The sequence below is a fragment of the Pantoea sp. GCM10028869 genome (genome assembly GCF_042666835.1).
GTDB lineage: Bacteria > Pseudomonadota > Gammaproteobacteria > Enterobacterales > Enterobacteriaceae > Pantoea > Pantoea leporis.
On the sequence record NZ_JBHTGO010000005.1, the window covers coordinates 374,571 to 432,241 of the forward strand.

The 57,671-nt window shown below is 55.2% G+C and carries 47 protein-coding genes (2 of these 47 cut by a window edge); 24 read left to right on the forward strand and 23 right to left on the reverse strand.

Features of this window, described 5'->3' with window-relative positions:
* From ACFQW4_RS15730 to aroP, 3 genes are all read right to left on the reverse strand, one after another.
* Positions 1-889 carry the 5' portion of a family 43 glycosylhydrolase gene (locus ACFQW4_RS15730; RefSeq protein ID WP_110867535.1) on the reverse strand. The gene continues 65 nt to the left of window position 1, outside the view, so only the first 889 of its 954 coding nucleotides appear in the window; the start codon lies at positions 887-889; its stop codon lies off the left edge, out of view.
* Positions 886-2,292 carry a glycoside-pentoside-hexuronide (GPH):cation symporter gene (locus ACFQW4_RS15735; protein ID WP_377726118.1) on the reverse strand — a complete coding sequence of 469 codons (1,407 nt, stop codon included), beginning with the start codon at positions 2,290-2,292 and terminating at the stop codon, positions 886-888. Before ACFQW4_RS15735 ends, ACFQW4_RS15730 begins: the two co-directional genes overlap by 4 nt.
* A 161-nt stretch (positions 2,293-2,453) precedes the next feature.
* Entirely contained in the window at positions 2,454-3,809 is a 1,356-nt protein-coding gene (aroP, locus tag ACFQW4_RS15740; protein ID WP_110867537.1) for an aromatic amino acid transporter AroP, read from the reverse strand.
* 513 nt (positions 3,810-4,322) lie between these two features.
* On the opposite strand from aroP, the gene pdhR reads away from it, so the two are divergent.
* The 4 genes from pdhR (at position 4,323) to lpdA (ending at position 11,389) form a co-directional block, all read left to right on the forward strand.
* The gene (gene pdhR, locus ACFQW4_RS15745; protein ID WP_008108566.1) at positions 4,323-5,087 is read left to right on the forward strand and encodes a pyruvate dehydrogenase complex transcriptional repressor PdhR; all 765 of its coding nucleotides are present in this window, start codon (positions 4,323-4,325) and stop codon (positions 5,085-5,087) included.
* Positions 5,088-5,214: 127 nt separating this feature from the next.
* A complete protein-coding gene (gene aceE, locus ACFQW4_RS15750; protein WP_101762093.1) occupies positions 5,215-7,881 on the forward strand; it encodes a pyruvate dehydrogenase (acetyl-transferring), homodimeric type in 2,667 nt (888 codons plus the stop codon).
* A 14-nt stretch (positions 7,882-7,895) separates the two neighbouring features.
* The gene (gene aceF / locus ACFQW4_RS15755; protein ID WP_377726121.1) at positions 7,896-9,791 is read left to right on the forward strand and encodes a pyruvate dehydrogenase complex dihydrolipoyllysine-residue acetyltransferase; all 1,896 of its coding nucleotides are present in this window, start codon (positions 7,896-7,898) and stop codon (positions 9,789-9,791) included.
* 173 nt (positions 9,792-9,964) lie between these two features.
* Positions 9,965-11,389, forward strand: a complete 1,425-nt coding sequence (gene lpdA, locus ACFQW4_RS15760) for a dihydrolipoyl dehydrogenase (protein ID WP_008108560.1) — start codon at positions 9,965-9,967, stop codon at positions 11,387-11,389.
* A 144-nt stretch (positions 11,390-11,533) separates the two neighbouring features.
* Here the strand turns inward: lpdA and ACFQW4_RS15765 are convergent, their stop codons facing one another.
* Together ACFQW4_RS15765 and ACFQW4_RS15770 are read right to left on the reverse strand one after the other, a co-directional pair.
* Positions 11,534-11,680: a Hok/Gef family protein gene (locus ACFQW4_RS15765; RefSeq protein ID WP_137385164.1), complete on the reverse strand. Its 147-nt coding sequence runs from the start codon at positions 11,678-11,680 to the stop codon at positions 11,534-11,536.
* 280 nt (positions 11,681-11,960) lie between these two features.
* Positions 11,961-12,203 carry a LysR substrate-binding domain-containing protein gene (locus tag ACFQW4_RS15770; RefSeq protein WP_377726124.1) on the reverse strand — a complete coding sequence of 81 codons (243 nt, stop codon included), beginning with the start codon at positions 12,201-12,203 and terminating at the stop codon, positions 11,961-11,963.
* A gap of 30 nt (positions 12,204-12,233) precedes the next feature.
* On the opposite strand from ACFQW4_RS15770, the gene ACFQW4_RS15775 reads away from it, so the two are divergent.
* The 3 genes from ACFQW4_RS15775 to yacL all read left to right on the forward strand — a co-directional run bounded on the left by ACFQW4_RS15775 (position 12,234) and on the right by yacL (position 15,842).
* Positions 12,234-12,473: an aldo/keto reductase gene (locus ACFQW4_RS15775; protein ID WP_377726126.1), complete on the forward strand. Its 240-nt coding sequence runs from the start codon at positions 12,234-12,236 to the stop codon at positions 12,471-12,473.
* Between the two features lie 238 nt (positions 12,474-12,711).
* Positions 12,712-15,309 (forward strand): bifunctional aconitate hydratase 2/2-methylisocitrate dehydratase, encoded by a 2,598-nt coding sequence (gene acnB / locus ACFQW4_RS15780; protein WP_101762089.1) that lies wholly within the window; start codon positions 12,712-12,714, stop codon positions 15,307-15,309.
* A gap of 170 nt (positions 15,310-15,479) precedes the next feature.
* Positions 15,480-15,842: a protein YacL gene (gene yacL / locus ACFQW4_RS15785; RefSeq protein WP_101762088.1), complete on the forward strand. Its 363-nt coding sequence runs from the start codon at positions 15,480-15,482 to the stop codon at positions 15,840-15,842.
* A gap of 38 nt (positions 15,843-15,880) precedes the next feature.
* Here yacL and ACFQW4_RS15790 read toward each other — a convergent pair whose 3' ends face one another.
* The 4 genes from ACFQW4_RS15790 to ACFQW4_RS15805 form a co-directional block, all read right to left on the reverse strand.
* Positions 15,881-17,206 (reverse strand): MFS transporter, encoded by a 1,326-nt coding sequence (locus tag ACFQW4_RS15790; protein ID WP_377726129.1) that lies wholly within the window; start codon positions 17,204-17,206, stop codon positions 15,881-15,883.
* A 43-nt stretch (positions 17,207-17,249) separates the two neighbouring features.
* Positions 17,250-18,203 carry a phosphoglycerate dehydrogenase gene (locus ACFQW4_RS15795; RefSeq protein ID WP_192235700.1) on the reverse strand — a complete coding sequence of 318 codons (954 nt, stop codon included), beginning with the start codon at positions 18,201-18,203 and terminating at the stop codon, positions 17,250-17,252.
* A gap of 86 nt (positions 18,204-18,289) precedes the next feature.
* Complete coding sequence (locus ACFQW4_RS15800) at positions 18,290-19,174, reverse strand: dihydrodipicolinate synthase family protein (protein ID WP_192235698.1); 885 nt, start codon at positions 19,172-19,174, stop codon at positions 18,290-18,292.
* Positions 19,175-19,191: 17 nt separating this feature from the next.
* Positions 19,192-20,340 carry an iron-containing alcohol dehydrogenase gene (locus ACFQW4_RS15805; protein WP_350261537.1) on the reverse strand — a complete coding sequence of 383 codons (1,149 nt, stop codon included), beginning with the start codon at positions 20,338-20,340 and terminating at the stop codon, positions 19,192-19,194.
* A gap of 182 nt (positions 20,341-20,522) precedes the next feature.
* Here ACFQW4_RS15805 and ACFQW4_RS15810 point away from each other — a divergent pair, with 182 nt between their 5' ends.
* From ACFQW4_RS15810 to ACFQW4_RS15820, 3 genes are read left to right on the forward strand one after another with little or no spacing between them, the layout of a single operon-like run.
* Entirely contained in the window at positions 20,523-21,794 is a 1,272-nt protein-coding gene (locus ACFQW4_RS15810) for a four-carbon acid sugar kinase family protein (RefSeq protein WP_377726132.1), read from the forward strand.
* Positions 21,787-22,767, forward strand: coding sequence for a D-threonate 4-phosphate dehydrogenase (locus tag ACFQW4_RS15815; RefSeq protein WP_217549079.1), 981 nt, complete (start codon positions 21,787-21,789; stop codon positions 22,765-22,767). Before ACFQW4_RS15810 ends, ACFQW4_RS15815 begins: the two co-directional genes overlap by 8 nt.
* 6 nt (positions 22,768-22,773) lie before the next feature.
* Positions 22,774-23,535 (forward strand): DeoR/GlpR family DNA-binding transcription regulator, encoded by a 762-nt coding sequence (locus ACFQW4_RS15820; protein ID WP_101762081.1) that lies wholly within the window; start codon positions 22,774-22,776, stop codon positions 23,533-23,535.
* Positions 23,536-23,780: 245 nt separating this feature from the next.
* Here ACFQW4_RS15820 and ACFQW4_RS15825 read toward each other — a convergent pair whose 3' ends face one another.
* Complete coding sequence (locus ACFQW4_RS15825; RefSeq protein ID WP_007888732.1) at positions 23,781-24,128, reverse strand: YacC family pilotin-like protein; 348 nt, start codon at positions 24,126-24,128, stop codon at positions 23,781-23,783.
* A 177-nt stretch (positions 24,129-24,305) separates the two neighbouring features.
* Here ACFQW4_RS15825 and cueO point away from each other — a divergent pair, with 177 nt between their 5' ends.
* Positions 24,306-25,895 carry a multicopper oxidase CueO gene (gene cueO, locus ACFQW4_RS15830; protein WP_377726135.1) on the forward strand — a complete coding sequence of 530 codons (1,590 nt, stop codon included), beginning with the start codon at positions 24,306-24,308 and terminating at the stop codon, positions 25,893-25,895.
* On the opposite strand, the gene ACFQW4_RS15835 is transcribed toward cueO, so the two are convergent.
* A complete protein-coding gene (locus ACFQW4_RS15835) occupies positions 25,888-27,177 on the reverse strand; it encodes a cystathionine gamma-synthase family protein (RefSeq protein WP_377726137.1) in 1,290 nt (429 codons plus the stop codon). The genes cueO and ACFQW4_RS15835 overlap by 8 nt on opposite strands.
* A gap of 165 nt (positions 27,178-27,342) precedes the next feature.
* Between ACFQW4_RS15835 and hpt the strand changes: the two genes are divergently transcribed.
* From hpt to ACFQW4_RS15870, 7 genes are all read left to right on the forward strand, one after another.
* On the forward strand, positions 27,343-27,879 hold the full coding sequence (gene hpt / locus ACFQW4_RS15840; protein ID WP_192235688.1) for a hypoxanthine phosphoribosyltransferase: 537 nt from the start codon (positions 27,343-27,345) through the stop codon (positions 27,877-27,879).
* Positions 27,880-28,071: 192 nt separating this feature from the next.
* Entirely contained in the window at positions 28,072-28,998 is a 927-nt protein-coding gene (locus tag ACFQW4_RS15845; protein WP_101762077.1) for an ABC transporter ATP-binding protein, read from the forward strand.
* The gene (locus ACFQW4_RS15850) at positions 28,995-29,765 is read left to right on the forward strand and encodes an ABC transporter permease (protein ID WP_101762076.1); all 771 of its coding nucleotides are present in this window, start codon (positions 28,995-28,997) and stop codon (positions 29,763-29,765) included. Before ACFQW4_RS15845 ends, ACFQW4_RS15850 begins: the two co-directional genes overlap by 4 nt.
* A 347-nt stretch (positions 29,766-30,112) precedes the next feature.
* A complete protein-coding gene (locus ACFQW4_RS15855; RefSeq protein WP_101762075.1) occupies positions 30,113-30,832 on the forward strand; it encodes a fimbrial protein TcfA in 720 nt (239 codons plus the stop codon).
* A 59-nt stretch (positions 30,833-30,891) separates the two neighbouring features.
* Positions 30,892-31,383, forward strand: a complete 492-nt coding sequence (locus ACFQW4_RS15860; RefSeq protein ID WP_377726140.1) for a CS1 type fimbrial major subunit — start codon at positions 30,892-30,894, stop codon at positions 31,381-31,383.
* Positions 31,384-31,427: 44 nt separating this feature from the next.
* Positions 31,428-34,073, forward strand: a complete 2,646-nt coding sequence (locus tag ACFQW4_RS15865) for a TcfC E-set like domain-containing protein (protein WP_377726142.1) — start codon at positions 31,428-31,430, stop codon at positions 34,071-34,073.
* Positions 34,074-34,142: 69 nt separating this feature from the next.
* A complete protein-coding gene (locus ACFQW4_RS15870) occupies positions 34,143-35,228 on the forward strand; it encodes a CfaE/CblD family pilus tip adhesin (protein WP_377726144.1) in 1,086 nt (361 codons plus the stop codon).
* Between the two features lie 54 nt (positions 35,229-35,282).
* On the opposite strand, the gene panD is transcribed toward ACFQW4_RS15870, so the two are convergent.
* The 9 genes from panD to thpR all read right to left on the reverse strand — a co-directional run bounded on the left by panD (position 35,283) and on the right by thpR (position 42,291).
* A complete protein-coding gene (gene panD, locus ACFQW4_RS15875) occupies positions 35,283-35,663 on the reverse strand; it encodes an aspartate 1-decarboxylase (protein ID WP_007888760.1) in 381 nt (126 codons plus the stop codon).
* Between the two features lie 41 nt (positions 35,664-35,704).
* On the reverse strand, positions 35,705-36,559 hold the full coding sequence (gene panC / locus ACFQW4_RS15880; protein ID WP_101762070.1) for a pantoate--beta-alanine ligase: 855 nt from the start codon (positions 36,557-36,559) through the stop codon (positions 35,705-35,707).
* A 15-nt stretch (positions 36,560-36,574) separates the two neighbouring features.
* Entirely contained in the window at positions 36,575-37,369 is a 795-nt protein-coding gene (gene panB / locus ACFQW4_RS15885; protein WP_377726147.1) for a 3-methyl-2-oxobutanoate hydroxymethyltransferase, read from the reverse strand.
* A 42-nt stretch (positions 37,370-37,411) separates the two neighbouring features.
* Positions 37,412-37,897, reverse strand: a complete 486-nt coding sequence (gene folK / locus ACFQW4_RS15890; RefSeq protein ID WP_192412368.1) for a 2-amino-4-hydroxy-6-hydroxymethyldihydropteridine diphosphokinase — start codon at positions 37,895-37,897, stop codon at positions 37,412-37,414.
* Complete coding sequence (pcnB, locus tag ACFQW4_RS15895; RefSeq protein ID WP_206098210.1) at positions 37,894-39,306, reverse strand: polynucleotide adenylyltransferase PcnB; 1,413 nt, start codon at positions 39,304-39,306, stop codon at positions 37,894-37,896. The genes folK and pcnB overlap by 4 nt, the downstream gene beginning before the upstream one ends.
* Positions 39,307-39,344: 38 nt before the next feature.
* Positions 39,345-40,274: a tRNA glutamyl-Q(34) synthetase GluQRS gene (gene gluQRS / locus ACFQW4_RS15900; RefSeq protein WP_377726149.1), complete on the reverse strand. Its 930-nt coding sequence runs from the start codon at positions 40,272-40,274 to the stop codon at positions 39,345-39,347.
* Positions 40,275-40,344: 70 nt separating this feature from the next.
* A complete protein-coding gene (gene dksA / locus ACFQW4_RS15905; protein ID WP_007888770.1) occupies positions 40,345-40,800 on the reverse strand; it encodes an RNA polymerase-binding protein DksA in 456 nt (151 codons plus the stop codon).
* Positions 40,801-41,046: 246 nt separating this feature from the next.
* A complete protein-coding gene (gene sfsA / locus ACFQW4_RS15910) occupies positions 41,047-41,751 on the reverse strand; it encodes a DNA/RNA nuclease SfsA (protein WP_377726152.1) in 705 nt (234 codons plus the stop codon).
* Entirely contained in the window at positions 41,752-42,291 is a 540-nt protein-coding gene (gene thpR, locus ACFQW4_RS15915) for an RNA 2',3'-cyclic phosphodiesterase (protein ID WP_101762064.1), read from the reverse strand.
* 36 nt (positions 42,292-42,327) lie between these two features.
* On the opposite strand from thpR, the gene hrpB reads away from it, so the two are divergent.
* Positions 42,328-44,802 (forward strand): ATP-dependent helicase HrpB, encoded by a 2,475-nt coding sequence (gene hrpB / locus ACFQW4_RS15920; RefSeq protein WP_377726154.1) that lies wholly within the window; start codon positions 42,328-42,330, stop codon positions 44,800-44,802.
* Between the two features lie 98 nt (positions 44,803-44,900).
* Entirely contained in the window at positions 44,901-47,441 is a 2,541-nt protein-coding gene (mrcB, locus tag ACFQW4_RS15925; RefSeq protein WP_217549063.1) for a bifunctional glycosyl transferase/transpeptidase, read from the forward strand.
* 53 nt (positions 47,442-47,494) lie between these two features.
* On the opposite strand, the gene ACFQW4_RS15930 is transcribed toward mrcB, so the two are convergent.
* Together ACFQW4_RS15930 and ACFQW4_RS15935 are read right to left on the reverse strand one after the other, a co-directional pair.
* Entirely contained in the window at positions 47,495-48,880 is a 1,386-nt protein-coding gene (locus tag ACFQW4_RS15930; RefSeq protein ID WP_280172470.1) for a bifunctional cytidylyltransferase/SDR family oxidoreductase, read from the reverse strand.
* A gap of 3 nt (positions 48,881-48,883) precedes the next feature.
* Positions 48,884-50,710, reverse strand: a complete 1,827-nt coding sequence (locus ACFQW4_RS15935; protein ID WP_377726156.1) for a glycosyltransferase family 25 protein — start codon at positions 50,708-50,710, stop codon at positions 48,884-48,886.
* Between the two features lie 334 nt (positions 50,711-51,044).
* On the opposite strand from ACFQW4_RS15935, the gene fhuA reads away from it, so the two are divergent.
* The 4 genes from fhuA to fhuB are packed head-to-tail and all read left to right on the forward strand — an operon-like array spanning position 51,045 to position 56,956.
* Complete coding sequence (fhuA, locus tag ACFQW4_RS15940) at positions 51,045-53,243, forward strand: ferrichrome porin FhuA (RefSeq protein WP_377726158.1); 2,199 nt, start codon at positions 51,045-51,047, stop codon at positions 53,241-53,243.
* Between the two features lie 54 nt (positions 53,244-53,297).
* Complete coding sequence (fhuC, locus tag ACFQW4_RS15945; RefSeq protein ID WP_007888799.1) at positions 53,298-54,092, forward strand: Fe3+-hydroxamate ABC transporter ATP-binding protein FhuC; 795 nt, start codon at positions 53,298-53,300, stop codon at positions 54,090-54,092.
* Between the two features lie 9 nt (positions 54,093-54,101).
* A complete protein-coding gene (fhuD, locus tag ACFQW4_RS15950; RefSeq protein WP_377726160.1) occupies positions 54,102-54,980 on the forward strand; it encodes a Fe(3+)-hydroxamate ABC transporter substrate-binding protein FhuD in 879 nt (292 codons plus the stop codon).
* Positions 54,980-56,956, forward strand: coding sequence for a Fe(3+)-hydroxamate ABC transporter permease FhuB (gene fhuB / locus ACFQW4_RS15955; protein ID WP_377726162.1), 1,977 nt, complete (start codon positions 54,980-54,982; stop codon positions 56,954-56,956). Before fhuD ends, fhuB begins: the two co-directional genes overlap by 1 nt.
* Positions 56,957-57,166: 210 nt before the next feature.
* On the opposite strand, the gene hemL is transcribed toward fhuB, so the two are convergent.
* A protein-coding gene (gene hemL, locus ACFQW4_RS15960; protein ID WP_101762056.1) for a glutamate-1-semialdehyde 2,1-aminomutase crosses the window boundary here: on the reverse strand, positions 57,167-57,671 show its end. 776 nt of this gene lie beyond the right edge of the window; only the last 505 of its 1,281 coding nucleotides appear in the window; its start codon lies off the right edge, out of view; the stop codon is at positions 57,167-57,169.

Genomic DNA, 57,671 nt, shown 5'->3' on the forward strand with positions numbered 1-57,671 from the left:
CGAAATATTTCAAGCGCGTATGGCGATTCGGATCCCACAGCGGATCGCCCTCAATTTCGGTGTAATTACGCGCGTGATACACCAGCACCGCTCTTCCCGCTTCATCCACCGTAAAGCTGTTGTGTCCCGGCCCGTACTGCTGATTATCCCAGCTGGTGGCAAATACCGGTCGCGCGGATTTACGCCAGGCGTTGATGTTGAGCGGATCGGCCAACACATCAATACTTAATATCCCCAGACAGTAATTTTCATCGGTCGCGCTAGCGGAATAGGTGACAAACAGCTGGTCGCCATGCTGAATCACCGCCGGTCCTTCATTAACGCTAAATCCTGCGCACTCCCATTCATACTCCGGTCGGCTCAGCATCAGCGGGGCGCTTTTTAGCGTCCACGGATTGAGCAACTCGGCGAGATACAGGTTAGAGTTTCCGGGAATCGCCGGATCTTTTTGCGCCCACAGATACCAGTGTTTACCTTGATGGTGGAAGTAGGTGGCGTCCAGTGAGAAGGAGTCGATGGGCGTATGTACGCGGCGGCAGGGCTGCCAGTTACCGCTCAGCGGATCGGCATCATTACACACCAGCGCATACATGCGGTGCTGGAACAGGCCATCTTTTATCGCCCGCGTCGGTGCGGCGGCGAAATAGATCACCCATTGCCCGTTGATGTGATGCAGTTCTGGCGCCCAGATCAGCGCGCTAAACGGGCCGGTATCCGGTTTGTGCCACACCGTTACCGCTTCTGCCTCAATCAGGCCAGTCAGCGTTGAGGCATAGCGAATCTCCAGTCGGTCATATTCCGGCACCGAGGCGATAAAATAGTAGCCATCGGCATGGCGCAGAATAAAGGGATCGGCGCGTTGCGTAATAAAAGGATTGGGCCAGCTCATTTGATCTCTCCGGGTTGCGCAGTCGCAGAGGACGCGATAGGGGATTCGTGGTGTGAATGGGCACGGCGCAGCGCCAGGTCGGCCTGAATCGTACGCATTAAGTTGCGATCCACTTTCATTAAACGCACGACGCCGGCAGTGATCAGATATCCCACGCCCGGAATCACCGTGAATAGCAGCATGATGCCGTTAATCGCGTTGGGAGCCTGCTGTTTTGCGCCGGCATTGTAGCCATAAATCGACAGCAGGAAACCGACCATCGCCCCCGCCACCGCCAGCCCCACTTTGAGGAAGAACAGGTTGCCGGAGAAGCTCATACCAGTGATGCGTTTGCCGGTTTTCCATTCGCCGTAATCATCCACGTCGGCCATCAGCGACCAGTGCAGCGGCGAGGGAATCTGGTGCAGGATATTCAGCACGAAGTAGGCGATGACCACCGCGACGGTGGCGTGCGGATCAATCCAGTAGAAGCCGCAGGAGAACAGCGCCAGCGCGATGTTGGTCCAGAAGAACACCTTGAGCTTGCACCAGCGATCGGTGAGGATTTTTGCCAGTGTGCTGCCGAACATCATGCCGATGACGCCAAGGCTGATAAACAGCGTGGCAAAGTGCGTTGATTGCCCCATCACCCAAGTGACGTAGTACATGGTGGCGGCCATGCGGATAAAACCGGGGCAGACGTTGCAGAAGGTCAGCAGCAGAATGCGCACCCACTGATCGTTTTTCCACACGTCGCGCAAATCTTGTTTCAAATCATCGTTGCTTGGCGTGGCCGGGCGAATGCGTTCACGCACATTGGCAAAACAGAACAGGAACATCGCCAAACCGATCAGCGCCAGCACGCCCATGGCCATTTGATAACCGCGCGCTTTGTTGTCGCCGCCAAACCATTCGGCCATCGGCAACAGCGAAAGTGAGAGGATCAGCGTGGCAATGCCCACCATCACAAAGCGATAGGACTGACATGACACGCGCTCACCCGGATCGTTGGTGATCACACCGCCCAGCGAGCAGTAAGGAATGTTGATGGCGGTGTAAGTGAGTGACATCAGGAAGTAAGTGACAAATGCCCAAATAACCTTGTTGTCGTAGCTCCACTCCGGCGTGGTGAACATCAGCACGCTAAACAGCACGTAAGGCACGGAAACCCACAGCAGCCACGGACGGAAGCGGCCCCAGCGACTTTGCGTACGATCGGCAATGGCGCCCATGATCGGATCGGTTACCGCATCAAGTACGCGTACCGACAGTAATAGCGTACCGACCAGCGCCGGGGCTAAACCAAACACATCAGTGTAGAAATAATTGAGGAACAGCATGATGGCACCGCCAATCATGTTGCATCCGGCATCGCCCATGCCATATCCCAGTTTCTCTCTGAACGAGAGGGCTGCTCCTTTCATTGATCGTCTCCAGCGATATGATGAGCAGGAATTATCTGTGCAAAATCAGTAATCTGCTGGGGAGCAAATGGTCGGGTAGATGGACAAAACGCGCGGGCGGGGAAAAGTGTGAGCCAGATCAGAAGTGCTGCCCGGCAACAGCGTGCCGGGCAGGAACAACATTACGCTTTCTGTAGTTTGTTTTTGATGGTGTAACCGATAGCCAGAATCACCAGCCATACCGGAATCAACCATACCGATATCGCCATGCCTGGCGTCATCAGCATAATGACCAACACACCGGCGAGGAACACCAGGCAAATCCAGTTACCCAGCGGATAGAGCACCGCTTTGAAGCGCGTGGTGACACCTTGCTGGTCTTTCTTTTTACGGAATTTCAGATGCGCGAGGCTGATCATCGCCCAGTTGATCACCAGTGCGGAAACCACCAGCGCCATTAGCAGGCCAAAGGCTTCGCCTGGCATCAGATAGTTGATCAGTACACACAGCAGGGTCGCTACGGCTGAGACCAGAATGGTGGCGACCGGCACGCCGCGACTGTCCACTTTCAGCAATGCTTTCGGCGCGTTACCCTGTTGCGCCAGGCCGAACAGCATGCGGCTGTTGCAGTAAACGCAGCTGTTGTAGACCGACAGCGCCGCCGTCAGGATTACCACGTTCAGCGCGTTGGCCACAAAGGCATCGCCCAGCTCATGAAAAATCAGCACGAACGGGCTGGTATCCGCCGTCACGCGCGTCCACGGCAGCAGCGAGAGCAGCACCGCCAGTGAGCCAATATAGAAAATCAGAATACGCCACAGCACCTGATTGGTGGCTTTCGGGATGCTCTCTTGTGGATTGTCGGCTTCTGCGGCAGTGATGCCCACCAGCTCCAGACCACCAAACGAGAACATAATGATTGCCATCATCATCACCAATCCGGTCATGCCGTGAGGCAGGAAGCCGCCCTGATCCCACAGGTTGCTGACGCTCGCCTGCGGGCCGCCGTTGCCGCTAAACAGCAACCAGCCACCGAACAGAATCATGCCGATGACCGCGACCACTTTGATAATCGCGAACCAGAACTCCATCTCACCGAACACTTTGACGTTGGTCAGGTTAATGGCGTTGATCAATACAAAGAAGATGGCGGCGGTGGCCCAGGTAGGAAAATCCGGCCACCAAAATTGTACGTACTTGCCCACAGCGGTGAGTTCGGCCATGGCAACCAGCACATACAGCACCCAATAGTTCCAGCCCGAGGCGAAACCGGCGAAGTTGCCCCAATATTTGTAGGCGAAGTGACTGAAGCTGCCGGCAACCGGCTCTTCAACCACCATCTCGCCGAGTTGGCGCATGATCAGAAAGGCAATAAAACCGGCAATCGCATATCCCAGAATCACGGCCGGACCGGCCGATTGAATCACTGATGCGCTACCCAGAAACAGGCCAGTACCTACGGCTCCGCCCAGCGCAATCAGCTGAATATGGCGATTCTTTAAGCCGCGGTGCAGCGTGTCGCCATGCTGTTGTTCCATACAAACCTCGTGATGTTGTTATTGTGCACCTGCAGTGCGCGCACTGTAAGGCTGTTTACCTTAATGTATTCTTTTCTTTACGGTATCTGGCGTGCTGTGTGCATGCATGAGCTACCACGGCGTTCAGAATAGTGATAAGCGCGACAGTTTGCACCTGCTTTTGCTTTTTGTGCTGAGAGATGACTGAAAAAGCAGCAGCATCCTCTGCGCGCCCGTCGCAGTATTTCTGCCATGAAAAAAGGGTGAACACGAATAGGTTTCCCTTATGGTTGGGCCGTTTTCTGGGCGCTAACTCAGTGTAAGGTTAGGTAAAAGTGCAATTCATTAACATTTGCTGCGTGCGGGGGATTTCTCGCTTGATGCCGGTAGGTTAGGGCACCAGCGCTACGATCATCCCCTGAAGTGTGACCGCACCCATATAGACACAAGGTGAATACTTTGTTACTTTACCGGCACCATTTTTCAATTGGTATTACCAATTTACTCCGGACGTTTGGCTGATAAGAAGGGAAGATGGCCTACAGTAAAATTCGCCAACCCAAGCTCTCCGATGCGATCGAGCAACAGCTGGAATCCCTCATTATGGAAGGGACGCTCCAGCCGGGTGAAAAACTGCTCCCCGAGCGTGAACTGGCGAAACAGTTTGATGTCTCACGTCCATCCCTGCGCGAAGCGATTCAGAGCCTGGAAGCTAAAGGCCTGCTGCTACGTCGTCAGGGCGGCGGCACCTTCGTCCAAAAAAATCTCTGGCAAAGCCTGAGCGACCCGCTGGTCGGTCTGCTTGCCGAACATCCAGAATCTCAGTTTGACCTGCTGGAAACCCGCCATGCGCTGGAAGGCGTGGCAGCCTATTACGCGGCACTGCGTGGCACCGATGAAGATCTGCAGCGCATCCGCGACTGCCATGTTCATATTCAGCAGGCACAGGACAGCGGCGATCTCGACGCCGAAGCGGATGCAGTGATGAAGTATCAGATCGCTGTCACAGAAGCCGCCCATAATGTGGTGTTGCTGCATCTGCTGCGTTCCATGGGCCCTATGCTGGAACAAAACGTCCGTCAGAATTTTGAATTGCTCTACGCTCGTCGGGAAATGCTGGCGAAAGTGAGCGGTCACCGCGCCAGTATCTACGAGGCGATTGTAGCTCGTGAGCCAGAACAAGCACGCGAGGCATCTCATCGTCACCTGGCGTTCATTGAGGAAATCTTGCTGGATAGAAGTCGGGAGCAGAGTCGTCGTGAACGCTCCCTGCGTCGTTTACAGCAACGTAAGGAATAACGCACGGCAACGAACGTGCGGAAAACACGACGGGCCTGTCTTCTTGTGCTGTGAACCAGAAGCAAAGCACAAGAAGACAGGCTCCTGATAATTTCAACGTATTAGACACAGATAAGGAATACACCCCATGTCAGAACGTTTACAGAATGACGTGGATCCGATCGAAACTCGTGATTGGCTACAAGCGATCGAATCGGTCATCCGTGAAGAAGGTGTTGAGCGCGCGCAGTATCTGATTGATCAGGTAATGAGTGCAGCACGCAAAGGTGGCGTGAAAGTTGCCGCAGGTTCCTCTGCAATCAGCAACTACATTAACTCTATTGCTGTTGAAGATGAGCCGGACTATCCGGGCAACACCTCTCTTGAACGTCGTATCCGTTCCGCAATTCGTTGGAACGCCATCATGTCGGTGCTGCGTGCGTCGAAGAAAGATCTGGAGTTGGGTGGCCATATGTCCTCCTTCCAGTCTTCCGCGACCATTTATGAAGTGTGCTTTAACCACTTCTTCCGCGCGCGTAGCGACAAAGACGGCGGCGATCTGGTTTTCTTCCAGGGTCACATTTCTCCAGGTATCTACGCCCGCGCCTTCCTTGAAGGTCGTCTGAGCGAAGACCAAATGAACAACTTCCGTCAGGAAGTGCAGGGCAAAGGTCTCTCTTCTTACCCGCACCCGAAACTGATGCCGGACTTCTGGCAGTTCCCAACCGTATCAATGGGCCTGGGTCCGTTGAACGCGATCTATCAGGCGAAATTCCTGAAGTATCTGGAACACCGCGGTCTGAAAGACACCTCAGCACAAACCGTTTACGCCTTCCTCGGTGATGGCGAGATGGATGAGCCGGAATCCAAAGGTGCGATCACCATCGCCACCCGCGAGAAGCTGGACAACCTGGTGTTCATCATCAACTGTAACCTGCAGCGTCTGGACGGCCCGGTCACCGGTAACGGTAAGATCATCAACGAGTTGGAAGGTATCTTTGCCGGTGCTGGCTGGAACGTGATCAAAGTGATTTGGGGCGGTCGTTGGGATGAACTGCTGCGTCAGGACACCAGCGGCAAGCTGATTCAGCTTATGAACGAAACCGTTGATGGCGATTATCAGACCTTCAAATCCCGTAACGGCGCGTACGTACGTGAGCACTTCTTCGGTAAATATCCGGAAACCGCAGCTCTGGTGAAAGACTGGTCAGACGAAGAGATCTTCGCGCTGAACCGCGGCGGCCACGATCCGAAGAAAGTCTACGCTGCACTGAAAAAAGCGCAGGAAACCAAAGGTCAGCCAACGCTGATTCTGGCCCATACCATCAAAGGTTATGGCATGGGTGACACTGCTGAAGGTAAAAACATCGCCCACCAGGTTAAGAAGATGAACATGGATGGCGTTCGCTACATCCGCGATCGCTTCAATGTGCCGGTTGCCGATGACAAAATCGAAGAGCTGCCATACGTCACCTTCGAAAAAGGCTCTGAAGAGTACAACTATCTGCACGGTCAGCGTGAGAAGTTGGGCGGCTACCTGCCAACGCGTCAGGCTGAGTTCAGCGAGAAGCTGGAAATGCCAACGCTGGAAGAGTTCCGTCCACTGCTGGAAGAGCAGAATAAAGAGATCTCCACCACCATCGCCTTTGTGCGTGCATTGAACGTGATGCTGAAGAACAAGTCGATCAAAGATCGTCTGGTTCCAATCCTTGCCGACGAAGCCCGTACCTTCGGTATGGAAGGTCTGTTCCGTCAGATTGGTATCTATAGCCCGAACGGTCAGCAGTACACCCCGCAGGACCGCGAGCAGGTTGCGTACTATAAAGAAGACGAGAAAGGCCAGATTCTGCAGGAAGGGATCAACGAGCTGGGCGCAGGTTCATCCTGGCTGGCGGCGGCGACCTCTTACAGCACCAACAACCTGCCGATGATTCCGTTCTACATCTATTACTCGATGTTCGGCTTCCAGCGCATCGGCGATCTGATGTGGCTGGCCGGCGATATGCAGGCACGCGGCTTCCTGGTGGGCGGTACTTCAGGTCGTACTACGCTGAACGGCGAAGGCTTGCAGCACGAAGATGGTCACAGCCACATTCAGTCGCTGACTATCCCGAACTGTATCTCTTACGATCCGTCTTACGCGTACGAAATCGCGGTTATCATGCAAGATGGCCTGGTGCGTATGTACGGCGAAGCGCAGGAAAACATCTACTACTACATCACCACGCTGAACGAAAACTACCACATGCCTGCGATGCCGCAGGGTGCGGAAGAGGGTATCCGTAAGGGTATCTACAAGCTGGAAACCGTAGAAGGTAGCAAAGGCAAAGTGCAGCTGCTGGGTTCAGGTTCAATTCTGCGTCACGTGCGTGAAGCCGCGCAGATCCTGGCGAAAGATTACGGCATCGCTTCTGACGTCTACAGCGTAACCTCGTTCACCGAGCTGGCGCGTGATGGTCAGGATTGTGAGCGCTGGAACATGCTGCACCCAACCGATGAGCCACGCGTACCTTACATCGCGCAAGTGATGAACGAAGCACCGGCCGTCGCATCGACCGACTATATGAAGCTGTTCGCAGAACAAGTTCGCAGCTACGTGCCTTCCAGCGATTATCGCGTGTTGGGTACCGATGGCTTCGGTCGTTCTGACAGCCGTGAAAACCTGCGTCACCACTTCGAAGTGGATGCATCGTATGTGGTTGTGGCTGCGCTGGGTGAGCTGGCTAAACGCGGTGAAATCGATAAGAAAGTGGTGGCAGAAGCCATCACCAAATTCAATATCGACGCCGATAAAGTTAACCCGCGTCTGGCATAAGAGGTAAGAGAGTAATGGCTATCGAAATTAACGTACCGGACATCGGGGCAGACGAAGTTGAAGTCACCGAAATCCTGGTAAAGGTGGGCGACAAAGTTGAAGCTGAACAGTCGCTGATCACCGTGGAAGGCGATAAAGCCTCCATGGAAGTGCCTTCGCCGCAGGCGGGCGTGGTTAAAGAGATCAAAATCTCGACCGGCGACAAAGTAGAAACCGGCTCGCTGATTATGATTTTTGACGCAGAAGGTGCCGCAGAAGCGGCGCCAGCGCCAGCAGAAGAGAAGAAAGCGGAAGCCGCTCCTGCTCCAGCTGCTGCCGCTGCTGCGGTCAGCAAAGAAGTCAACGTACCGGACATCGGCGGCGACGAAGTTGAAGTCACTGAGATCCTGGTCAAAGTGGGCGACACCGTAACGGCTGAGCAGTCGTTGATCACCGTTGAAGGCGACAAAGCCTCAATGGAAGTCCCGGCACCGTTCGCGGGCGTGGTGAAAGAGATCAAAATCTCCACCGGCGACAAAGTGAACACCGGTTCACTGATCATGGTGTTCGAAGCAGAAGGCGCAGCGCCGGCGGCTGCTCCAGCAGCTAAACAGGAAGCGGCTCCAGCAGCAGCACCTCCGGCTTCTGGCGCTAAAGACGTCAACGTCCCAGACATTGGTGGCGACGAAGTTGAAGTTACCGAGATCCTGGTGAAAGTGGGCGACAAAGTCGCTGCTGAGCAATCCCTGATCGTGGTTGAAGGCGACAAAGCCTCAATGGAAGTGCCTGCACCGTTCGCCGGTACCGTGAAAGAGTTGAAAGTGTCGACTGGCGATAAAGTCAGCACCGGTAAACTGATCATGGTGTTCGAAGTGGAAGGCGCGGCACCGGCTGCGGCGCCTGCGGCTAAGCAGGAAGCGGCTCCAGCGGCAGAAGCCGCGAAACCGGCAGCGGCCCCAGCAGCAGCGAAAGCGGATGCGAAAGGCGAGTTCGCTGAGAACGATGCTTACGTACACGCGACGCCGGTGATTCGTCGTCTGGCGCGCGAGTTCGGTGTTAACCTGGCGAAAGTCAAAGGCACCGGCCGTAAAGGTCGCATCCTGAAAGAAGACGTGCAGACTTACGTCAAAGACGCGGTGAAACGCGCTGAAGCGGCTCCGGCTGCAGCAGCCAGCGGCGGAAGCCTGCCAGGTCTGTTGCCTTGGCCGAAAGTGGACTTCAGCAAGTTCGGCGAAATCGAAGAAGTTGAACTGGGCCGTATCCAGAAAATCTCCGGTGCCAACCTGAGCCGTAACTGGGTGGTGATCCCGCACGTTACACACTTCGACAAAACCGATATCACCGATCTGGAAGCGTTCCGCAAACAGCAGAATGCCGAAGCAGAGAAACGCAAACTGGATGTGAAATTCACGCCAGTGGTGTTCATCATGAAAGCCGTTGCCGCTGCTCTTGAGCAGATGCCACGCTTCAACAGTTCACTGTCTGAAGATGCACAGAAACTGACGCTGAAGAAATACATCAACATCGGTGTGGCGGTTGATACGCCAAACGGTCTGGTGGTTCCAGTGTTCAAAGATGTGAACAAGAAAGGCATCACTGAACTGTCCCGCGAGCTGATGGCGATTTCGAAGAAAGCGCGTGATGGCAAGCTGACCGCCGGCGACATGCAGGGCGGTTGCTTCACCATCTCCAGCCTTGGCGGCCTGGGCACCACGCACTTCGCGCCAATCGTCAACGCGCCGGAAGTGGCTATCCTCGGTGTTTCCAAGTCAGCGATGGAACCGGTGTGGAACGGTAAAGAGTTTGAGCCGCGTCTGATGATGCCGATCTCACTCTCCTTCGACCACCGCGTGATCGACGGTGCTGATGGTGCGCGCTTTATCACCATCATCAACAACACACTGTCCGACATTCGCCGTCTGGTGATGTGAAGTTAATCAAGGCCGGCGAAAGCCGGCCTTGTTGTAAGCATTCAATGTTGCCGCGGTTGGCAGTTTGTTAACAATTCTGTAAACTCTCGCGGTGAAATGTCCCGGCGGATATAGGGCATTAGAGCTTGGGAAAAGCTTTTTCCTGACTGCCGGTAATCAAACAAGAGGTCATGATGAGTACAGAGATTAAAACTCAAGTCGTGGTACTTGGGGCAGGTCCTGCAGGTTACTCTGCAGCCTTCCGTTGCGCTGATTTAGGTCTGGAAACCGTAATCGTTGAGCGTTACAGCACCCTCGGCGGTGTTTGTCTGAACGTAGGCTGTATCCCGTCAAAAGCGCTGCTGCACGTCGCCAAAGTGATCGACGAAGCAAAAGCCCTGGAAGAGCACGGTATCGTGTTTGGCCAGCCGCAAACTGACATCGACAAAATTCGTTCGTGGAAAGAGAAGGTGATCAACCAGCTCACTGGCGGCCTCGCGGGTATGGCGAAAGGTCGTAAAGTGAAAGTGGTGACTGGCCTCGGCAAATTCACCGGTGCTAACACGCTGGTGGTCGAAGGTGAAGGTGGCGCAACCACCATTAACTTCGATAACGCGATTATCGCGGCCGGTTCTCGTCCAATCGAACTGCCATTCATTCCGCACAACGATCCGCGCGTGTGGGACTCAACCGATGCGCTGGAACTGAAAGAAGTGCCAAAGCGTCTGCTGGTTATGGGCGGCGGCATCATCGGTCTGGAAATGGCCACCGTTTATAAAGCGCTGGGTTCAGAGATCGACGTGGTTGAGATGTTCGACCAGGTGATCCCGGCTGCCGATAAAGACGTAGTGAAAGTCTTTACCAAGCGTATCAGCAAGAAATTCAACCTGATGCTGGAAACCAAAGTGACCGCTGTTGAAGCGAAAGACGATGGTATCTACGTGTCGATGGAAGGTAAAAAAGCGCCAGCTGACGCACAGCGTTATGATGCGGTGCTGGTGGCGATTGGTCGCGTACCGAACGGTAAAGGCCTTGATGCGGGTAAAGCAGGCGTGGAAGTGGACGATCGCGGCTTTATCCGCGTCGACAAGCAGATGCGCACCAATGTACCGCACATCTACGCTATCGGTGACATCGTGGGTCAGCCGATGCTGGCGCACAAAGGTGTGCACGAAGGCCACGTAGCGGCGGAAGTGATCTCGGGTCTGAAGCACTACTTCGACCCGAAAGTGATCCCATCCATTGCTTACACCGAGCCAGAAGTTGCCTGGGTTGGTCTGACCGAGAAAGAAGCCAAAGAGAAAGGCATCAGCTACGAAGTGTCCACCTTCCCGTGGGCCGCTTCAGGCCGTGCTATCGCGTCTGATTGTGCAGACGGTATGACTAAACTGATTTTCGACAAAGAAACGCATCGTGTTATCGGTGGTGCGATTGTCGGCACCAACGGCGGCGAGCTGCTGGGTGAAATCGGTCTGGCGATTGAAATGGGCTGTGATGCCGAAGATATCGCTCTGACCATTCACGCGCACCCAACGCTGCATGAGTCTGTCGGCCTGGCTGCCGAAGTGTTCGAAGGTAGCATCACGGACCTGCCGAACCCTAAAGCGAAAAAGAAATAATTTTGCGCTTTGAATAAATTAACGGCTCCTTTAAGGAGCCGTTTTTTATTAGTGGTTCTATTTAAATAAAGAGATAAAAAAGGCGCGAGAGCTAACACATGCGCAATGCCGGAATAGCGGGAGCGAACTCCCGCTAGTGAAGTTTTACTGTTGTGCTTCGTAAGCCATAACAGCCGATAATTCAGCAGTGAATATCCGTAATCGTAATTCACAGAGTGAACTGCGATTAACCAGACACAATCCTAATAGAATGAGCCCGCTGATAATCAACTTGCTGAATATAGACTTCATAGTCACGTTCCTCTTGATTTAGCACGAGCAAGCGACTACCCTGACATTTCTCAGGTGTTAGGGTATGATGCTTGCCCGTGCGGTTAATGAAAGTTAACTGCACGGTTTTACGCTCCACAACCCACCTCAATCTTTTCAGCTTGAAGCAAGTTGCCTCAAGCGCCCGCAGGCAGTCTACGCCAAACTTCTTTTATTTCATCTTATATTTTAAATTATTTATAATTAATGGATTTTTATATTGTCTAATCATTTAAATAGATCGCGTAATGGATGTTTTTAATTATCTATTAATTTCTTTAAGCCAATCAATAAAATGCCTTAGCGGAGCAGAAAGATATTTACGGCTCGGATAGTAGAGCCAGAATCCTTCTTCTACCTGAGTGAAGTCCGCCAGTATTTCTACTAAGTCACCGCGAATTAAATCTTCCCGCACCGTACCTTGATGCAGAAAGGCAATGCCTACGCCCGCGCGGGCTGCCTGTAATATCCGCTCATTACTACCCTGCAGAATGCGCAGGCTCATAACCAGAAGTTAGTAAATCAACTTACCGAGATGGCTACAAGTTATGACGCGACGGCTGCCCAGCTAGCGTTAGCGTGGGTGCTGGCAAAAGGCGAGTTTATTGTGCCGATTCCCGGCGCCAGCAAAATCGCCCATCTGGAACAGAACTGTGCCGCCGCCGATTTAGCATTACGTCATGCGGATGTCGCCACGCTGGACGAGTTGTTTAGCGAGAAAAATATTCTGGGCGAACGCTATAACGACAGTGAATTCGTGCTGGTTGATCGTTAACACTCTTCTGCGTACATGAGAACAAGCAGGCTTTCATAGCCTGCTTTTTTATGTGATCCCGCTCAATTTGCAGATGAAGCTGCTAAAAAACGCACGAATGTTGCTTTTTTGTAAACAGATTAACAATCAGGCGAAATGCTGCTATGCTGCCCCACGCGGAACCGGGCACCTCACCCTACTGTTCGACAGCATCAAGGGGTGCACCGGAAAGCTATACAATGAGAGCGAGGAGAACGTCGTGCTAGAAGAATACCGTAAGCACGTTGCCGAGCGTGCTGCCCAGGGAATCGTACCTAAGCCGTTAGATGCTTCCCAAATGGCCGCGCTGGTTGAACTGCTGAAAAACCCGCCAGCGGGTGAAGAAGAATTCCTGACCGACCTGTTGGTCAACCGTGTCCCACCAGGTGTTGATGAAGCGGCGTACGTAAAAGCCGGTTTCCTGGCAGCTGTCACTAAGGGCGAAGCCCACTCTCCTCTGGTTACTCGCGAAAAAGCCGTTGAGCTGCTGGGCACCATGCAGGGCGGTTATAACATCCATGCGCTGATTGAAGCGTTAGAAGATGAAGCCTTAGCACCGATTGCTGCCGAAGCCCTGTCTCACACGCTGCTGATGTTCGATAACTTCTACGATGTCGAAGAGAAAGCCAAAGCGGGTAACCCACACGCGAAAAAAATTATCCAGTCCTGGGCCGATGCCGAATGGTTCCTGAAGCGTCCAAAACTGGCTGAAAAAATCACCACCACCGTGTTCAAAGTGACCGGCGAAACCAACACCGACGACCTCTCTCCGGCGCCGGATGCATGGTCACGTCCGGATATTCCACTGCACGCGCTGGCAATGCTGAAGAACGCCCGTGAAGGCATCGAACCCGACGATGCGGGTAACATTGGCCCGATCAAACAGATCGAAGCGCTGCAGACTAAAGGCTTCCCGCTAACCTACGTCGGTGACGTGGTCGGTACCGGTTCTTCGCGTAAATCCGCCACCAACTCGGTGCTGTGGTTTATGGGCGATGATATTCCGTACGTGCCGAACAAGAAGGGCGGCGGTCTGTGCCTCGGCGGTAAAATCGCTCCTATCTTCTTCAACACCATGGAAGATGCGGGCGCCTTGCCGATCGAGCTCGACGTTGATCGTCTGAACATGGGCGATGTCATCGACGTTTACCCGTACAAAGGCGAAGTGCGCAATCACGAAACCGATGAATTGCTGGCGACCTTCGAGCTGAAGACCGACGTGCTGCTGGACGAAGTCCGTGCTGGCGGTCGTATTCCGCTGATCATCGGTCGCGGCCTGACCACCAAAGCGCGCGAATCGCTGGGTCTGCCGCATAGCGATGTGTTCGTACAAGCCAAAGATGTGGCTGTTAGCACCCGCGGTTACTCGCTGGCGCAGAAAATGGTCGGCCGCGCGTGCGGCGTAGAGGGTGTCCGTCCGGGCTCATACTGCGAACCAAAAATGACCTCAGTGGGTTCTCAGGACACCACCGGTCCAATGACCCGTGATGAACTGAAAGACCTGGCGTGCCTCGGCTTCTCGGCTGACCTGGTGATGCAGTCATTCTGCCACACCGCCGCCTATCCGAAGCCGGTTGACGTGACCACGCACCATACGCTGCCAGACTTCATCATGAACCGTGGCGGCGTGTCGCTGCGTCCGGGCGATGGCGTTATCCATAGCTGGCTGAACCGTATGCTGCTGCCAGATACCGTTGGTACCGGCGGTGACTCACACACCCGTTTCCCAATCGGTATTTCCTTCCCGGCAGGCTCTGGTCTGGTGGCGTTTGCTGCTGCGACGGGCGTGATGCCGCTGGATATGCCGGAATCGGTGCTGGTGCGCTTCAAAGGCGAAATGCAGCCGGGTATCACCCTGCGCGATCTGGTACACGCCATCCCGCTGTATGCGATCAAAGCTGGCTTGCTGACCGTTGAGAAGAAAGGGAAGAAAAACATCTTCTCTGGCCGCGTGCTGGAAATCGAAGGTCTACCGAAACTGAAAGTTGAGCAGGCATTTGAGCTGACCGATGCCTCGGCTGAGCGCTCTGCTGCCGGCTGTACCATCAAGCTGGATAAAGAGCCGATCATCGAGTATCTCAACTCGAACATCGTGCTGCTGAAGTGGATGATCTCGGAAGGCTACGGCGATCGTCGTACGCTGGAGCGCCGCATTGAAGGCATGCAGAAATGGCTGGCCGATCCGCAACTGCTGGAAGGCGATGCGGATGCTGAATACGCGGCGGTGATCGATATCGATCTGGCCGAGATCAAAGAGCCAATTCTGTGCGCACCGAACGATCCAGACGACGCGCGTTGGTTGTCTGACGTGCAGGGTGAGAAGATTGACGAAGTGTTCATCGGTTCGTGCATGACCAACATCGGTCACTTCCGCGCGGCCGGTAAGCTGCTGGATGCCCATAAAGGCCAGCTGCCAACCCGTCTGTGGGTTGCGCCGCCAACCAAAATGGACGCCGCACAGCTGACCGAAGAGGGCTATTACAGCGTCTTTGGTAAGAGCGGTGCGCGTATCGAAATTCCGGGCTGTTCACTGTGCATGGGTAACCAGGCGCGTGTGGCAGACGGCGCGACGGTGGTTTCCACCTCAACCCGTAACTTCCCGAACCGTCTGGGTACCGGTGCGAACGTCTTCCTGGCGTCAGCGGAACTGGCGGCGGTCGCTTCGCTGCTTGGCAAGCTGCCAACGCCGGACGAGTATCAGCAGTTCATGCTGCAGGTTGATAAGACCGCGGCTGACACGTATCGCTACCTCAACTTTGATCAGCTGGGACAATACACTGACAAAGCCGACACAGTGATCTTCCAGACTGCCGTTTAATCGGTTATCGGGATGAACAAGGGGACGATGAAAATCGTCCCTTTTTTTATGCCCTTTTTTCCGCTGACATCTCCAGGCATAATGCGAGCGCGATCCCACTTTATTCAGCGTGCTGCGCACAAAATGCACTAACACTGTGCTGCACAGCGCGTCATCAGTATGAGGCAATCATGGAATATGAATTTCTGCGTGATTTGACCGGTCAGGTCAAAGTGCGTATGTCGATGGACCACGAAGCGGTGGGGCACTGGTTCAACGAAGAGGTCAAAGACAATCTGCCGTTGCTGGATGAAGTTGAGGCCGCCGCCCAACAGGTGAAAGGCACCATCAATCAGTGGCAGCGTGTCGGGCATGAATACACGCTGTGGCTGGATGATGAAGAGGTGATGATTCGTGCCAACCAGCTGGCGCTGGAAGATGACGGCATGGAAGAGGGCATGACTTATTACGACGAAGAGAGCCTCTCTTTCTGTGGCGTCGACGATTTTCTCGCAGTGATTGCCGCTTATCGGCTGTTTATTGCCGGTAAATAACTAAACAGTAAGGTCGCCATCGATGGCGACCCAGACGATTACCGCGCCGCGCCACTTGCCACGGAATGCGCATGCGTCACCTGTTCCTCATCGACGATAGGTTCAACTTTACCCATCAGGAACAGATAGTTAAGAATGCCAATAAGCACCAGCACCGCCGAGAACACCAGCGCCCAGGTAAAGTGGCCGGTTGCGCCAACAATCGCGCCGGTAATGATCGGCCCCACCGCGCCGCCCATGTTTGAAACGGTATTCTGCAGCCCCGCCACAATCGACACGCTGTTTTGCGGTGCCACATCGCCCGGCAAGGCCCACACTTGTGATGCCGCCACGGTGGTGCCGGATTTGGCGATACACAGCAGCAGCACGGTCATAAACACCGAATCGGTGAACGGGGCAAATCCGATACACAGCGCCATCAGCAGGCCGATGGTGAGAAACAGTTTGCGTGTAGCGGTCAGCGACAGCACTTTGTTATGCACCATGCGATCCGATGCCCAACCCGCCAGCACTTCAATCACCATGCCACAGATCAGCGGCAGCGCAGCCACCATCCCCATTTTGAGGAAATCCATGCCTTTATCTTTCACCAGATAGGTCGGCAACCAGGTAATAAAGAAATAGGAGGTGTAGTTGATGGTGAAAAAGCCAATGCACATTGCCCAGATATTGCGGTAGCGCAGCAGCTTGTACCACTTCATCGGCCGCACGCTTTTGTCGCCGTGCTTTTGCATCTGGCCATTACGGATGAAGCGCACTTCTTGCTGGCTTATCGACTTATGATCTTCCGGATTCTCGGCGTAGATAAAGTACCAGGCAATCACCCAGAACAAGCCCAGCGCACCTATAGCGAGGAAGGTCAGACGCCAGTCGAACAGGGCGATCATAAAGACGATCAGCGGCATGGCCACCGCACCACCAAATTTGGAGGCACTGTCGAACAGGCCAGAAACCGTGGCGCGTTCGCGATCCGGGAACCAGCGCGCGGTAATGCCCGCGTTGCTGGGATAGGCGGCGGCCTCACCGACACCGAGTGCTAAACGCAGCGCCAGCAGCGATTTAAAGCCGGTCGCCAGTCCCATCGCCATGGTGGCGATCGACCACCAGCCGACGGCGATACCAAGCCCTTTTTTCTGGCCGAAGCGATCGGCAAACCAGCCCGCCGGGATCTGCAACAGCGCATAAGACCAGAAGAACGCCGCCATGATGAAGCCCATCATTTCAGGATTGATATCGAGTTCTTTGATCAGATGCGGAGCCGCTGCCGAGAGAACGGTGCGGTCAATGTAGTTAATGGCGATGGCCAGCCACATCAGGCCAGCAATCCACCAACGGATACGACTCGAGCGCGCAGAGTTAGTCATAGTAATTATCCACTCGAAAAAGGTTACAGGATAAGGCGGCGTGTTATTCCAGCCCGTTCATCACGTTGATTGGGCGTTCGCCCTGTTGAATGCACTGCACAATTTGCGTCACGCAGCGTTCACCAATCGCGCTGATCGCACCGTCGGTGTAACCGGCGATATGCGAAGTGGGAATGAAGTTGCTGAGCGTGAACAGCGGATGCTCGGTCAGCGGTTCCTGCACAAACACGTCAGCCGCTGCTCCGGCGATCACGTTATCCAGCAGCGCCTGATAAAGATCCTGCTCATTCACTACGCCGCCGCGTGAGGCATTAATCAGGAAGGCATTTTTCTTCATGCGTTTGAGGCGCGCGGCATTAAACAGATTCTGCGTTTTGTCGGTAAGCGGCATGTGCAGAGTGATAAAATCGCTGGTTTCGGTCAGCTGATCCAGCGTGACGAAGTCGATGCCGTGTTCAGCAGCAAACGGCTCATCAGGATAAAAATCAAATGCGATCACCCGCATGTTGAAACCTCTGGCGCGCAGCGCGACCTGCTTACCAATATTGCCCAGCCCGATGATGCCCAGTGTTTTACCGTACACGTCGGTGGCAAAAATACGCGGCCAGCTGCCCGCTCGGGTTTCGATGGCGGCTTGGGTGATCTGACGCGCGCTGTTAAGGATCAAAGCAAAGGCGAAATCAGCGACAGCATGTTTATTGGCATCCGGCACGTTGGTGACGTAAATCCCGCGTGCACGCGTGGCATCCAGATTGATGTTGTCGACGCCAACGCCGTGCTTACAGACGATTTTCAGCTGCGGTGCTAACGCCAGCAGCTCTTCGTTGATGTCGGTAAAAGCCACGATCAGCGCCACGGTGTCCGCCAGATGCGGCTGGAGTGCGCTCAGCGGCGCATCGGCGGGCAGCGTGATCAGCTCAAAACCGTGCTGTTGCAGCGTGGTTATCGGCGTCGCGTCATATTTTGCAAACGACGGTGAGGTACAGATGACTTTCATAATTCTTCCCGATGTTGAAAAAAACAGATAACAGCCGATGCCAGGGTCGCCATTGATGGCGATCTGGCTGGCTGCTCACCTGAAAATTACTGCAAATACTGATTCACAATCTGGCGGATTTTCTGCTCTTCTTCGGCAGAGAAACTCACCGCGTAGCGGCTGTCACCAACCTCAAAACCAAGCAGCGTCACCGCTTTTTTCACTGCGGCGGGAGAGAAGCCGACGCTATACAGATCGGTGCGCAGACCAGTCACATTCTCTTGCGCCAGGCGCGAACCTTCGATATCGCCGGCATGGAAGCGCGCCCAAATCGCGTTGATCTCTTTAGGCGCCACGTTAGCAAGGCCAGAAATACAGGCCGAACAGCCGTCGACAAAGCCCTGATGGATCAGCGAATCCGGGCCGTTCAGCACATCAAAACTGTTGATGCCTGCAGCCGCTTGCAGAAAGCCGCTCAGGCTCTCATAGCTGCCGGCGCTGTCTTTGATACCGATGATGTTTGGGTGTGCGGCCAGCGTGCGTACGGTTTCCGGTTGCAGCGTGTTGCCGGTGCGCGCCGGAATGTTGTAAAGGAACAGCGGCACGTCGATGGCGTCAGCCACCGCGCGATAGTGGGCAATCAGCTCTTCCTGCTTTAGCGGCACGAAATAGGGTGTGATGACCGAAACCGCATCCACGCCCAGCTTCGCCACTTGTTTCCCAAGGCGAATGGTTTCACGCGTGGAGATCTCGCCAATGTGCGCCACCACCGGTGCGCTGCCGTTCACTTCATCAACGCAGGTCTGCGTTACCGCCAGCTTCTCCTGTTCGTTCAGCACGAAGAATTCGCCGTTGGTGCCGCCGCAAAAGATACCGTTGCCGGCGCTTAACTGGCGTTGTACCTGCTCGCGCTGGGCGGCTGGGTTGAATGCGCCGTCGCGATCGAAGGTGGTGACGATGGCGGTTAATACGCCCTGAATTTTCTTACTCATGGTGTCCTCAATAATCCTTAGTAATTCAAAGCCGGAAACAGCGTCAGATAGACGTTTCGTACGTCATCGGCGCCCACTTTCATCGGTACATTCTTCATCAGGCGCTGCACGTCGAGCGCGGCTTCCACCAGATACGGCAGATGATCCGGGCCGATACCCAGCTCTTCCAGGCTGGCGGGCAGCTTCAGGCGCTTCACCAGTGCGGCAAAATACGCCACCAGCGCGTGGGATTTGGCTTCGTCGTCCAGCGTGATATCGGCATCCGGCAGCAGATCGTAAACCTGAGCGAATTTGCTCACCGCCGCCGGTCGTACAAAGCGCATGCAGGGCGCAAGGAGAATGGCGTTGGCGACACCGTGCGGCAGGTGATATTTGCCGCCCAGCGGATAAGACATGGCGTGCACCAGATGCGTACCGGCATGCGCAATGGACGCGCCACCATAATAAGATGCCCACAGCATATTCAGGCGCGCTTCGAGATTGTCGGGTTCGGCGATAGTGGTTTCGAGGCTGGCAAACAGCTTTTTCATGCCGATCAGCGCATAGTTATCGCTCACCGGGTTCGCCACGGTCGCGGTAAAGCACTCAATCAAATGGCACAGCGCATCGATACCGGTGGAAGAGGCGATGTGCGGTGGCATGCTGGTGGTGAGTTCTGGCACCAGCGCGACATAATCTGGCAGCATCACTGGCGTGATAATGCCGACTTTGGTCTCTTTCTCGGGGATCGCCAGAATCGCGTTGGGCGTGGCTTCCGAGCCAGTACCTGCGGTGGTCGGAATCAGTAGCGAAGTGGTGCGCGTGTGCGGCTTCTCACCAGCCAGTAACGCCTCCAGCGTCGGCGCATCTTCGACACATAGAATCGACAGCAGCTTAGCGACATCCAGTACGCTACCACCGCCGATGCCAATCACCAGATCCACATCGGTGCTCGGCAGCGCGGCGACAATGGCTGCTACATCGTGCTGGCTAGGCTCTGGCGGCACCGTGTTGACGATGCTCAGGCTGGCAATCTGCTGCGTGAGCTGGGCGATCAGCTTTTGTACCGCCGGAATGCCTTCAATATTTTTATCGGTCACCAGCAGCGCTTTGTCTTTACCTTGCAGTAAATAGCTGAGGTCATTAAGCGCCTGAAAGCCACTGATCACGGTGCTGTTGATATTCATCTCTTACCCTTACGTTTTTTGCGCGGAATGATTGATTTTGCTCAATCGCCGCGAGTTCCATCACTGCCGTGTCTAATTTTATAGGACAAATTGATTTCGATTAATTTGATCTTGCTCACATATAATCAATCATGATTGAATATAATCATTGCAGCCCGGCAGCGGCCGGAAGAGGAGAAAGCATGACTTCACAGCCATGGAAAACGCCAGTCTTAGTGATTGCCGATGACTTTACCGGCGCCAATGACGCGGGCAGCGGGCTGGCACAAGCCGGGGCGCGTGTGCATGTGCTGTTTGAGAGCAGCACGCCACACGACGCTGGTGCTGCCGATGTGCTGGTGATCAGCACCGATAGCCGTGCAACCAGCGCACAAGAAGCGGCCCAACGCACGCGAGCTGCCATTGAGCAACATCAGGCCATCGCTAACGACGGTTGGTTATTTAAGAAGATCGATTCCACGCTGCGCGGCAATCCCGGCGCGGAGATCGAAGCCGCGATGCAGGCCAGCGGTAAAACATTAGCCTTAGTGGTGCCGGCGGTGCCAAAGCTCGGACGCACCACGCGTGCGGGTGACGTGTGGATCCATCAGCAGCGTTTGATCGACAGCGAATTCGCCAGCGATCCCAAAACGCCGGTCACCAGCGGCCATGTGCTGACGTGTCTGCAGATGCAGAGCACATTGCCGGGTGAAACCCTCGATCTCGCCACGCTGCGCAGCGATCAACTGGCGCAGGTGCTGGCCAGCAAGCAAGGTTTGCTGGTGGTGGATATCGAGCAGGACGCCGACATTGCCTTGTTGGTGGCCGCGGCAGCCACGCTGGAGACGCGTCCGTTGTTGGCCGGAGCGTCCGGGCTCAGCGATGCGCTCGGCGCGTTGCTAGCAGCACGTCAGTCGCGTCCGGTGCTGGCGGTGGTCGGTTCGATGAGCGCCATTGCGCAGCAGCAGATTGCACGCCTCGCCAGCCAGCGTGACATCCGCATTATCGACATTGATATCCGTCAGCTGTTTGCCCAACCGGCCTGGCCGCAGGCTGAACGGTGGCAGCAAGAGATGCAGCAGGCGCTGCACGACGGCGCGCATTGCGTGGTACGCACTACCCAACATGCCGGGCAGCGTCATGAGATTGCGCAGTTGTGCCAACAGCATCAGGTTTCTCGTCAGCTATTGGGCGAACGCATCTGCCAGTTTCTCGCGCAGTTAACCCGCCGCGTGTGCCGCGAGGTGCAGCCTGCAGGGCTTTATCTCTCTGGCGGCGATGTGGCGATTGCCGTGGCACAGGCATCAGGTGCCCGCGGTTTTCAGATTCAGGGCCTTGTGGCGGGCTGCGTGCCGCACGGGATTTTGCTTAACAGTGAATTACACCTGCCGGTGATGACCAAAGCAGGTGGCTTTGGTGATGAAAACACCCTGGTAGAAGCCATTCGTTTTATTGAGGAGAAGTCGAGTGAGTAAAATTATTGCGATTACCATGGGCGATCCGGCGGGCATCGGCCCGGAGATCATCATTAAAGCGCTGGCAGAAGGTGAGTTAGCGGGCGCGCCTGCCGTCGTGGTCGGTTGCGCTAACACGCTGCGTCGGGTAATGGGATTACATGTCACGCCGCAGGCTGAACTGCGCGTGCTCGACCAGGTCAAGGATGCGCATTTCGCGCCCGGCATGATCAACGTAATTGATGAGCCGCTGGCGGATGCCGCCGCGCTGCAGCCTGGCGTGGTGCAGAAAGCAGCGGGTGATTTGGCCTGGCGTTGCGTTAAACGCGCCACCGAACTGGCGCTGGCTGGCGACGTGCAGGCGATCGCCACCGCACCGTTAAATAAAGAGGCGCTGCACTCGGCGGGTCATATCTATCCCGGCCACACCGAACTGCTGGCGCAACTGACCAACACCAAAAATTACGCCATGGTGCTCTACACCGATAAGCTGAAAGTGATTCACGTCACCACGCATATTGCGCTGCGTAAGTTCCTCGATACCTTAAACGGCGAGCGCATTCAAACGGTGATCGGCATGGCCGACAGCTTCCTGCGCCGCGTCGGTTTCGACCAGCCGCGCATCGCGGTGGCAGGCGTTAATCCGCATGCCGGTGAAAACGGTCTGTTTGGTGATGAAGAGATCACCATCGTCGCGCCTGCCATTAACGCCATGAAAGCGCAGGGCATTGATGTCAGTGGCCCGTGTCCGCCCGATACCGTGTTCCTGCAGTGTCAGGAAGGACAGTACGATATGGTGGTAGCGATGTACCACGATCAAGGCCATATCCCGCTGAAATTACTAGGCTTTTACGATGGTGTTAACATCACTGCGGGCCTGCCGTTTATCCGCACCTCGGCGGACCACGGCACCGCGTTTGATATCGCCTGGACAGGTAAAGCGAACTCTGCGAGCATGGCGATCTCCATTAAACTCGCGATGCAGCTTGCATAGGGAAATATGAAGGGACAAAGCCGTCTCGACCAGATTATGGATTATCTGAAGAGCCATAATTTGGTCACTGTTGAACAACTGGTGAGCGCAATTTCCGCCTCGCCAGCGACGATCCGCCGCGATCTGATCAAGCTGGATAAAGAGGGCGTTATCAGCCGCAGCCACGGCGGCGTTACGCTGAATCGCTTTATCCCCAATCAGCCGACCACGCTGGAGAAGATGCAGCGTAATCTCGCCGAGAAGCAGGCCATCGCGCAGTTTGCCGCCAGCTACGTGCAGTCGGGTGATGCGGTGGTGCTGGATGCCGGCACCACCATGCTGGAGCTGGCGCGCCAGCTGACGCACCTCAAGCTGCGGGTCATCACCGCCGATCTGCATATCGCGCTGTTTCTGTCGGAGTTTAAGCAAATCGAAACCACCATTATTGGTGGACGCATCGACGATTCCAGCCAGTCGTGCATTGGCGAACATGGTCGCCGTTTGCTGCGCAGCATCAATCCTGATATTGCCTTTGTCAGCTGCAACTCGTGGAGCATCGAACGCGGGATTACCACGCCAACCGAAGAGAAAGCCGGATTGAAGATGGATCTGCTGGCCAACGCGCGCCGCCGCGTTCTGCTGGCTGACAGCAGTAAATACGGTTCATGGTCGCTGTATTGCGCCGCGCCGATTGATAGCCTGACTGATGTGGTGACGGATGCACGTCTGGATGAAGCGGTGTGCCGCGACCTGCGCGAGCGGGGTATTGGATTGGAGTTGACGGTTTAGATTTAGATTGAGATTGTGCTGGCTGTCCCCCATCCCGGCCTTCCCCCGCCAGCGGGGGAAGGAGACGCTGCCACATGCAACCTCGGAGCTGCATATTGCAGCATCTTCCTCCCCCACTTGTGGGGGAGGACCGAGGAGGGGGACAGCCAGCACCAACCGAGGAGGGGGACAGCGAGCACCAACCAAGGAGGGGGGCAGCAAGCACCAACCGAGGAGGACAGCCAGCACCAACCTGCGGGCAATGATTACTTAACGTAAGCCAGCAAACTCAACGAATCGCGCGCCAGCGACTTACACTTCTTGTCGTTGGTAATGGCGATACCGCTCAAATCCTTGTAGCTCTCTTCGCCCAGCGACTTCATGTTGTAATTGCTGTAGTTGCTTAAATCCCAACGGTTCTGTTGGGCGAAAAACACCAGTGCTTTACGAATCTGTGCGTCCGGCAAATCCTGATAGCCACAATCGTTCTTGAGATAAACGAACACGGCGGTGAGGTCGGCCAGATCTTCTGCTTCGGATTCGCTCAGGGCAAAACTGGTGGAGGAGAAGCCAAGGAGTCCCGCCAGCAGCAGGATCTTGATGCTTTTCGTCATAATCATTCTCAACAAGGGACAATTTATTGACGTTAGCACAGTTATTGCCGCTATTCCGCTAAATTTGCCCTTTCGGGCCATTCCCACCCTTTTTATCAGTGCAATCTGTTTCAGGGCTTGACCCTCCCGCAGGGTAAAGGTTTACGCTGTGCCCTTATTCACGACAAGGATAAGAATATGCAACGTCGTCATTTTCTAAAGTTGACTGCCGCACTCAGCGCCGCCGGTGCGCTGCCGCTGTGGAGCCGCTCACTAATGGCCGCCACGCGCCCATTATTACCGATTCCCTCCATTTTGCAGCCTGATGCCCGCGGGCAATACACCTTGACCGCCATGACCGGTAGCAGCCAATGGAATGGCAAAGCGGTGCCTACCTGGGGATACAACGGTGGATTGCTCGGACCCGCGCTGCGTCTGCAACGCGAAAAAGCCGTCACGGTGAATATCCATAATCAACTGCCGGAAGCCACCACCTTGCACTGGCACGGGCTGGAGATCCCCGGCGATGTTGATGGCGGCCCGCAAGGGATTATTGCGCCCGGCGCGACGCGTCAGGTCAGTTTCACCCCTGATCAACCCGCAGCGACCTGCTGGTTCCATCCGCATCACCACGGCAAAACCGGTTATCAGGTGGCGCAAGGTCTGGCGGGTTTGGTGCTGCTGGAAGATGAAGCGTCCGGCAAGCTGCGTTTGCCGATGCAGTGGGGCGAAGACGATGTGCCGCTGATTTTCCAGGATAAGCAGCTGAATAAAGCGGGAACGCAAATCGATTATCAGCTCGATATCATGCGCGCCGCCGTCGGCTGGTTTGGCGACATGATGCTCACCAACGGCGTGCAATATCCGCAGCATGCGGTGCCACGCGGCTGGCTGCGTCTGCGTTTGCTTAACGGCTGTAACGCGCGTTCGCTGCATATCGCCACCAGCGATCAACGTCCGCTGTATGTGATTGGCAGCGACGGTGGGTTGCTGGCCGAGCCGGTGAAAGTCGATAGCTTGCCGCTGCTGCCGGGCGAGCGTTTTGAAGTGCTGGTGGATACGTCAGATGGCAAAGCCTTCGACGTGGTAACGTTGCCGGTGACGCAAATGGGCATGACGCTGGCACCGTTTGACCAACCGCTGCCGCTGGTCAACATTCTGCCGCTACGCGTGATGGCCAGCGGTACGCTGCCGGACAAGCTGGTGGATCTGCCGCCCATTCCCGCCACCGAAGGCCTGCAAAGCCGCTGGCTGCAGCTGATGATGGATCCGCAGCTTGATCAGCAAGGTATGCAGGCGCTGATGGATCGTTACGGCGATAAAGCCATGGGCGGCATGAAAATGGATCATGGCAACATGGCGATGAGTGATAGCGCGAAGCCGATGGATCATGGCGATATGGCGATGGATCACGGCAGCCACGGCAAAACTGCCGCCTATGATTTCCATAATGGCAACAAGATCAATGGTCAGGCATTTAATATGACCAAGCCGATGTTCAACGTGGAGTTGGGCAAAGTGGAGAAGTGGACGATTTCCGGTGAAGGCGATCACATGCTGCATCCGTTCCACATTCACGGCACGCAGTTCCGCATCCTGTCAGAAAACGGCAAGCCGCCTGCGGCGCATCGCGCAGGCTGGAAGGACATCGTCAGCGTTAACGGCTGGCGCAGCGAAGTGCTGGTGCGCTTCAACTATGTCGCTAATGCCGACAATGCGTACATGGCGCATTGCCATCTGCTGGAGCATGAAGATACCGGCATGATGCTCGGTTTTAGCGTCAGTTAACCGACGCCTCCAGTGCCAGGCGGATATCTTCGATCAGGTCGTCAGGATGTTCGATACCAATCGACAAGCGCACGGTCGCATCGGTGATGCCAATACGCTGTCGCACATCCTGCGGCACGCCCGAATGGGTGGTGCTGGCGGGATGGCTGGCAAGCGATTCGGTGCCGCCGAGGCTCACCGCCAGCTTGAACAGTTCCAGCGTATTGAGGAAACGGAACGCCGCCGCTTGCCCGCCACGAATATCAAACGAGAAGGTTGAACCCGCGCCGCTGCACTGGCGCTGATACGTTTTGCCCGCCGGACTTTCTGCCGCCAGATACGGCAGCCAATGCAGTTTTTCCACCTGCGGATGATCGCGTAAAAACGCCGCCACGTTTTCGGCATTGCTGGTGGCTTTCTCCATACGCAGCGACAGCGTTTCCAGCGAGCGGCCAATCATCCAGCTGGAGTGCGGATCCAGCTGCGTGCCGATGGCGCTGCGCAGCGAACGCACTTTGCCGATCAACGCTTTGCTACCCAGCACCGCACCGGCAATCAAGTCCGAGTGGCCGCCGACATATTTGGTCAGTGAATAGAGCGACAAATCTGCGCCATGCTGCAACGGATGTTGAAACACCGGCCCGAGCAGCGTGTTATCGCAGGCAAGAATCGGCCGCGAACCTTGCTGCTGCGCAATCACATCCGCCACCTGCTGCATCAACTGAATGTCTACCAGGCTGTTGGTGGGATTGGCGGGCGTTTCAATCAGGATCAGCGCTACGCGTCCGCGCTGCCACGCCAGCTTCGCCGCTTCATGCACCTTATCTTCATCGGTGCCATCGCTGAAACCCACCGCTTTGATCTCCAAATCGTGCAGCGTTTTGCTCAGCAGCGTTTCGGTGCCGCCGTACAGCGGCTGGGAATGCAGAATCACTTCACCCGGACGCGCAAACGTCAGCAGCGTGGTGGCAATCGCCGACATCCCGGAAGAGAACAGCGCCGCGCTTTCCGCGCCTTCATACACCGCCAGCCGATCTTCTACGATTTCGCTGTTGGGATGATTGAAGCGTGAATAGACCAGCCCACCAGTTTTGCCTTCCGGCGGCTGCTTGCGCCCGGCGACGAAATCGAAAAAGTCCTGTCCCTCTTCGGCGCTGTTAAACACAAAAGTGGAGGTGAGAAACACCGGCGGTTTCACCGCGCCTTCCGATAACTGCGGATCGTAACCGTAATTCAGCATCTGCGTTTCCGGGTGCAGATCGCGCGTACCAATCTTGGTTTTTTTACTGGATGAAGCGGTCATAGGAACTCCAGAACTCGGCGGTAAAGGGGCGGACGTGTTCCTACAGTTAACGCCAGCGCGATAAATTTCGCCACGGAATCGTTTGCGTTCTGTGCGCGGCGTTAGACGCTGGCTCGTCTATGATAGACTTCGTGGCTTTCCAAAAACCGTAACTGGACGCATGCAATGAAACATACCGTCGACGTGATGATCTCCGAGCAAGAGATCGCAACCCGAATTGCCGAACTGGGCAAGCAGATCAACGAGCACTACCGCAACAGCGGCAGCGAAATGGTGCTGGTGGGCTTGCTGCGCGGCTCCTTTATGTTTATGGCCGATCTGTGCCGCGCCATCGACGTGCCGCATGAAGTCGACTTTATGACGGCGTCAAGCTACGGCAGCGGCATGTCGAGCAGCCGCGATGTGAAAATCCTCAAAGATCTCGATGAAGATATTCGCGGCAAGGATGTGCTGATCGTGGAAGACATCATCGATTCCGGCAATACGCTGAGCAAAGTGCGTGAAATCCTGCGCCTGCGCGAGCCAAAGTCACTGGCGATTTGTACCTTGCTGGATAAGCCAGAGCGTCGTGAAGTGGACGTCACCGTCGAATTTGTTGGCTTTACCATTCCCGATGAGTTCGTGGTCGGCTTTGGTATCGATTACGCCCAGCGCTATCGCCATCTGCCGTATATCGGCAAAGTTATCCCGACCGGTGAATAACCGCACAATCGTCCAAGGCTAAACTTCCCCGCCTGCGATACACTGCGCAGCCCGTAAGCCAACGGTTTATGGGCTGGCTCGACTCTCTGCTAAACTCCATTGATTTCTTAATGTTAATGACCGCGACATCGCTCGTGCGCATTACCATTTTCATAGGCCTTTGATGTCTCTACAACAAGGTATGGATTCGCAATGACATATGCACTGGAAATTTCCGGGCTGACCAAAACCTATCCCGGCGGCGTACAGGCGCTGAAAGGACTCGATCTCAACGTGGAAGCGGGCGACTTTTACGCCCTGCTGGGGCCAAACGGCGCCGGTAAATCCACCACCATCGGTATTATCAGCTCGTTAGTGAATAAAACCGGCGGCAGCGTGCGCGTGTTTGGCTATGACCTGCAAAAAGATGTGGTCAACGCCAAGCGCCAGCTTGGGCTGGTGCCGCAGGAGTTCAACTTCAACCCGTTTGAAACCGTAATGCAGATTGTGGTCAATCAGGCTGGTTATTACGGTGTTGAACGCGCTGAAGCTAACAAGCGCGCGGAAAAATACCTCAATCAGCTCGACCTGTGGGGCAAACGCAACGAACGTGCGCGCATGCTTTCGGGCGGTATGAAGCGCCGCCTGATGATCGCGCGTGCGCTGATGCATGAGCCGAAGCTGCTGATCCTCGATGAACCGACCGCCGGCGTAGATATCGAACTGCGCCGTTCGATGTGGAGTTTCCTGAAAGAGCTGAATATTAAAGGCACCACCATCATCCTCACCACGCACTATTTGGAAGAGGCGGAAATGCTGTGCCGCAATATCGGTATTATTCAGAGCGGCGAGCTGGTGGAGAACACCTCGATGAAAGGGTTGCTCTCCAAGCTGCAATCCGAAACCTTTATCCTCGATCTGGCGCCGCGTAGCCCGCTGCCGCAGCTGGAGGGCTTCCAGTATCGACTGGTCGATACCTCGACGCTGGAAGTGGAAGTGATGCGTGAGCAAGGTCTGAACAGCGTGTTCAGCCAGCTGAGCACGCAGGGCGTGCAGGTGCTAAGTATGCGTAACAAAGCTAACCGCCTTGAGGAGCTGTTCGTCAGCCTGACACAGGGAAAAACAGGAGTGAAAGCATGACGCACTTGTATTGGGTGGCGCTCAAGAGCATCTGGAGCAAAGAGATCAACCGCTTCGCCCGCATCTGGATTCAGACGCTGGTGCCGCCGGTGATCACCATGACGCTCTACTTCATCATCTTCGGCAATCTGATCGGTTCACGCATCGGCGATATGCACGGTTTCAGCTACATGCAGTTTATCGTGCCGGGCCTGATCATGATGGCGGTGATCACTAACGCTTATGCCAACGTGGCATCGTCGTTCTTTAGCGCCAAATTTCAGCGCAACATTGAAGAGCTGCTGGTGGCACCGGTGCCAACGCACATCATTATCGCCGGTTATGTCGGCGGCGGCGTGGCGCGCGGCGTGTGCGTGGGGATTTTGGTTACCGCGATTTCGTTGTTCTTCGTGCCGTTCCACGTGCATTCGTGGTCGATGGTGGCGCTGACGCTGTTGCTGACGGCGATTCTGTTCTCACTGGCGGGCCTGCTGAATGCGGTATTCGCGCGCACTTTTGACGATATCAGCCTGATTCCCACCTTCGTGCTGACGCCGTTAACCTATCTCGGCGGCGTATTCTACTCGCTGACGCTGCTGCCGCCGTTCTGGCAAGCGGTGTCGAAGCTGAATCCGGTGGTGTATATGATCAGCGGCTTCCGTTACGGTTTCCTCGGCATCAACGATGTGCCGCTGGTGTTCACGCTGTCGGTGCTGATCGCCTTTATCGTGGTGTTTTATGTGCTGGTGTATTCGCTGATTCAGCGTGGGCGCGGGTTACGGACCTAACCTGGCATAGCACCTCTGTCCCCTCCTTTGTAAAGGCCATTTTATGGCCTTTTTTTTCGTCCTGAGTTTGTCGCCTGTGGCATTAACACCTTCTTAACGGGTCAGGTTGAGATTGAGATATGTCTTAAACGCTGCCCTGTTTTGGCGCTTAAGACTGATGCTAACAGCCAATACCTTCTAAAGGTTGGACTTAAAATATTGAAGAAACTGGTCTTATTAAAATTTTATCCGCATCCGCTTTTCTCCTCGCTGCCTTATCCCGAAACGTCTTCCCTGATGTGACTTAATTTCCACAATAGATTGTTGTCATAAAAGGCTATCGGAACAGCATAAGACGTTTAGGCATTATGAAGCAGTTAACAGCAGTATTGAGCGCCATTCTTTTGGGCTTAATGGGGATTCATGCCGCGATGGCCAATATGAGCGTTTATCCCATGGTAATAAACCTGGATGAAAAGCGTAATGAAAACACGCCCATTCAAATCACCTCTAAAAGCGAAAATACCCAATATGTACGTGTGGTGGTTAAAGAGGTTATTCATCCTGCAACGCCAGAGGAACAAGAACGCGAAGTAAAAAGCTGGCAGGGTAAAAATATTGTGGTATCCCCGGTTAAGTTCGCTTTGCCTGCCGGAGCGAATAAACTCGTGCGGATTATAGCGCTGCAGCCGGTGAGTCATGAGCATGTTTACCGTATTTACTTTGAGCCGGTCGCCGCTTTAGACAGTGATGCACCGGCTGTGACCAATAAAATCAATGCTTCGATTGGCATGAGCTTAATTTGGGGTGTGCTGGTGCGCCAGCAACCATTAATCGCTCAGCCTGCCGTGGAATATGATCGACATAAACAGCAGTTGCATAATCGCGGTAATGTTCGCGTGATTCTGCAACGTTATAGTTATTGCAAAAAAGAGATGAAAGAGAATGCATGTCAATGGATCCAGGATCAACGCAGTGTCTATCCCGGTGAACGTTACACGCTGAAAATTCAGCCTAAGCATGGCGCTTTAAGGCTGGTATTTAAATTACAAGGAGAGGATCAAGAGAAAATAAGTGTCTTCCCTTGATTGTCCTGCGTAACGGCTAACATTAGCCAATTCAATAAAAGTGAATAAAGGAATAGGAAATGAAAGTGAAAGTACTCGCGGCAATGGCTTTAATGGGATGCATGGCCTTCAATGCCTATGCGGTTGATCAGGATATTACCGTCACGGCATCCATTGATCCCATGATGACATTAATGATGGAAGATGGCTCAAATCTACCCTCAGCGATTGAAATGAAGTATCTGGCCGATATGAATAAATTGGCGCCTAAAATTATTAATACCCGCGTGCATACCAATGATGTTGAAAAAGACCTCAACATCAAACTGTATAACGCAGCGCAATTGACGCACACCCTGACGCCAGCAAACACCATTCCGCTGACGGTGAAATTTGATGGGAAAGCGTTGACGACGACTAACACTACTTTTACCGCGACCAGCCTGTTTTCAACGGCAAAAGGTGCCGGTGCGTCGCGTTCCATTCCATTGGAAATCTCCAGCGGCAATGTTACGCCTGCAGCAGGTTTTTATACCGGTCTGGTAAGACTGGCAGTGGTGCAGGCACCTTAATGCTGTTGTGACAATCGTAATATTTCTGGCTTGAGATTTTAATTGTGAAAACGTTCTCCTGGTTAATTCTATTTTTGGTCGGTGCAGCGATTTATCCCTGCCTGGCGCAGAGCCAGGAGAACGTGCCATTAGGTTTTGAAGAGTTATTACTGGGTCAGCATGAATTACTGTCTGTGCGTTTAGCCAGCCATGACTTAGGGCTTTATGATGCGCTGGTAAAACCTGATGAAATCCAGTTTTCGCAACCAGAAAAATTGGTTCAGCGGATCAAAGAAATTTATGGTTTAAGTGAGGAACACGAAAAAAAGCTAACAACGGCTTTGCGTCAGCCACTCGCCCGTAATGGGCATAAAGCCTGTTTAAATGATGTTTCCTCAATACGTTGTGGGCAATTGGATACCGAAAGTGCTGCGCTAATTTATAATGAAAGCCGCAATGATGTTGATCTGTTTATTAACGTCACATGGCTGCCACTAGCCCCTGCGGGTACTGGCTATTACGCACCTGCGCTGAACGCGCACAATGCACTTATCCATCAGCAGCAAATCAATATCGCTACGTCTGACACAACTAAAAATATCAGCATTATAGGAAATGGTGCATTGGGATTGGGTGAAAAAAGTTATCTCTCCGGTAGCTGGCAAGCATTGTTCAATCAACAATCACATTACACGGAAAAAACATTTCGCCATGATGATCTGTATGTTCGTCATGATATTGGCACACGCCGCTATGTTCAGGCTGGCGAAATGGATAAGCGCAATCTCTATGGCGCGCTCGGCGGAAATTTTAATTTATCGTTATTACCGCTGCCTAAATTTTATGGAGTACGGCTGGGCACCACCCAAAGTTACGTTAATAACAGTGAAGAGAGCGAAACAACAACACCTATCACCTTATTATTATCGCGAACCACGCGGGTGGATGTTTATCGCGATGATGAACTGTTGGGTACGCAATACCTGCCCGCAGGCGTGGTGAAACTAAATAGTCAGGCATTTCCCCAGGGACGTTATCTTTTAACGTTGAAATTCTATGAAGAGGGCGCATTAAGCCGCGTACAACAATACCCGTTTAGCAAAACGACGCTGCAGCAGGGTCCGGCAGATTTTCAATGGTTCACACAGGTGGGGAAGGTGGCTGAGGCCGTTAATTCGGCGCCAGACGTTAAAAATCCTCCCCCTTTTGCTTTGCAGAGTGGCTTCAGAACGCGCCTTGCCGAACCGCTGACGATCACCAGCGCCGTTTCAGTGCTGGCAGGAGAAAGCTTTAATGAAACCCGTTTGGATTGGCAAAACGTCTCATCCCTCGGAATAGTCAATCTGGGAATCGGGGCAATGGCGAACAAACATGGGCTGGCTGGCAATATTCAGCAGCTTGCGATGACTAAAGGCGCAACGCTTTCCTTATATCGTTATCAGCAGCAAGGTAATACCTGCATATCGGCCACGCACGCAGGTCAATATCGTTGTTCACAGAGTCTGAATGCAACGCTTTCTGGTCAGCTTGCGGGCAGCGCGGTGTCGCTGGGATACAGCAAGAGCCGCGCCTCAGTAACGCCTGACGTTAGGCTTGATCCCGCGCCTTCATATCCGCGCTATGCAGATCAGCAGGCCAGTAAACAGACGCGCTGGCAGCTGGATATCAGCCGCAGTTTCACACTTAACACGCTATTAGTGTCGGCGCGTGCGGGCATCTTTCGTAGCATAAGTAGCGGTCAGGAACCCGATCGCGGTGGATACATCGGTATTTCCCTGTCCTATGTGCCGCGCGAGGAAGCCGCTTCGGATCGGCGTCACACTTCGCAGATTGGAGGCGAGTATCGCCGCCAACACAGCCAGGGGGCTGAAATGGGTTGGCAGGCTTCACATGCGGTTTCATGGTTTGCTCCGGAATATCGTGAATTAAGCGTGACCGCGACGGGCAGCCAGGGAGGCGAAATGTATTCTCAGCTCTCGGGGCGACGTGATGGGATGCATGGCAACGTCTATGGAACCTTATCCCATAACCAGGGTGGAACCAATTTAACCGGAAGCTATAACTCGGCCTTCGCCGCCACGTCTCAGGGATTTTGGTCGGGCAGCAGCGCAGGCAGCACGGATTCTCCGGCGGGTGTGGTGGTAAGTGTGGATGCTGACAGCGCGTTATCGGGTCCAGCGGCAGAAGTCATGGCCAATGGTCATACTTATGCGCTCAATTTTGGCGACAGTGCTTTTCTTCCGGCGGTGGGATATCAATCGGGCACGCACCGCATTCGTGAGAGCACATCGAGTGATAATCAGCAGGCCGCCACGCTCAGTACCGGTGGCAGTGAACAATCATTGTTTTTGCTGCCGGGTAAAATTGTGCAGCGCAAGGTAAAAGCGCGGCTGAATTTAACCTATGTCGGACGGGCGCTCAAAGAAAATGGTATGCCATTGCGCGACGCCAGGGTGATAAATACACCGGCGCAATTAGATAGCGACGGCGGCATGTTATTTGATAGCACACAGCGCATCACCACGCTTTATCTGCAGGAGTCGATGCAGATATACGCCTGCGCGCTACGTGTAAAGCAGCGTAAAAATGCTGTGCAGTTTATTGGTGAAGTGATGTGTCCGCTTATAGATGTGGCGGCGCTACCAGACGCGATGCGCAAGAATATAAGCCTCGCTGCGTTTAATAACCCTAATGGCTTCAAAAGCGAGTGACAAACAATGCCCTTTTTAACCCTTAGCTCACGCATATATAAGTGGGTAGGCATAATAATATGCGGCACGATGTTAATCACGCCAGTGGCCCATGCCGATCAGGAAGCGAGTGATATTAATAAAATTGTCACCGCCGCTGTATCCAAACAAAAACTACCGAGCAAAATTGATATTTTTGTACGCGAAATTGCTGGCTGGAAGGTGGATGATGCCCGGCGCTGGGGCTATGGCACCTATTTGTGCGACTCATCAACTGATCCGCAGCACGGGGCATGTGAAACCGGCGCGAAATATTCTGGCGGCGAAGCGGAATCTGAAATCGTATTAACTTTCACCGAGCGTAAAACGAAAAATAGCGTCAATCTGAAATTGATCGCTTACCGGCAGCCTTATGGGCGTGGCGAGGCTGCACGCTGCACCGGAGGCTATTTTACCCATGAACACTATGCCATTAACGATAAGTTCTCGCCCAACTGTGGCGGCTATCTGCGCCAGGGATCGGGCCTGAGCGTCTATATCAGTGCAGATCAGCTCGCGCTGTTGCCCAGCGGCGGCATATGGGAAGCCGATTTAAAAATAAATGTGATGCAGGGAGAGCCGTTTCAAAAAGCCGCGGAATGGCGCGTAAATATCCAATTGAATATCGATGACAATGCGGCGCAACTCTATTTTCCCGCGTTTCATACCGCTACGCCGCGTATGGCGCTTAACTTGCGTGATACGGGAAAAAATATGGCGGGCGCAGGCCACAGCTATCTGGATATGTGCATGTACGATGGTTATGGCGCCAACAGTCAATCTCTGCAATTAACGCTCTCTGATGGCGTAATGTTGCCCGATCGCAGCAGTACCGATTTCACGATTATTAAACAAGGCGCTTTGAACACGGATAAAAGCCAGCGTATCGATTTTCAGGCATTCGTGGAGTGGAATGGCATGACGCGTCAATTCACTAACCAGTCCGCGCTGATCATTCCCCGTAACGACTACGGTGACTACCGCTTAGTGATGTTGCCGGGAATCAATGTTCCGGTGGCCTGTACGCTGGGACGATTACGCTTATCGACGCCGGCCTTTGATCACGCGACTAAGGCGGCGGGTCAGTACTCAGGCACGCTGAGGCTGGAATTCAAAGTCGAAACCGGCATTCCGTAGCAGGCTGCGGGTTGTGGGAATCGAAAAAGGGCGCCGCTTTGGGCGCCCCTGAATTTAGGCCACCTGAACTGGTAACGCCTTAGCGAGGCGCTTCATTTCGTTATCGCCTTCGAAGTAGGCAACTTTCGGCTGCCAGCTGCGTGCGACTTCATCTTCGACCTGCACGTAAGAGCAGATGATCATGATGTCACCAGCGCAGGCGCAGCGTGCGGCGGCACCGTTGACTGAGATGATCTTCGAGCCACGTTCAGCGGCAATCGCGTAGGTGGAAAAACGCTGGCCGTTGGTGACGTTGTAAATGTCGATGGCTTCGTATTGCAGAATGCCGGAGGCGTCGAGGAAATCCTGGTCAATGGCGCAGGAACCTTCGTAATGCAAATCTGCCTGAGTGACTTTAACGCGATGCAGTTTGCCTTGAAGTACGGTGCGAATCATAACTGTCTAACCTTGTTAAGCTGCCAATAAACAACGGAAAACTACTCCGTCAGATCCACTTGCTGATTATCAATCAGACGCGCATTGCCGAGCCATGCGGCCATCAAAATCACCGCGCGCTGGCTGTCCACGTTCAGCGCTTGTAAGGTTTCGGCATCGCAAATCGCCAGTCCATCCGGACGGAAACCCTTCTCACGCAACGCCACTTCCGCTTGCTCGATAATCTCTTCAACATGGCGCTCGCCGTTGCTCAGACGTTCGGCCATGCTGTTCATCACCTGGCTAAGACCGGCTGCAATATTACGCTCGTCGGCGGTGAGATAGCCATTGCGCGAACTCAACGCCAGGCCATCTTTTGCGCGTACCGTTGGCACGCCCACAATCTCGATATCGAAGCCCATATCCGCCACCATCTTGCGGATAATCGCCAGCTGCTGGAAATCCTTCTCGCCGAAGCAGGCGATGTCTGGCTGCACCAGATTAAACAGTTTGCTGACGATGGTGGAGACGCCGCGGAAGTGTCCCGGACGGCTGGCGCCTTCCAGCAGCGATGATAAACCCGGCACTTCCACAAAGGTTTGGCTATCCAGGCCTTTGGGATAGACATCGGCGGGCGCGGGCGCAAACACCAGATCCACGCTATGACGATTCAGCTTCTCGCAGTCGTCCTGCAGCGTGCGCGGATAGCGCGCTAAATCGTCGGGACGATCAAACTGCATCGGATTGACGAAAATCGAGACCACTACAACGTCAGCGCGCTCGCGCGCTTCATCGACCAACGTCAGATGACCGTCGTGCAGGTTGCCCATGGTGGGCACCAGCGCAATACGTTTACCTGCCTGACGCCAGCGACGAATCTCACGACGCAGCATCGGCAGTGTTTCAATGATCAGCACTGCAAATCTCCTGATTTACTGGAAACTGTGTTCAGCGGCTGGATAGAGGCCCGCTTCAACGTCGGCGATATAGTGGCGAATCGCTGCACGAATGTCGCCGGTTTCTGCGAGGAAATTTTTGGCAAATTTGGGAATGTGACCGCCGGTAATGCCAAAGGCGTCGTGCATCACCAGAATCTGGCCGTCAGTGACGTTGCCCGCGCCGATGCCGATCACCGGCACCGACAGCGCTTTCGTAACGCGTTCCGCCAGCGCCACCGGCACGCACTCCAGCACCAGCAGCTGCATACCGGCGGCTTCCAGCGCCAGCGCATCGGCCAGCAGACGTTCAGCGGCGGCTTCATCGCGGCCCTGCACTTTGTAGCCACCGAAGATGTTCACCGACTGCGGCGTCAGGCCCAAATGGCCGCACACCGGCACGGCGCGCTCGGTTAGCATACGCACGGTTTCCGCCAGCCACTCGCCGCCTTCCAGCTTCACCATATTGGCGCCGGCGCGCATCAGCTGTGCGGCGTTAGTAAACGTCTGTTCTGGCGTGGGGTAACTCATAAACGGCAGATCGGCCATCAGCAGCGCCAGCGGTGCGCCACGGCGCACGGCGGCGGTGTGATAGGCGATATCGTCCACGGTGACCGGCAAGGTCGATTCGTGGCCCTGCACGGTCATGCCGAGCGAATCGCCAATCAGCATTATCTGAATGCCTTCATCGGCAAACAGGCGGGCAAAACTGAAGTCGTACGCCGTCAGCGTGGCAAATTTGCGCCCGCTGGTTTTAAGTTGGCGTAAATGGGAGAGGGTTGTTGGTTTCATCACACGCTCCAGAGTTTTCTGATGCGCGCAGTGTACTACGGCTTACTCAGACCACAAACGGATAGCGCTGCGATCCAGGGTGGCAAGAATCACAGATAAGGCTTGTCCATTCGGCAGCGACAATTGCGGGGCAATTTCCAGCAGCGGCACCAGCATAAAAGCGCGATTGTGCATGTCGTAGTGCGGCACGGTCAGGCGCGGCGTGTTAATGGTCTGGTTGCCAAACAGCATGATATCGAGATCCAGCGTGCGCGGTCCCCAGCGTTCAGCTTTGCGCACGCGACCGTGTTGCAGCTCAATGCGCTGGGTATGATCGAGCAGCGCCTCAGCGTCTAGCGCGGTTTTCAGCGCCACTACCGCATTAAGGTAATCAGGCTGATCCGGCGGGCCGTACGGCGGCGTGCGATACAGGGAAGATGTGGCGATGCGCGAGGTATGCGGAATGGCATCGAGCGCGGCCAACGCTGCATCAACCTGATGCAGCGGATCGGCCAGATTACTGCCTAAAGCGAGGTAAACGCGGGTCATTGCGGACTGTTTGTGCGAGGCCCGGTTGGACGGCGACGCGGACGGCGCGGTTTACGGCGCGGGGCCGGATCGTCGCCCAGCGTGGTCATCATGGTTTTCTGCTGCACCGGTGCCGCCGCCTGGAACTCGCCCCACCAATGCGTCAGCTTTTGCAGCTCAGGATTGTTTTCCACGTCGGCACGCAGCGCCATCAAATCGTAAGCGGCACGGAACTTAGGATGCTCCATCAGCTTCCACGCACGTTTGCCGTGACGACGCGACATGCGCAGCTGCAGCTGCCAGATATCACGAATCAGCGTGGTGATACGCTTGGGAATCGCCAGCGCGCGGCAGGCTTCATCCAGCGTTTCGTTCATCGACAGGGCGAAAGCATCGTAATAGGTCAGGCCGCTTTCCTGCGCAATGCGTTCGGCGGATTCCAGCTGCGGATACCAGAACATTGCGGCAAACAGGAAGGCCGGATTGACGCGCATATCATTTTGCAAGCGGGTATCCGTATTTTTCAGAACCTGCGCCAGCATACGTTCCATCAGGCTGTCGCTTTCGGCGGTGAAACCGCGCGTCAGCATCGGGAACAGCGGCTGGAACAGCTGATATTCACGCATCATCTGATAGGTGCGGTAGCCGTAACCAGCCTGCAGCAGCTTGAGCGACTCTTCAAACATGCGCGCCGGCGGGATGTCATTCAGCAGCGTCGCCAGACGCGGAATCGGCTCGGCCGTTTCTGCCGCGATACGCATCTGCAGCTTGGCGGCGAAGCGCACTACGCGCAGCATGCGCACCGGATCTTCGCGGTAGCGCGTTTCCGGATCGCCAATCATGCGAATGATGCCTTCGTGCAAATCGTGCAAGCCACCGACGTAATCACGTACGGTGAAATCGGCCACGCTGTAATAGAGGCTGTTGATGGTGAGATCGCGGCGTTGGGCATCGTCTTCAATGCTGCCGAAAATGTTGTCGCGCAGCAGCATGCCGTTCTGGCCGCGCTGCGAGCTGTTGCGATCTTCTTCGCTCTCTTCATGATGATGACCACGGAAGGTGGCGACTTCGATCACTTCCGGACCGAACATCACATGTGCCAGACGAAAACGACGACCCACCAAACGGCAGTTGCGGAACAGCTTGCGCATCTGTTCAGGCGTGGCGTTGGTGGTGATATCAAAGTCTTTCGGCTTGCTGCCGAGCAGCAAATCGCGCACGCCGCCGCCAACCAGGTAGGCTTCGAATCCGGCTTTGTTCAGACGATAGAGCACTTTGAGGGCGTTTTCGCTGATATCTTTGCGTGAGATGTTGTGGCTTTCTCGTGGAATGACAGTCATCTGACCAGGACTTTCAGCTTCCACCTCTTCAGGCGCCTCCTCATCACGCTTGAGGACTCTCCGGCAAAAATTAGCGACTCGGGTAAAAATGGGACACCTCGACAGTGAGAAAAAGGGTGTTAATAAAATCAGCGGCTAATCATAGCCTGTTGAGAACCATTTAGGAATGGTGATGTCGTTTCATCCTCTTTAAGACCGTTCTGCAACGGAATCAGGCGGATATTCCACTGCGCGACGGCCTGTTTCAACAGGCTTTCCAGCGATTCATCCTGCCAGCCAGCCGAAACCGGCTGACCAAGAAAGCGTAAAGCCTGCACCAGCAGCGGCCGCGCATCGCCAGCGGGCAGCGCGGGCGCATGATTCTGCTTGGAAAGCTTGTTGCCATCGCGATTGACCGCCAGCGGCAAATGCAGATAATCCGGCACTGGCCAGGCAAACTGCTGATACAGCGCAATCTGGCGCACCGTGGGCTCAATCAAATCCGCGCCGCGCACGATTTCCGTTACGCCCTGAAAATGGTCATCAACCACCACCGCGAGATTGTAGGCAAACAGCCCATCACGGCGATGGATAATAAAATCTTCCTGCGCCAGCTGCGCTTCAGCCTGTAAATGGCCACGCAGGCGATCGTCAAAGCCGCTAACCGGCGCATGCTGACGCAGGCGCAGCGCGGCGTTGTCCGGCGGCAGTTGCAAATCGCGGCAGTGACCATCGTAAAAACCGCCCAGTTGCTGAATGCGGCTGCGTGTACAGGTGCAGAAGTAACTTTGTCGATGCGTTTGCAGCCAGCTTAGCGCGGCGCGATAGGCATCGTGGCGCTGTGACTGCCATAAAACGTCGCCATCCCAGTAAAGACCATAATGTTCCAGCTGCTGTAAAATACGCGTTGCGGCACCGGGAACTTCACGCGGGGGATCGATATCTTCGATGCGCACCAGCCAGCGTCCCTGTTGCGCGCGCGCACTCAGGTAACTGCCTAACGCAGCAATCAGCGAACCAAAATGGAGGTCACCAGAAGGGGAGGGAGCGAAACGCCCAATGCAGTTTGAAGAATTCATAACGAAGTGTACCGCACGTCGGGAAAACAGGGATTTTCCCGGCTGTGCGGTAGCAATTTGCTTACGGCCATTAGCCAGCCATCTGCTTCTCGCGGATTTCTGCCAGCGTTTTGCAGTCAATGCAGAGATCGGCAGTCGGACGCGCTTCAAGGCGGCGAATACCAATTTCTACACCGCAGGAGTCGCAGTAACCGAAATCGTCGTCATCCACTTTCTTGAGCGTTTTCTCAATCTTTTTAATGAGTTTGCGCTCACGATCGCGGTTACGCAATTCCAGGCTGAACTCTTCTTCCTGCGCAGCACGGTCGACCGGATCCGGGAAGTTGGCAGCTTCGTCCTGCATATGTGACACAGTGCGATCTACTTCATCCCGAAGTTGGTTGCGCCAGGCTTCCAGAATCTTACGGAAATGGCCTAGCTGGGCGTCGTTCATATACTCTTCGCCCGGTTTCACCTGATACGGCTCCACTCCAGCGATGGCGAGGATACTCAGGGACGATGTTTTACGGTTTTGCCCTTCTTGCATGTTGTTTCTCCTGGATAACACGCACTTCCCTAGATACGTCAAGTTGCATGTGTGTTGACTGTGTGCCTGCAACCTAAACGATTTAGGGCTTATCGATTCCCATAAAGGGAAAAAACAGGCCGCTATAAATAGCAGAAGCAATCAAGGTTGGCAATTATTCCTGACCACTACTTGACAAGCCTCTGAACAATCGCGTATTCAGCGCCTCGCCCAGAACATTCCTATCACACCAAATTGCTTTAAATATTACAACGCTACGTTAATCGGTTGCGTAAGTAATATCTTTAACGGTGAAATTTGAGCTTGATACGCCAAAACTTCCACACCACCACGCTGCGCCTGTTCCAGTAGTTCTGCGTAGTGCACGTCGATATGGCGTGCCGGGGAAACGTCCTCAATCCCCGTATGCAGAACTGCGAACAACAAAACGGCTCGATGACCTTCTGCCACGATGGTGCTCAATTCGCGCAGATGTTTCTGTCCACGAGCCGTCACCGCATCCGGAAAATAGCCTTTACCTGCTTGTAAAAGGGTGACGGACTTGACTTCAATATAGCAGTTGGATCGGCCATCCGCTTGCAGCAGGAAGTCAATTCGGCTTTTTTCCGTGCCGTATTTCACTTCAGGCTGGCAGCGGCTGTAAGCGGATAATTCCGGAATCGTGTCGAGCGTCAGCGCCTCGCGCACCAGCTGATTGGCGCGCAGCGTATTCACGCAGATCCAGTGGTCTTGTTGGGTCTCGGTGAGTTCCCAACTGTGCGGATATTTCCGCGTGGCACTGCTGGATGTCGAATACCACACGGTGTCGCCCGGCGTGGCGCAGCCGGTCATCGCGCCGGTATTGGCGCAGTGAATGGTCAGCGTTTCACCTTCTGGCGTAACCACATCGGCTAAAAAGCGTTTGTAACGGGCAATCAAGCGGGCGGGTTTAAGCGGCGGATCGAATTCCATTTACTCTCCTGTGGATGATAGTAGCGGCCAGCGGGCCAGCGCCTGATAACGTGTGCGGCCGCGCGTCACGTTCGAAGCGAACAGCGCAAAATGGCGGATATCGGTGCGCCAGTGAAAACCGCGCGGCGGCAGCGCGATCTGTGACGCTGCTTGGCGCAACAGCGTGACGTGCGGATGAAACGGCTGCGGGCTCTGTGCGCAGCCATGACGTGCGGCTTGTGCGCGCAGCAGGCTGGCGAGCTGCAGTAATCCGCGCGGCGCCCGCTGACAACCGAGCCACACCACGCCGGGACGCGGCCAGTGACCGGCGTCATCCAAATCGAGGGCAAAACCGGGCTGTTCGATGCGTGAGGCCAGCAGCTGCAGCTTGCGTGACGTCTCATCGCTGACCTCGCCGAGAAACGCCAGCGTCAGGTGCAGGTTAGCCGCCGCCACCGGTTTCCCGGCTTCGGCAGCAAAATTATCCGCGCGCCACTGCACCAACTGTTGCTGGAGCGGAGCGGGCAGTTCAAGAGCAAAAAACAGACGTTGCGTTGCCAGGTTGGCCTCCGGTAATCCGCGCCTCAGAGTGCTACAATGCGCGCCATCTTAGCACAGGCATTTTGGGAGTTGAGTTTGAGTGAGTTACCGGTAAGCGAGGTGCTGCCTGCGTTGCTGGACGCGCTGGCGCAGTCGCCGCAGGTGTTGCTGGCGGCGCCGACCGGCGCAGGTAAATCGACCTGGCTGCCATTACAGCTGCTGCAACACACCCCATTGCCCGGCCGCATCATCATGCTGGAGCCGCGCCGACTGGCGGCACGCAACGTGGCGCAGCGTCTGGCAGAACAGCTTGGCGAGCAGCCGGGCGGCATCGTTGGCTATCGCATGCGCGGTGAAAACTGCTGCGGTGCCAACACGCGCCTCGAAGTGGTCACCGAAGGCATTTTGACGCGCATGTTGCAGCGCGATCCGATGCTGGAAGGCGTCTCGCTGGTGATCCTCGATGAATTCCATGAACGCAGCCTGCAGGCCGATCTCGCGCTGGCGCTGCTGCTCGATGTGCAGCAAGGATTGCGCGACGATCTGAAAATTCTGCTGATGTCGGCCACGCTCGATAATCAGCGTTTGCGTCAGCTGCTGCCGGATGCGCCCTTTGTGGTCTCTGAGGGCCGCAGTTTCCCTGTCACGCGCCGCTATGCTTCGCTCAACAGCCAGCAACGTTTTGAAGAAGCGGTAGCGCGCGAGGTGGCGCAACTGCTGCGCGAAGAGTCAGGATCGCTGCTGCTGTTCCTGCCCGGCGTGGCGGAGATCGAACGGGTTAAGCGCGAGCTGGAAGCGCGGGTCAGTGACGAGGTGGATCTTTCTCCTTTATATGGCGCGCTGTCGCTGGAGGCGCAACGCCGCGCCATCCTGCCGTCTCCGGCGGGCCGCCGAAAAGTGGTGCTGGCGACCAACATCGCCGAAACCAGCTTGACCATCGAAGGTATCCGCTTAGTGGTCGATAGCGCGCTGGAGCGCTCGGCGCAGTTTGACGTGCGCAGCGGCGTGACGCGGCTGCAAACGCAGCGTATCAGCCAGGCGTCGATGACGCAGCGCGCCGGTCGTGCTGGTCGACTGGAACCTGGCATCTGCCTGCATTTACTGCCGCAAGAGCAGGCGCTGCGTGCGGCGGCGCAGAGTGAACCGGAAATTCTCAATAGCGATTTGACCTCGCTGCAGATCGATCTGCTGCAATGGGGATGTCAGAATGCGTCGCAGCTTATGTGGCTTGACGCGCCGCCGCCGCGCAACTTGCGTGCGGCGTGCGAGCGGTTAACCCAGCTAGGCGCGCTGGAGAATCACCAGCTCAACGCGCGCGGTCGAAAAATGGCCGCGCTAGGCAGCGATCCGCGCCTGAGCGCGATTCTGGTGGCTGCCGGGCAAAACAACGATGCCATCGCCAGCGCCGCGCTGCTGGTGGCGATTCTGGAAGATCCGCCACGCAGCGGCAGCGCCGATCTGCGTGATGCGCTTAACCATCCGCAGTCGCACTGGCAGCGCCGCGCGCGTCAGTGGCAGAAGCGCCTCAACGCCAGCGGCGGCACCATTAATCCCGACCTGTTCCCGCAGCTGCTGGCCGCCGGTTTTGCCGATCGTCTGGCGCAGCGTCGTGGCGACAGCGCGCGCTATCAGCTGGCGAACGGCATTGGCGCGATGCTTAACGAGCAGGATGGTTTGAGCCGCTATGAGTGGCTGATTGCACCGACACTGCTGCAGGGCGCCAGCGCCGCCGAGGCGCGCATGTTACTGGCGCTGCCGGTGGATATCGACGCGCTGCGCCGCGAATGCCCCACCTTAATTGAGCAGCGTACCGACGTGGAGTGGGATGAAGATAAAGGCACTTTGCGCGCGTGGAAACGCGAACTGATCGGCGCGCTGGTCCTAAAAGCGCAGCCGCAGGCACGCCCGGAGGCGGAAATATTGCATCCGGCGATGCTGCGCTGGATCCGCGAAAAAGGATTGTCGGTGCTGGGCTGGAAAGAAGACGCCGAACAGCTACGCTTGCGGGTGCACTGTGCCGCGCAGTGGCTGCCGGAAGAGGCGTGGCCGGCGCTGGACGATGAAAGCCTGCTCGATACGCTTGAAAGCTGGCTGCTGCCGGAGATGAGCGCGGTACGCGATCTGAAAGGATTGCAGAGCATCAACCTTGTCAGCGCATTATTACATTTGCTGACATGGTCACAACGTCAGCGGCTGGATACTGTGCTGCCAACTCATTACACTGTGCCGACCGGAAGCCGCCTGCCGATCCGCTACGATGCAGAGAAGCCACCCGCGCTGGCGGTGCGGATTCAGGAGATGTTTGGCGAAGCACAGAATCCGGCGGTGGCCGATGGCCGCGTACCGCTGGTGTTAGAGCTGCTCTCGCCCGCGCATCGTCCGCTGCAGATCACCCGTGACCTCGCGGCGTTCTGGCGTGGTGCGTATCCCGAAGTGCAGAAAGAGATGAAAGGGCGCTATCCAAAGCATCCGTGGCCGGACGATCCGGCCAACGCCTTACCCACAAGGCGGACCAAGAAATTTTCATCGTGAAACGCTGTGGATCGAATTCAGAGGGTTCTGCCATGCGTCGCATGAGAAAGCAGTTAGAGTAACGGCCGCCGCCGTAGCAATACCTGGAGAATAAAAGCATGTCTGGGAACGATCGCGAACCTATCGGGCGCAAAGGAAAAGCGCCAAAGCCGCCGCGCAGCAGTGCGCGGCGGGGTCGCCGCAGGGAACTTGATGATGATATCGATCAGGACGATTTTGACGAAGAAGATGAGGAGAGTGGACCGGTGCCACCAAAAAGTAAAAAACGTCCGCCACGCGGCAAACGTCGCTGGTTGGGCTGGTTGATTAAACTCTTCCTGGTCTTTGTGGTGGTGATGGCCGCCTGGGGCGTCTATCTCGACTCGGAAATCCGCAGCCGCATCGACGGTAAAGTGTGGCAACTGCCGGCCGCCGTTTATGGCCGCATGGTTAGCCTCGAGCCGGGCATGTCGTACGACAAAAAAGAGATGATTGCGCTGCTGGAAGGCACGCAGTATCGCGAAGTGTCGCGCATTACCCGTCCGGGCGAGTTTAGCGTCAAAGGCAACACCATTGATCTGCTGCGCCGTCCGTTTGATTTCCCGGACAGCAAAGAGGGGCAGATCAACGCGCGCCTGACCTTTAGCAACAATGAGCTGAGCGAGATTAAAAATCTCGATACCGGCCGCGATTTTGGCTTCTTCCGCCTCGATCCGCGCCTGATCACCATGTTGCAGTCGCCGAACGGTGAACAGCGTCTGTTCGTGCCGCGCGCCGGTTTCCCGGATCTGCTGGTGAGCACCTTGATCGCCACTGAAGATCGCCACTTCTACGAGCACGACGGCATTAGCCCGTATTCGATTGGTCGTGCGTTCCTCGCCAACATCACCGCCGGTAAAGCGGTGCAGGGCGGTAGTACGCTGACGCAGCAGCTGGTGAAAAACCTGTTCCTCACCAATGAGCGTTCGCTGTGGCGTAAAGCGCGTGAAGCCTATATGGCGGTGATCATGGATGCGCGCTACAGCAAAGATCGCATCCTCGAGCTGTATCTCAATGAGGTGTATCTCGGCCAGACCGGTAATGACCAGATCCGCGGTTTCCCGCTGGCGAGCCTTTACTACTTTGGTCGTCCGGTGGATGAGCTGAGCCTCGATCAGCAGGCGATGTTGGTCGGCATGGTGAAAGGCGCATCGCTGTACAATCCATGGCGTAACCCGAAACTTGCGCTGGAGCGACGTAATCTGGTGCTGCGTTTGTTGCAGCAGCAGAACGTCATCGATCAGGAACTGTATGACATGCTGTCGGCGCGTCCGCTTGGCGTGCAGCCAAAAGGCGGCGTGATCACGCCTCAGCCGGCATTTATGCAGATGGTGCGTAACGAGCTGCAGGCTAAGCTCGGCGACAAAATGAAAGATCTCTCCGGCGTGAAGATTTTCACCACGCTGGATGCGATTTCGCAGGATGCCGCAGAGAAAGCGGTGATTGAAGGCATTCCAACGTTGAAAAAACAGCGTGGCCTGAAAGATCTTGAAACCGCGATGGTGGTAGTGGATCGCTTCAGCGGTGAAGTGCGCGCCATGGTCGGCGGTGCCGATCCGCAGTTCGCCGGTTACAACCGCGCGCTGCAGGCACGTCGTTCGATTGGCTCGCTGGCAAAACCGGCCACCTATCTCACCGCGCTGAGCCAGCCGAACAGCTATCGCCTCAACAGCTGGATCGCCGATGAACCGATTGCGCTGAAACAGCCGAACGGCAGCATCTGGAAACCGATGAATGACGATCGTCGTTTCAGCGGCAAAGTGATGCTGGTGGATGCGCTGACCAACTCGATGAACGTGCCAACCGTCAACCTCGGTATGACGCTGGGACTGGATGCGGTGGTCGATACCTGGAACAAGCTCGGTGTGCCGAAAGATCAGCTGCATCCGGTGCCGTCAATGCTGCTGGGTGCACTGAACCTGACGCCGATTGAAGTGGCGCAGGCGTTCCAGTCGATTGCCAGCGGCGGTAACCGCGCTGAGCTGTCGGCGGTACGTTCGGTGATTGCGGAAGATGGCACGGTGCTGTATCAGAGCTATCCGCAGGCGCAGCGTGTTGAACCGGCGCAGGCGGCGTATCTGACGCTCTACACCATGCAGCAGGTCGCCGATCACGGTACCGCGCGTGCGCTGGGTGCGCGTTATCCTAAAGCGCATCTGGCTGGCAAAACCGGTACCACCAATGACCTGATCGATAGCTGGTTCGCCGGTATTGATGGCAAAGAAGTGGCGATTACCTGGGTTGGCCGCGATAACAACCAAACCTCGAAGCTGTACGGTGCCAGCGGTGCAATGCAGCTTTATCGTCGCTATCTCGATAACCAGGCGCCAATGCCGCTGGTGCTGACGCCGCCGGAAGATATCACGCAGATGAATATCGATTCTGCCGGTAACTTTATCTGCGGTACGGGCAGCAGCACATGGCGTTCGTTGCCGGTGTGGTCGCTGGATCCGAACGCGCTGTGTCAGCAGCAGCAAGAGCAGGTTCAGCAACAACAGCAGCAGTTGCAGCAGCAACAAGAGCAGCAACAGCAACAGCAGCAACAACATCAGCCACAGAATGAGCAGAAAGATTCTGACGGCGTGGCGGGTTGGATTAAAGATATGTTCGGCAGCAAATAAGTTGCTGAGAAAACACAGGGCGCTGCGGCGCCCTTTTTTATTGGGATAGGTGGTTAGCTGGGCTGATTCTTACAATTACTTTTGCGAATATCAATAACCATACCAGTACTTTGCGTCACGAGAACTTCCAGGCTTTTTACTGCAACGTCTCGTGCATGTAGCAGTGAATCTGCAGGTTCCTCGCCAAAATTAACGGTTCTCATCGGTGTGGCGGTACGCTCAGGATTAATGCAGTTCACTTTGACTTTATCCTCAATCCACTCTTCCGCCAGCGCCTGAGTCAGATTGACTACCGCAGCTTTTGCCGATGAGTAAAGGGCGTAAAAAGCCCGTCCACGAGTGTAAGAACTGGATGTGAAATTCAATAACATGCCGGAGTTGCAGATTAACCGCTCTTTTGCCGCAATTGCCACGTTTACGGCTCCCAGATAATTAATGTTAATCAGCGCCATCACTTCCTGCTGAGTAAGCGTGGAGAGCGGTTTCTTAATCAAGACACCCGCAGTGTTGACGATAAAATCAATATTGCCATGCTCGGCAACAATGTCAGTTAAATAGTTTTTTACGCTGTCGAGATGAGTAATGTCGATATCATTATGTGAACGACTGGCAATATGTACTTTGGCCCCACACAGCGTGGCAACTTTCATCATCTCCAGACCAATTCCGCTACCTCCACCAAAAATAACCATATGCTTATCGCGCAGGAAATCGAGATTTGCAGAATTCAATGCGTGTGAGCTTTTCTCCTGCAGCAATTTCTCTGCGATAAAGAGATCAAGTGGATGGGTGATTTTAATATTGTTCTCATCGCCCTCTACGGTAATAACACGCGTTTCAGGCAGCATATTACGCAATACTCCGCAGTCGCAGGTAAACGTAAACTTACCCATGGCCGCTGCTTTCTCATAAGCCTGGCGAATTTTTTCCAGACGAAATGCCTGAGGGGTCTGGCCTCGGCGCATGCTGGCACGATGAGGAATATTGGCAATGCAGCCATCATCGTGAACTTCTACTAAAGTATCTGCTGAGGGGATCACCACATCTACGGCGTCAAAGGATTCAAGTGCATCTACGCATTTGCGAATAATAGTGTCGCTAATTAATGGACGCACGGCATCATGCAGTAAGATTTTACAATGACCGTCATAGTTGATAAGGGTTTTCAGCGCGGAATATGTTGAGTCAAAACGTTCCTTACCGCCGTTCACCACTTTACTCACTTTGTGCCACTGATTTTTTGCCACCAACTCCCACATGTAATCGATGTACTCATTTTGTGAGACGATAATAATTTCATCAATGTCGGCCGATTTTTCAAAACGTTCGATGGTGTATTCAATCACGGCACGTCCCGCTAACTTGGCGAATTGTTTTGGCTTGTCGCTGCCAAAGCGGGTGCCTGTACCGCCAGAAAGTATTATGGCTACATTTTTCATTTTTTATTCCGCCGCTTGCGGTCTGAGTGATGAACAAATAATTTCAGCGATTTTCTCGCCCGCTGTTCTCTCTTCTATCTGCAGTTCCTCACGCAGGACTTGTTCCCGGCGCACTTTCATTGCATCGTGACCCGCGACAATGTTGTCTACAAAGGTGAAAATATCCTTTTCACACCAGGCAACGTCGTAGGCGTCATAAATGAATTCTGCAGTGCGGTTCAAACCGTGACAGGTTTCGTGAGTGAGGTAGAGGATGGGTTTTTTCGACGGCAGATATTCCAGCAGGAAGGAACCGGCGTCCGCAATGAGTGCATCGGAACGCGCAAAAGTCAGCGTGTAATCATGCCCGAGATCCCACTCCAGATTGGTGTGTTGCTGCGACGCGCGCTGTAACTGCTGATAAAGACTTTGTGCCGTTGGGTTGGCTTCACCTATCCATTGGCTCAGCAGCGGATGGGGGCGAATGATCAGATGAATGTCCTGACGCTCAATCAGTTTTAAGAACGCCGAGCAGTAAAGGCTGAACGTGGTGTACATCTTCTGGTCGCCAGGCAGTACGAAATGCGGCGTCCACAGGAAGGTGGTTACCGTTTGAGCCGGCAGGTTATCCGTGAGATGGAAACGACGCTGATAGTGGTCAAATTTAGGATGGCCGGTAACGTGCACATGGCGATTTCCTGCCTGACACTGCAGCGCAAACTCAGTTTTATGTTTTTCCGAGCGGGCAAATATCCACGTCGCCAGATTTTGACAAAGCAAATTATATTGATACACCATGCTCTCTGCGCCAATTCCGGTATCGAGCGCATAAGGGATGTAAGCGATTTTCACGCCGCGCTCATGCAGGTAGTCGCTGCGAAAGGCTTCGGGGCGTGCTTCGTCGTAAGGGTTTTGCAAGAACACCACATCGGGCTGACGCTCCTCTAACTGGTAGTCTTCAAATCCTGTGTAATCCAGCCCTCTTTCACGCAGAATCTCACGCTGAATATCGCCATTAACATCGCTCGCCTTCCAGTTCAGGTAAGGCACCACCACGATGCGGCAATCGAACGCGGGATTGGCCTGCATCGCCTCAATCACCGATTCAAAGTTCGTCCAACCCGGTGGCCACTGGAAGTAAAAGTCGACTTTAATTGGGCCTGAAGTGGAGGGTTTGAATTTGGCGGGCGCAACGATTTGACTCAACGGTTTTCTGAAGAGTGCGCGGTAATCTACCGTTCTATTTTCGATATCGCTTTTATCGAGCCGTTGTACACCGGCGTTGGGGAATACGCCCAGCCAAAGATCCTGCTGCATCAGGCTATTCCAGTGCACATCAAGGGCATATTGTGCCTGCGCACCACCTTGCAATTGCGCCTGCAGCGCCTCGTGATAGTTTTCAATCAGCGTGGTGTAATAGCGGTGATTTACGATATAGGCGCATGCGCACCACGCGAAGTTAGCGCGCACGATATAGTCCACGCTCTTTAACGGCGTGACTCGGCGGTAATTGGCCGCCAGAAAAGCCACTTGCCAGTTGATTTGCGGCAGGGCGGCAAAGTAGCGGTTGAGATTGTCGTAGTTCTTCTGGCTTTCATTGAAGCTAAAATCATCCTCCAGAATCAGCACGCGCTCCCAGCCGTTATCGCGTGCCATCTCCAGCGCGGCGATATGCGATTGCGTGCAGCCGATGTAGCCCTTTTCATGCTTGATCGCGTCCAGGCGAACGATTTTTTCAGCGGTTAAACCCAGCTTTTTAAGTTGTTTAGTGATGCGGGTTAATCGGTCTTTGCGTTTCTTCAAATTGATGAAGATAACGCGATCAACAATGTTCCAGTTTATAGCGGTCATAAGTGTGTCTGCAGGAAGGAGAATGCAGGAGATAAGCAATTAGCGGGCCATTTTTTAAATTTATGATTTTACTCGTTATCGTTGGTTTGGTGCTCTGTCGGGATGTAATAAACTTCCTCTGTGCGGCAATGCAATTTCCCGATTGCCGGTCTCCGCTCCTTTTATTGCTCATTTATTATTTGCGATCATGAATATGCGCGATCTGGCTGTAAACGCCGCGCTTACAGGCATTAATCGTTGCGAATATGACGCTATTTCGCCTAAAATCCGTGCGTCATAATAATCATTCTCGTTTGTATTCGCCTGCATCGACTTTTTTCGAGAGACCTCACTTATGAATACGCGAAACACTAATCCTTGTTTCTTACGCCCGCGTTCGCTGGCTTGGTTTATTTCACTGACTATGGGTACGTTCAGCGTGCAGGCGTTGGCAGAAGACACCGTGGTGGTTAGCGCCGATGGCGGCAGCGGAGTCGAGCAAGAGAAAGCGTGGGGCCCGTCGCCAACCATTGCGGCCAAACGCAGCGCCACCGGCACCAAAACCGATACGCCGGTCGAGAAGAACCCGCAGTCAATCTCGGTAGTCACGCAGGAAGAGATGGCGATGAAAAACGTCACCAGCGTGAAAGGGGCTTTCAACTACACGCCAGGCGTGTTGACCGGTAACCGCGGTAGCTCCAATGTTATCGATGCGCTTTCTATTCGCGGCTTCAGCGAAACCAACACCAACCAATATCTTGATGGCCTGAAACTGCAGGGTGATAACTACTCTGAGTTTGCTATCGATCCCTATTTCCTTGAACGCGCCGAACTGTTGCGCGGTCCGGTTTCGGTGCTGTACGGCAAGAGCAATCCGGGCGGCGTGGTGTCGCTGGTGAGTAAGCGTCCGACGCAGGAGACGCTGCGTGAAGTGCAGTTCCAGATGGGCACAAACAATCAGTTCTCCACGGGTTTCGATTTCGGCGGCTCGCTGGATGATGACGGCGTTTACAGCTATCGCCTGACCGGTCTCGCGCGCAGCGCCGATGCGCAGCAGGATATGAACAAAGAGAAGCGCTACACCATTGCGCCATCATTCAGCTGGCGTCCGAATGAGAATACGCGTTTCGATTTGCTGACCTACTTCCAGAACGAACCGGAAACCGGCTATTACGGCTGGTTGCCGCGTCAGGGCACCGTGGTGGGCATCACCCGTCCTGACGGCAGCAGTTACAAGCTGCCAACTAACTTTGATGAAGGCGAAGACAGCAACAAGATTTCGCGCAACACCAGGATGGTGGGCTACAACTTCGAGCACAGTTTCAACGACACCTGGACGGTGCGGCAGAATTTGCGGTATGCGGATCTGAGAACGGATTATCGCAGCATTTATGGCAATGGTTTTAATGCCGCAACACAGCAAATCACCCGCGGTTCAGCGGTTTCTGATGAAAAGCTCAACCAGTTTGCAGTCGACAACCAGGCGCAGGCCAAATTCACCACCAGTCAAATTGATCACACACTGTTGCTGGGTGTCGATTTCCAGCGCACGCGTAACGATATTGATGCGCAATTTGGTACCGCATCACCGCTGAATGCCGTTAATCCACAATATGGCGACGACAGCGTGACGCCGTTCCCTAATCCTTATCAGCACCTCAATAAGCAGCGCCAAACCGGTTTATACGCGCAGGATCAGATGGAGTGGAACCGCTGGGTGTTAACCCTCGGCGGTCGTTATGATTACGCGATGAACTCGGTCTATGATCGCGTAGCCAGTAGCGTTGATCGCCAGAACGATCAGGCTTTCACCTGGCGTGGCGGGCTGAACTATGTGTTTGATAACGGTATCGCACCTTACTTCAGCTACAGCGAAGCCTTCATTCCGAACTCAGGTTCAACTTATGATGGTCAAGCCTTTGATCCTTCCCGCGCGAAGCAGTATGAAGCCGGTGTGAAATACGTTCCTAAAGATCGTCCGATGGTGTTGACGGCGGCGGTGTATCAGCTGACCAAAACCAAAAACCTGACGGCCGATCCGGATACCCTTAACCACCCAAATGCCAGCATTCAGAGTGGTGAAATCCGCTCGCGTGGCGTGGAGCTGGAAGCCAAAGCCGCGCTGAATGCCAACATCAATATGACCGCGTCTTATACCTACACTGATGCGGAATACACCGAAGACACTAACCTGAAAGGCAAAACGCCGGTGCAGGTGCCGAAGCATATGGCATCGCTGTGGAGTGATTACACCTTCCATGAAACGGCGCTGTCGGGCGTGACCGTGGGTGCAGGTGTACGTTATGTCGGCGAGAGCAAAGGGTTGTACGCCAGCGGCGACGATGTGAACCAAAACTTCGACGTAGCCGGTTACACCACCGTTGATGCCGCGCTGAAATACGATCTTGCACGCTTTGGCATGCCGGGCTCCACCATCGGCGTTAACGTCAATAACCTCTTCGATCGTGAATACGTCGCCAGCTGCTACCGCGACTACGCCTGCTACTGGGGCGCTGAGCGTCAGATTGTCGGTACTGCGACTTTCCGTTTCTGATCGTGTTACGCAGGTCGCCATCAATGGCGACCTACAGATTAACCAGGGATTATCATGCAGCATCCGCACCACGCAGAAACCACCTTCAGGCTGGATAACGTCAGTTTTCGTGTGCCAGGCCGCACGCTGCTGCATCCGCTGTCTCTTACCTTTGCACCGGGCAAAGTCACCGCGCTGATTGGTCATAATGGTTCTGGCAAATCCACGCTGCTGAAAATGCTCGGTCGTCACCATGCGGCGAGTGAAGGGCGCGTGTTGCTGAATGAGGACGCGGTAGATAACTGGGGCAGCAAAGATTTTGCGCGTCAGGTGGCGTATCTGCCGCAGCAACTGCCCGCGGCGGAAGGCATGACGGTGCGCGAGCTGGTGGCGATTGGCCGCTATCCGTGGCACGGCGCGCTGGGCCGCTATGGTCAGGAAGATCGCGATCGGGTGGAAGAGGCGATTACGCTGGTGGGATTAAAGCCTTTTGCCGGGCGTCTGGTGGATAGCCTTTCTGGCGGCGAGCGCCAGCGTGCCTGGCTGGCGATGCTGGTGGCGCAGAACAGTCGCTGCCTGTTGCTGGATGAACCGACCTCGGCGCTAGATATCGCCCATCAGGTTGATGTGCTGGCGCTGATTCAGCGTCTCAGCCGCGAACGTGGGCTGACGGTGATTGCGGTGCTGCACGATCTCAACATGGCAGCACGCTATTGCGATCGTCTGGTGGCATTGCGCGGTGGCGAAGTGATAGCCGAAGGTGGCCCCGAGGTGATCATGCAGGCCGATGTGCTGGGCAACATTTACGGTATTCCGATGGGCATTTTGCCGCATCCGCTGGGCGGCGCGCCCGTCAGTTTCGTTTATTAAGGCCTCGCCATGTTCGACATTTCTCGCCGCCGCCTGCTGATGGCGCTGGCACTTTCCCCGTTGATGTCCGCGTTGCCGCTGCGTGCCGCCATACCGGATGCGCAGCGCATTCTGGCGCTGGAGTGGCTGCCGGTGGAGCTGCTGATGGCGCTCGGCGTGACGCCACTCGGCGTGGCCGACATGCACAACTACAACATTTGGGTCGGCGATCCGCAGCTGCCGTCCAGCGTGATCGATCTTGGCTTACGCACCGAGCCCAATCTGGAGCTGATGACGCAGCTCGAACCTTCACTCATCCTGCACTCCAATGGTTATGGTCCGGCGCTGGATAAGCTGCGGCGCATCGCGCCAACCATGGGTTTTGACCTCAACAGCGGCGACGGCAAACCGCTCAGCACCGCGCGTCACTCATTGCAGGCGCTCGGCGCACGTCTTGGCCGTGAAGCGCAGGCCGTGCAGCATCTGCAGTATGTGGATGAGCAGCTGGCGGCGGCGCGTGAACGCCTCAAGCCGTGGGCCGATCGTCCGGTGCTGCTGATGTCGCTGATGGACAGCCGCCACGCGATTACCTTCGGTAAAAACAGTTTGTTCCTTGAGGTGATGGAGATCCTTGGCTTGAGCAATGCCTGGCAGGGCGAAACCAACTTCTGGGGCAGCGCAGTCGTTGGGCTGGAGCGGCTGGCGGAAGTGGGTGATGTGCAGGTGATCTGCTTCGATCATGATAACGATCGCGATATGCAGCAGGTGATGGCCACCGCGCTGTGGCAGGCGCTGCCGTTTGTGCGCGCGCAGCGTTTCCAGCGCGTGCCGGCGGTATGGTATTACGGCGCGACCTCTTCGGCGCTGAAATTTGTCCGCGTGCTGGAACACGCGCTGGAGTCGCACTGATGCGCAATCATCTTTTTCCCGTCGCGCTATTGAGTACGGTGTTTCTGCTGGCGCTGGCCTTAACCGTGGTCAATCTGCGCCAGGCGCTGCCGATCGATCAATGGTCGCAGGCGTTTTTCGCGCCTGACATCAACAACATCCAGCAAGTGGTGTTTCATCACAGTTTGCTGGCGCGACTGGCGCTGTCGCTGCTGGTTGGCGCGGGCCTTGGCCTCGCCGGTTTGCTGTTTCAGCAGGTGCTGCGCAATCCGCTGGCGGAACCCACCACGCTTGGCGTGTCGTCGGGCGCTCAGCTGGGAATTACCGTTGCGACGCTATGGCATTTGCCGGGCGGCGAGTTCACGCAGCAGTTTGCGGCGATGGGCGGCGCGGTAATGGTCGGTATTCTGGTATTCGGCGTGGCCTGGGGCAAACGTCTGTCGCCGGTGACACTGATTCTGGCTGGGCTGGTGCTGAGTTTGTACGCCGGTTCGGTGAATCAAATCTTCGCGATCTTCAATCACGATCAGCTGCAGAACATGTTCCTGTGGAGCACCGGCGCGCTCAACCAGCTGGATGGACACAATGTGGCGCAGCTGTGGCCGCGTCTGCTGCTGGCGTTTGTGCTGGCGCTGGCGCTGCTGCGTCCACTGACGCTGATGGGGCTCGACGATGGCGTAGCGAAAAACCTCGGTCTGGCGCTGTCGGCGGCACGTATTGCTGCGCTGGCGCTGGCGATTTTACTTAGCGCGCAACTGGTCAATGTTGCAGGCATCATCGGCTTTATCGGCCTGTTCGCGCCGCTGCTGGCGAAGATGCTCGGCGGGCGTCGCCTGATGAGCCGCATGATGTTGGCGCCGCTGATCGGTGCGCTGCTGCTGTGGCTGGCCGATCAGTGCGTGCTATGGCTGACCAGCCACTGGCGTGAAGTGTCTACCGGCACGGCGACCGCGCTAATCGGCGTGCCGATTCTGCTTTGGTTGCTGCCGCGCCTGCGTACCGGATCGGTACCGCCAGCGCTAAATCAGGGCGATAGCGTGCCGGCTGAGCGGCAGAAGGTCTTACGCTGGTGTTTGATCGGATTGCTGATTCTGGGCGTATTGAGTTGGGTTGGTATTACCTTTGGCCGCGATGCGCACGGCTTTGCGTGGGTGGGCGGCGATATGCTGCAGCAGCTGCTGCCGTGGCGCGCACCGCGCGTATTGGCCGCGCTGATGGTGGGCATGATGCTCGGCGTGGCGGGTGCGCTGATTCAGCGGCTTACCGGTAATCCGATGGCGAGCCCGGAAGTGTTGGGCATTAGCTCGGGTGCAGCGTGCGGCGTGGTGGTGATGATGTTCTTCGTGCCGGGCGATGCGGTGGCGTGGCTGTTGCCTGCCGGTGCGCTGGGTGCGGCGTTGACGCTGATGATTATTATGCTGGTGGCGAGTCGCGGCGGCTTTTCGCCAGAACGCATGTTGCTGGCGGGCATGGCGCTTAACAGCGCGTTTGTCACGCTTTTGATGGTGCTGCTGGCCAGCGGCGATCCGCGCATGGCGGGCTTGCTGAGCTGGATCTCCGGTTCAACCTACAACATCAATATGCAGCAGGCCGTGCAAAGCGCGGTGGTGGGTGTGGTGCTGATTTCGCTGGCGCCGCTGGCAAGTCGCTGGTTGACGCTATTGCCACTCGGCAGCGCTACCGCGCGTTCAGCGGGCATGGCGCTCACTACCTCGCGCCTCAGCCTGCTGCTGCTGGCGGCGGCATTAACCGCCACGGCAACCTTGACCATCGGGCCGCTGAGCTTTATCGGGCTGATGGCGCCGCATATCGTGCGCATGCTCGGGTTCCGCCGTGCATTACCACAGGTGTTGATGGCCGGTTTGTTGGGCGGCGGCTTGATGATTTTCGCCGACTGGTGCGGCAGGATGCTGGCGTTTCCGGATCAAATTCCAGCCGGGTTGATGGCGACCTTCTTTGGTGCGCCGTATTTTATCTGGCTGTTGCGGCGGGCGTAATCAGGGTAACCCGGAATGGCGTAATGCTCGTCAGTTAAGGCATGAAAATCCCTCATACCGAGAGCACGCATTGTAGCGGCGCAATTCATTGCGCGATAAATCGCGCCGCTACGAAAGTTGCGGTGATTTGATACGGTGCTTAACTGTGATCGGCATTAAACCCTGAATGGCGACTCCACAACGACGGTAGAGTGCGCCATTCAGACGGTTTTAAAGTTTCGCGAAGCTGCGGCGTGCCGCATCGATGGTGCGTTGAATATCTTCTTTACTGTGCGCCAGCGACATAAAGCCTGCTTCAAAAGCAGATGGCGCAAGGTAAACGCCTTCTTCCAGCATCAGGTGGAAGAAACGCTTAAAGCGCTCAACGTCACACTGAGTGACGTCCTGATAGCAGGTCACTTCATCGGCATCAGTGAAGAAAATCCCGAACATACCGCCCACGTGGTTGATCACCAGCGGAATATTTTCGGCTTTCGCTGCGGCCAGCAGGCCTTGTGCTAACTGCGTGGTCAGATCGGTCAGCGTGCTGTGGGTGCCAGGCTGCGCAATTTGCGACAGACACGCGAAGCCCGCCGCCATGGCAATCGGGTTACCGGACAAGGTACCGGCCTGATAAACCGGACCGGTTGGTGCCAGCGCATCCATCACATCACGACGACCACCAAAGGCACCGACCGGCATGCCGCCGCCGATGATTTTACCGAGACAGGTCAGG

Coding starts and splice junctions, on each gene's coding strand:
- ACFQW4_RS15735 (WP_377726118.1), bottom strand. CDS start 2,292: ATGAAAGGAGCAGCCCTCTCGTTCAGAGAGAAACTGGGATATGGCATG.
- aroP (WP_110867537.1), bottom strand. CDS start 3,809: ATGGAACAACAGCATGGCGACACGCTGCACCGCGGCTTAAAGAATCGC.
- pdhR (WP_008108566.1), top strand. CDS start 4,323: ATGGCCTACAGTAAAATTCGCCAACCCAAGCTCTCCGATGCGATCGAG.
- aceE (WP_101762093.1), top strand. CDS start 5,215: ATGTCAGAACGTTTACAGAATGACGTGGATCCGATCGAAACTCGTGAT.
- aceF (WP_377726121.1), top strand. CDS start 7,896: ATGGCTATCGAAATTAACGTACCGGACATCGGGGCAGACGAAGTTGAA.
- lpdA (WP_008108560.1), top strand. CDS start 9,965: ATGAGTACAGAGATTAAAACTCAAGTCGTGGTACTTGGGGCAGGTCCT.
- ACFQW4_RS15765 (WP_137385164.1), bottom strand. CDS start 11,680: ATGAAGTCTATATTCAGCAAGTTGATTATCAGCGGGCTCATTCTATTA.
- ACFQW4_RS15770 (WP_377726124.1), bottom strand. CDS start 12,203: ATGAGCCTGCGCATTCTGCAGGGTAGTAATGAGCGGATATTACAGGCA.
- ACFQW4_RS15775 (WP_377726126.1), top strand. CDS start 12,234: ATGGCTACAAGTTATGACGCGACGGCTGCCCAGCTAGCGTTAGCGTGG.
- yacL (WP_101762088.1), top strand. CDS start 15,480: ATGGAATATGAATTTCTGCGTGATTTGACCGGTCAGGTCAAAGTGCGT.
- ACFQW4_RS15790 (WP_377726129.1), bottom strand. CDS start 17,206: ATGACTAACTCTGCGCGCTCGAGTCGTATCCGTTGGTGGATTGCTGGC.
- ACFQW4_RS15795 (WP_192235700.1), bottom strand. CDS start 18,203: ATGAAAGTCATCTGTACCTCACCGTCGTTTGCAAAATATGACGCGACG.
- ACFQW4_RS15800 (WP_192235698.1), bottom strand. CDS start 19,174: ATGAGTAAGAAAATTCAGGGCGTATTAACCGCCATCGTCACCACCTTC.
- ACFQW4_RS15805 (WP_350261537.1), bottom strand. CDS start 20,340: ATGAATATCAACAGCACCGTGATCAGTGGCTTTCAGGCGCTTAATGAC.
- ACFQW4_RS15810 (WP_377726132.1), top strand. CDS start 20,523: ATGACTTCACAGCCATGGAAAACGCCAGTCTTAGTGATTGCCGATGAC.
- ACFQW4_RS15820 (WP_101762081.1), top strand. CDS start 22,774: ATGAAGGGACAAAGCCGTCTCGACCAGATTATGGATTATCTGAAGAGC.
- ACFQW4_RS15825 (WP_007888732.1), bottom strand. CDS start 24,128: ATGACGAAAAGCATCAAGATCCTGCTGCTGGCGGGACTCCTTGGCTTC.
- cueO (WP_377726135.1), top strand. CDS start 24,306: ATGCAACGTCGTCATTTTCTAAAGTTGACTGCCGCACTCAGCGCCGCC.
- ACFQW4_RS15835 (WP_377726137.1), bottom strand. CDS start 27,177: ATGACCGCTTCATCCAGTAAAAAAACCAAGATTGGTACGCGCGATCTG.
- hpt (WP_192235688.1), top strand. CDS start 27,343: ATGAAACATACCGTCGACGTGATGATCTCCGAGCAAGAGATCGCAACC.
- ACFQW4_RS15845 (WP_101762077.1), top strand. CDS start 28,072: ATGACATATGCACTGGAAATTTCCGGGCTGACCAAAACCTATCCCGGC.
- ACFQW4_RS15850 (WP_101762076.1), top strand. CDS start 28,995: ATGACGCACTTGTATTGGGTGGCGCTCAAGAGCATCTGGAGCAAAGAG.
- ACFQW4_RS15855 (WP_101762075.1), top strand. CDS start 30,113: ATGAAGCAGTTAACAGCAGTATTGAGCGCCATTCTTTTGGGCTTAATG.
- ACFQW4_RS15860 (WP_377726140.1), top strand. CDS start 30,892: ATGAAAGTGAAAGTACTCGCGGCAATGGCTTTAATGGGATGCATGGCC.
- ACFQW4_RS15870 (WP_377726144.1), top strand. CDS start 34,143: ATGTTAATCACGCCAGTGGCCCATGCCGATCAGGAAGCGAGTGATATT.
- panD (WP_007888760.1), bottom strand. CDS start 35,663: ATGATTCGCACCGTACTTCAAGGCAAACTGCATCGCGTTAAAGTCACT.
- panB (WP_377726147.1), bottom strand. CDS start 37,369: ATGAAACCAACAACCCTCTCCCATTTACGCCAACTTAAAACCAGCGGG.
- folK (WP_192412368.1), bottom strand. CDS start 37,897: ATGACCCGCGTTTACCTCGCTTTAGGCAGTAATCTGGCCGATCCGCTG.
- gluQRS (WP_377726149.1), bottom strand. CDS start 40,274: ATGAATTCTTCAAACTGCATTGGGCGTTTCGCTCCCTCCCCTTCTGGT.
- dksA (WP_007888770.1), bottom strand. CDS start 40,800: ATGCAAGAAGGGCAAAACCGTAAAACATCGTCCCTGAGTATCCTCGCC.
- sfsA (WP_377726152.1), bottom strand. CDS start 41,751: ATGGAATTCGATCCGCCGCTTAAACCCGCCCGCTTGATTGCCCGTTAC.
- hrpB (WP_377726154.1), top strand. CDS start 42,328: ATGCGCGCCATCTTAGCACAGGCATTTTGGGAGTTGAGTTTGAGTGAG.
- mrcB (WP_217549063.1), top strand. CDS start 44,901: ATGTCTGGGAACGATCGCGAACCTATCGGGCGCAAAGGAAAAGCGCCA.
- ACFQW4_RS15930 (WP_280172470.1), bottom strand. CDS start 48,880: ATGAAAAATGTAGCCATAATACTTTCTGGCGGTACAGGCACCCGCTTT.
- ACFQW4_RS15935 (WP_377726156.1), bottom strand. CDS start 50,710: ATGACCGCTATAAACTGGAACATTGTTGATCGCGTTATCTTCATCAAT.
- fhuA (WP_377726158.1), top strand. CDS start 51,045: ATGAATACGCGAAACACTAATCCTTGTTTCTTACGCCCGCGTTCGCTG.
- fhuC (WP_007888799.1), top strand. CDS start 53,298: ATGCAGCATCCGCACCACGCAGAAACCACCTTCAGGCTGGATAACGTC.
- fhuD (WP_377726160.1), top strand. CDS start 54,102: ATGTTCGACATTTCTCGCCGCCGCCTGCTGATGGCGCTGGCACTTTCC.
- fhuB (WP_377726162.1), top strand. CDS start 54,980: ATGCGCAATCATCTTTTTCCCGTCGCGCTATTGAGTACGGTGTTTCTG.